Consider the following 55,116-nt stretch of genomic DNA (forward strand, 5'->3'; position numbering starts at 1 on the left):
CGGCGAGTCGTCAGTCGTTTCGCAGACGTGGTTGATCGAGGTCCCGCCGGCGCTGGCGCCGGCGAGGACCTCGTACAACGTCTCCGTCGTGACCTCAACGTCTTCGCCGAGATCTAACGCAAGCTCCTCGTCGAGGCTGTTGACGACAAAATTAAGCAGGTGCTCTTCCTCTATCTCGCTGTCTGCTTGGGTAGGCTTCACACCGCATCCAAGCAGACACTTCCTCTAACCCGATGTGATCGACTGAGACTGGGAAGATCTCAACCGATGAAGGCGAGTACGCATATTATGTAGACAAATCAGACGGGACGGTGTCTGTCGCGCCGCTCGACGCTGGCGTATCTACTGCCAACCGGGGAGAAGTTAGGGCTCAGGGAATCACTGGCGACTTGATCATTACAGATTCGAACGAGTTCAATAAAAAGATCGGATCCTGCTCGCACGATAGCAGTTGTATTCACATGTTCTCGGGCGGATCTTCGAAAGTAAACAAGTACCTTGCAGGTGCGTCAAAAGCAGTGATTATTGGCGCCGCAATCGCGAAGATCGCCTCACGGATTCCGATCGCTGCCATCCGAAACGGAATAAGCGTCCGGAGCGTAACTAACGCACTCAGTGGCGTGGTGGCTGCTGACTTTGGTGGCAACTGGGTTACGTTAGCAGGACACGACCACGATCAAGGTGGGACTAAAAAGAAGGCCACTGGAATCGCCCTCACTAGAACGAAAAATGTGAGTCCCTCCCAGATGCGCTCTATTGATTTCGTTTCAGGCGATCACTGGGGTTGCGAATATCAGCACTCACTATAGTAGCACTAATTAACAAATCTTTTTTTTTTCGTCACTCAATCGACAGCAAGACACTCTCTCGTGGGCGACACCTTTCAGACACGGAACCCCTGACCGACGGCTCAATATGAGGAACTGGATGGATTCCGAAGCAGCGGTATGGTGGCGAATGACACCAATCGGAAGCACTCGCCGTTTCGATAGTAATGACAACTGCTAAATGTTTCGGGCGATTCCGCAGAGTATGAGCGATAGTGACGGGAAAGCGATGTGGTTGTTCACGCTTGCGCTCGGCGGCGCGCTCAGCGTGGCGGTTACCGATCAATTCGTATTGGGTCGGTTCGGCGAGATGGCAGTCGCCGCAGCGACGATGTTAGTGGTCTATTACGTCGTGCTGTTCGTGTATCGGCTGGTGGCAGAGCCTAACAGCGATGAGACAGCGTGATGTCCATCTAGGCGACCGCGTCTTTCAACAGCAGTCGATCTAAGTCACAACTCAGCTTTGAACGTTGAAGTTGGAGCGTGACATAGGCGGTAGCGAAGACGGATGATGCCGATTACGGACTTCTTGTCGTGTATGCGTGTGTTCGACGAGTTCGAGTCGCTCTCACCGGCGCAACGCTATCACGCCAAAACCTACGCCACAGGTCTTGTTGCGGCCAGCAACAAGACCGTGGCAGGTATCGCACGCGAAGTCCTTCCAGCTGGAGACAAACGCGCTCTCAACAAGTTCCTCACCGAGTACGACTGGGACGAACAGCAATTCAACCACGAACGCCTCGAAGAACTCCAAAAACACGGTGAAAGCGCTGGCGAAGTTGATGTTTATGTCTCGTGCTGGATCGAACAGGAACACCGATGACAGCATGTCCATCTCACGTGACCGCTTTTTCAACAGCAGGCTCTAATGTCGCAACCTCACCTCTTTAGGATTCTTCGGTTGACGTGCATAGCCGGTCGGTATACGCGTTGCAGTTTACACTGCTTGTACGAAAGACATGGATGTGAGACGGCCAAGGTCCACGACACAGTGCACTCGCCAGCGGATAACATTAGACGCGCCAAGTAACGAAACCGAGGTAGGTGTCGCACGGCAGATACACCTTCGACCTGGTTCGAAACGCGGCTTGAACATAATCTTCACCGAAGATTACGACTAGGACTGAATGCAATTCCGGAGAATCATAAGTCCACGAAGGAGTAGTGATCCGGGTTGGCCACCTATGAGTGAGACGATCGACACGGTTGAGCGCTGAACGTTAGCGTCGACTGTTCACATCAAGCGAAGAGGCGATCGAATCTCCTCCATGAGACATCGACGGCCACGGTCCTCGCTGAGAAGAAACCACAAAGGAGGACGAAGAAAACGGTCAAGTACCTCGCTACGAACAAGATCGACGCACCGACCGAGCACATTATTCGCTCCTACGGGATGCGGTGGCGCATCGAGACGTTCTTCGAGGACTCGAAGCAGGATCTCGGCTTGGGAGACTGCGAGATGCAGACCGACGAAGGTGCCAGTCGGCACTGGCACCTTCTGATGGCTGCCTACAGTCTCGTTCGTCTTGATCCCGAATCGAGCGCCTTGGGGACGGTTCGCTCGAAAGCGTCATCGCTTCGAGCGAACCTTGAGCACTCCCTGAAAGAAGCCGTTTACAACCTCCTCTCGTGGGTTCGAGACAACAATGATCGTGGCGTCGATGACCTCATGGAGGAGATCGATCACCTCTTCGTTCACTCAACAGCCGACGCTAACGTTCAAAGCTGAGTTATTATAAATAGTATCACTCATAGGTGGCCAACTGATCACTACATTATTTTGACTTATGATTCCCTAATTGCATTCTGCGTAATTGTAATCTTCTTTCGTCGACATATCTTCAAGCCCACATTTTGATACAGCTCCAGGTCTATCTGGAGTGAAGTAACTACAAGGATTAGTTACTTTGGCGTCTAACGTTTCCTCTAGCCAGTGCTGGTCAACGGAAATATACCCTTCCCACATCTCATCACATCCAATACAATCAGTTATACTGGCAACGCCTATACTAAGACCGGCAATGCACAACAACCCAAGAGATCCTAAACAGGAAAGGACTGCAACAACAGAGCCTGCCGCTGCCAAAGCTATACATGAGTTGGAGATGCAATCATCCGAGGTTCCTGTAGCATCCAGCACGGAGACATAAATATCACAATAGTGTGCACTCTCAGTGTCAATTTCTGAATTTGAACTGTTGTCGTATGATGGCCGTCCCAAAGCAATTGTCTCTGACTGTATCTGGTTGTTAGCAACATAGTAAACAGTTGCCTGGCGGGCAAATGAATTACTCTTGCTTTCTTTGCTCATGGTATCTGGAATATTATCAGAAAAATACACCAGTTCGGGCCGATCAGTATTCCCTGCACGCTCTTACGCAGACTGGCGAAAAATATCGGCAGCGAAGCAGTCAACGAGTCCGTGGATTGGTGCGCCAGCGAGATTCAATGACCGCAGGAAGCCGTAGGTACGAGCGGCCTGTTCCAAGCCCTGCTTGGACAGGCCGCGGAATTTCTCGATCCACGGTTGCAACAACGACCAGAGACACTCAGCTTGGTTGGTGTGAACACCCGCATCTGAGACGTATGCTTCGTCGTGAACCACCGTTCTGTGGTCGTGCTCCATCTGTTGATACGGCGGGTACTCATCCGTCCAGACCTCTCCCAGTCGCTGGGAGAGGTCTTCAGCTTCTTCGATCACTGGCTTGAGTTCGTCCTTGAACTTCGTTCCTTCCTCAGCAGAAACCACGCGAAGCACGTCGCGGCAGGCCGCGACGAGCGTCAGTTCATCACCCTGCTCACCGCTCCAGCGTGTGCGACCGCCCTCTGGCGACCCGCCGCGGGACAGACCGTCCCGCGGTGGGTCGCGTCCCTTGTACCCAGAGCAGACCTGCTGGGTTTCATCGACCTGCGTTGGCCCGTCGAGAGTGTGATCGATGCGATCCCAGACGACGGGGAAGCCGCGCTGGAACGCGGCTTCCACGTCACGAATCGCCGAGTGAATCGTGTTGTACGCCCGATCAAGTAGGGAAGCAATTTGATTGATGCTGAGCAACGAATCAGCGTAGAGGACGAAGGCGACGAGGAACTCGCCGGGGGCGAGTTCCGCGTCGTAGAACGGTGTACCGAGCGTGTAGGTACTCATGAAGCCGCAGCCACGGCACCAGATACGGTCGAGATCGTCGTAGGTTCGGATGGTTGTCGCGCCACAATCAGGACAGGGTGCCTGTTCCCAGATGGTCTTGAGACGCCGCTCGACGATGGCGTCGAGCGGCTCGGGCCGAAACTCCAAAGCGCCAAGCGATACAAGTTGCTGAAGCATCCCGCCGAATGCTGGTTGTTTGGTCACAGCTGATAGCAGGAGACGGGATGCTTTCCATACAACGGAGTCTTTTCGCTAGCTTGAGCAAGAGCGTCCCTGCAAGGAAGGATTTTACTTCAGCATCCACATGCACATCAAAATGCAGTAGCATTTCACTATTACCATCTGAATATATATGATTTTGATTTTTAAATGGAATAACCGCTGTATTAATTGTTCCAGATCCTTCCTCAGTCTCAACAGTTTTACTCACTACTCTCATCTCGTTCCACAGTGACTGGGCCTTGTTTAGACGCAGTACAAATCGGCTCTTGCGGCGTATGCTCCGCGAACAGATCGACACAATGAGGCACTCAGGACAGATTTTAGACAACCGCTACGGTCCGTGACTCGCCGATCGAGGAGCGTCTAAACACGGCCCAGTGACTGCCAACCCATTGCAGATGCTTTCTGGATTACGCTCATCCCGATACATTGTAACACAGCAGTTTCTTGAACCAGTCGTCCGGTGAGTTGAGTTTCAGTGCGAGAAATCCGAGGTATTTTTGGAGATGATGCTTCGAGATGCCTCTGAACTTCGCCAGCCACTGGCGAAGGAAGCTGTGGCGGTTCTCGCAGGTATTTGTGTGGGCGTCACCGATGACGTAGGTGTCGGAGTGGGTGACGGCCAGATGGCCGTCCACCCCCTCCGTCTCCTCGATATCCTCATAGATCGTGTAGCCGTCGGTACAGAGGATGACGCTTCCGTCGCCGTACTCAGAGATGTCCTCGTCGGCCTCTTGCAGATCCTTACAGACGAGAAATCGCACTCGTCCGTCGCTCCGACGGACGAGTGTCAACACTGGCGGTTTGTCTGATTCGAAGGTTCCGCGCCCCTTTTTGAGAGTCCGCGCTCGCGCGGACTCCCATCCTCATCTTCGAGTCCCTTCTCACCAGCCGTGACGTAGACCTCGTCAGCTTCGCACACGTCGTAGAGGTCGAATTCGTCGATATTATCACTCACTTCCTGCACTTTGTGAACGTAGTTGAGAACAGCCTCGTAGTCTCGATCAAGGTCACGAGCGATCTGAGCGGTCGGCTCAGATCGCATCTCCTTGACGATATAGAACATCTCTTCGAGATCGAAGCGATGCTGGCCGAAGATCGTCTTTGTGAGGTCGTTGAAGTAGGTTTCGCAGGATTTGCACCAGTACTGCTGAGCGTCCTTACCGGTCGTTCCTCGGTCGACAACCGCGTCACTCTCGCAGTGAACACACGTCACCGTCTCGCCGAACCGGGCGAGACGGAGACGCTCGAAGCATCGCTCACGCGGTGGAAGGAACACTTGAGCTGACTGCTCGTCCATCGTTGGCTGCTACTGAGTCGCCAGCAGAATTGATGTTACGATCTATCGAGATGAGCGCTGGATTAATATCTTGACCTCTTTATTGAACATAACATCTTGCCGTGCTCTTACCAATTTTTCGCCCTCCAATTCATTCATTTCAACAACCTCACCACTTCCTGAAAGGCCACTGGATGACTGCGCAGATCCAACTCCAGCTATTGTCAGGCTAATTCCACTCATTCCGATAGTCTGAAGGATATCTCGTCTATCCATACTGTATTATATTAACTCCAAATATATAAAATTATAGTATTATATTAGAGTATATACCTCGCGCCTTCTGCCCAACTATTGTACAGCTAAATTCGCGCTTAAGTCCGTGCTTTCGACATCCGACGATTCTATACAACCTCAGATATATGAATAATATTTGGTGGGAATTATTGTATGACAGGCACCTACTATCTAAATTTCACTATATCACAAAGCCGATTAGATAGAACGTCTGCTTGCTGATGGTGGATTCAAGACCAAGCAAGCAGGTGAAATCCACGAAGACCAACTCCATATCCTTCTCATCAACACGCTCAGCGATAAATTGACTTGACATCGGCGCTAGGCTGAAATCGAAGCTAAGGAGATCTACGAGGTTCTCATCGAGATATACACCGACGGACCTCGGTCTCTACGCTGTGTGGTTCCAGTGAGAACTCACCGCCTACGAATACGGTTCTCTACCATCTCCGGACGAAGTTCGAGCCGGACCAACTTGTACGAGTCGCTAACACACTCCTTCGGCGAGATGTCGTCGAATTTTCCCGAGTCAGTGGTGGTCTGTGTGCCATTCACAGATTTCACCCGAGAAGAATCGAGCACCCCCGCCCTTTCAGCGTCTCCAGTTCAATGACCTTTGTTTGAACACTACCACCCATTTCGACCATAGAGTTTTCAAACAGGCGTTAGTACCGGCCCAGTGTACATCATGAAAAATGGTGATGTTGGCAGCGACAGGACAGTCGACTCGTCGGCCGACGAGTCAACGACCGATTCGGAACCGCGGCCGGACGGCGGCGTCGCGACCGGCGACGAGGTGGCGTACCTCGACGCAGAAGTCAACATCTTCAGTCCGTCGACGCCGTTCATGCGCGACCACCTGCGGATCATCTGGTCGGGCTTCGTCGCGTGGCTGCTCATCGTGTTCGGCCCGGTGTCGCTGACGCCGATCATCCCCGGCGTGATGACGGCACCCATCCCGGTCATCGGGTTCCCGCTGCACTACTTCCTGGTCGGGATCGGCGCGCCCGTCGGCGCGTTGCTCCTGTCGATCTGGTACGCCCGCAAGCGTGACGCCCTCGACGAGGAGTACGGGATCAGCCACGAGACCGAGCCCGAGCCGGAGACGGAGGTCGCGGCCGCGGCCGACGGAGGGACGGCCGAATGAGCGGGCTCCTCCTCCAGTCGGGCCTGCTCCCGGAGGGGCTGGAGATTTCCTTCAAGCTCATCCCCGGGATCATGGTCACGGCCATGCTCTTGCTCTTTCTGGCGGTCGGCTACGTGTTCAAGGTGGCAGACACCGAGGGCATGTGGGTCGCCGGCCGCTCGATCGGCAACGTCGAGAACGGGATGGCGATCGGCGCGAACTGGATGTCTGCGGCTTCCTACCTCGGGATGGCCGCGACGATCGCGCTGTTTGGCTTCTACGGGCTGGCCTTCGTCGTCGGCTGGTCGACGGGCTACTTCATCCTCCTGATCTTCATGGCCGCCCAGATGCGCCGGTTCGGGAAGTACACCGCGCCGGACTTCGTCGGCGACCGGTTCAACTCCGACGGCGCACGCGCGATGGCGGCCGTGACGACGTTCCTCATCGGGTTCGTCTACGCGATCGGTCAGGCCCGCGGAATGGGGCTAGTCGGACTGTACATCTTCGGCGACATCGGCATCCCCGGGCTCTCGGGGTACCAGTCGATGGTCGTGTTGATGATGGCGATCACCGTCGGCTACCTCACGCTGTCGGGGATGCTGGGCGCGACCAAGAACATGACCGTCCAGTTCGTCATCCTCATCGTCGCGTTCCTGGCCGGCCTCTACGCGGTCGGGTACACCCAGGGGTACTCGACGGTGTTGCCCCAGCTCGAGTACGGTCGACTGATCGGCGCGCTCAGCGCCGAGTTCAGCGAGCCGTTCACCACCGAGAGCTACTACACGTGGATCGCGACGGCCTTCACGCTCGTCGTCGGGACCTGTGGCTTGCCCCACGTACTGGTGCGGTTCTACACGGTCGAGAGCGAGCGGACGGCCCGCTGGTCGACCGTCTGGGGCCTCTTTTTCATCTGCCTGCTGTACCTGAGCGCGCCGGCCTTCGCCGCCTTCGGGACCGACCTCTACGCCAACGAGATCGGTGCCGTCTACGGCGATCCCGGGATGTCCAGTGCCGCGGGCGACGTGATCGTCGTGCTGGCGACCCAGCTCGCGGGACTGCCCGAGTGGTTCGTCGGCCTCGTCGCTGCCGGCGGGATCGCCGCCGCGATCGCGACGACCGCCGGCCTCTTTATCGCCGGCTCCTCGGCGATCTCTCACGACATCTACAAGGGCCTGATCAACCCCGACGCGACCCAGCGCCAGCAGGTGCTGGTCGGTCGCCTGAGCATCGTCGCGCTGGGTGTCATCACGACGCTGGCCGCACTCGACCCGGCCGCGCCGATCGCCGCGCTGGTGACCTACGCGTTCTCGCTCGCGGGCTCCGTGCTCTTCCCGATGTTCTTCCTCGGGCTCTGGTGGGAGAACACGAACCGACAGGGCGCACTGGCCGGGATGTCCACCGGCCTCGTCATCTGGCTCATCCCCATGGTCAACGAGGTGGTCCCGAGCTACGGGCTCCTCGCGGGTGCAGCCGGCTCTGACGGCGTGCTCTCGGCGACCCTCGCACAGTGGCTCCCGGCGATCGGCTCGGCGCTCGTCGCCGCACCGGTGGTGTTCGTCGTCACGATCGCCGTCTCGATGGCCACGGAGGAACCGCCACTGGAGACCAAGCGGATGGTTCGCCAGTGTCACAGTCCGGAACCGATGGGACAACAGCAGACGGCCGAAGAGGTCGTCGGCGGTGCGGAAACGCCGGGTGATGACTGATGTACGACAACATCCTCGTGCCGACGGACGGTAGCGACACGGCCGAAAGCGCAGTCGAGCACGCGATCGACATCGCGGCGAAGTACGACGCGACGCTGCACGCGCTCTACGTCGTCGACATCGACGCGACCAACTACTCGCTGGGCACCGAACAGATCGACCGCATCCGTCGGGGCGATCTCGACGAGATGACGGAAGTCACCGACGAGGCCGAGAAGGCCACCGGCTACGTCGTCGACCGGGCGGCCGAGCACGGTCTGACCGTCGAGGAACACGTCACGGCCGGCCAGCCGGCCCGAGCGATCCGGAAGTTCGTCGAGGACACCGAGATCGACCTCGTCGTGATGGGGTCACACGGCCGGTCAGGGCTCTCGCGGGTCGTCCTGGGCAGCGTCGCCGAGAAGGTGCTGCGCCGGACTCGCCTGCCCGTCCTCGTGGTCGACGCCGAAGGGGAGGCCGACGAGCCCTGATGGGCGTCCTCGAAGCGATCGGCGAACACGTTCGGGAACACCGCTCGGGAATGCTGGTCGACCTGGCCTTCGCCGTGATCTGGGTCACGGTCGTGACCCTGCTGTTCGATCTGCTGGCCGGGCCACAGTGGGCCTACTACCTCACGATGGGAGCCGGCGTCCTCGCCTACTACGGCTTCTTCTGGTCGCTCGCGGCGGCCAGGGACGACGACGAGGCTGCGGACTGACCGGCGGAAAGCGGAATCGGTTTTTCGACGGCCCCCAACTAAATCGCACGACGCGGCCGCTGTTCGTCCAGTCGCCGTATCTCCACGTCCTCCTCACGGCGTGTCTGCTGGCGCTGCGGGAGAGAGGCGTCAGTCGCCGAACGGACCGCCACCGCCGCCCATTCCGCCCATGCCGCCGCCGGGGCCGCCGCCCTGCTGTTGCATCTGTTGCATCATGCGTTCCATGTCGCCCTCGCCCATCCCCTGGAACTGGTTGAGCATCTGGTCCATCTGCTTGTGCTGCTGGAGCAACTCGCGGATCCGCTCCTCGGGCTTGCCCGACCCGCGGGCGATGCGCTCGGTGCGAGACTGGCCGACCACGCGGGGATTCTCCAGTTCCGCTTCGGTCATCGAGTCCATGATGACCTCGAAGTCCCGCATCCGCTCCTGGGTCACGTCCATCGCGTCGTCGGGCAGCTGGTCCATGAGCCCGCCGCCCAGCCCGGGGATCATGTCCATCACCTGATCCAGCGGCCCCATGTTGTTCATCGCCTCCATCTGCTTGCGCATGTCCTTGAGAGTAAAGGAGCCCTCCATCATGTCCTCGGGCTCCCAGTCGCCCTCCTCCTCGCCGGTCTCCTCCATCGCGCGCTCGACGCGCTCGGTGAGCTGCTTGAGGTCGCCCATGCCGAGCAGCCGCGAGATGAACCCCGACGGTTCGAAGCGCTCGATGTCCTTGACCGTCTCGCCGGTCCCGAGGAAGGCGATGGTGGAGTCGGTCTGGTCGACGGCCGCCAGCGCGCCCCCACCTTTCGCCGTGCCGTCGAGTTTCGTGATCGCGACGCCGTCGATGCCGATGGCGTCCTCGAACTCCTGGGCCTGGTCCTTTGCGGACTGGCCCATCGCGGCGTCGATCACCAGCAGGTTCCGGTCGGGCTGGACTTCCGCACCGATGCGCTCGATCTGGTCGATCAGCTCCTCGTTGAGGCCGTCACGACCGGCCGTGTCGACGATGCGAACGTCGGCGTCTTCCGTCGCCGCCAGTCCCTCGCGAGCGATCTCGACGGGATCGTTCGAGTCCGGGTCCCCGTAGAACTCGACCTCGGCGTTGTCGGCCATCTGCTTCGACTGGTCGTACGCGCCGGGTCGGTCCGTGTCGGTCTGGATGATCGCCGGCCGCAGCCCCTTCTTCGAGAACCACCACGCCATCTTTGCCGCGGTCGTGGTCTTCCCCGACCCGTAGAGGCCGGCGAGCATGATCGTCTGGTTCTCCAGCGGGATCTCGGTGGATTCGCCGACCAGATCCACCAGTTCCTCGTAGACGATGCGCAAGACCCAGTCTCGCGGGGTCGTGCCGGCGGGCGGTTCCTCGTCTAACGCTCGGGATTTGATACCGTCAGAGAGGTCCTGAACTAGCCCCACGTCCACGTCCGCTTGCAGCAGCGACCGCTGGATCTCCTTGACGATGTCCTCGATGTCCTCCTCGGAGATGCGGGACTTGCCACGGAGATCGTCGAGCGTCCCCCGCAGGGAACTGCCCAGATCGTCGAGTACCATTTGCCGGAGATACGCGACCCCGTCGTTAAAGCCTTTGTCTGCTGGGTCGCCCTCTCGACACCTACATACCCGTGCCAGCCGTGTCGCCGGGCGTGGCCTACCACCAGATCGACCCCGACGAGATCGACGCGACGCCGGACTACCCCTGTGACCGACGAGCGGTCTCCGACCGAGTGGACACGTCGCTGCTCCACCTCGCGCGCTACACCATGGCCCCCGGCGAGCAGCTCCCTCGCGTCTACCACGCACACCGCCAGCGCGAGGAGGCGTTCGTCGTGCTCTCGGGGACGCTCCACGTCGAGACGCCCGACGAGGCGTTCGTCGTCCCCGAGGGTGAGGTCTTCGTCGCCGAGCCCGAGAGTCCCCATCGGGCGTACAACCCCGCAGACGCCGACGGCGACGTGACCGTGATGGGGACCGGCGCGCCGAAGACCGACCCGGCGATCCCCTACGACGACGCCGAGTGATACAGAAAGTTGTAGGTCTTTACCAGATCGACCGCACGCCGTCGTGCGGTCGACTGGGTAAACGCCTACAACCGTCCGTATGAAGCGTCCGGGACTCTCGGATTCGGCGGGCAAAGAGATATGCAGTACTTAATTCAATACATTTATTACTAATTGCATTAATAAACTATACTATGAGAAAAAACAGAAGTGAATTTGATAAGAAGAATAAACCACAACTGAACCGGCGAGGAATTCTGAGGATGATGGGGCCGTCGGTACAACTAGTATCACTGGAATAAGTGGTAGATCACTAGCACAAAGATCGGGAAACGGCAATGAACATGATGAAATCCGATCCAAATATGATAATAGAGAAAAAATAAAAGATGCAGTTGAAAAGTACGCACAGTCACTTTTAGTAAGACTTGAAAAAGAGGGTTATATTGAGAATAGCAATCCAATAGATCTTGATGTATTCGAGAAAAACGGAGGCATAAATGAAAGTATAGTTAAAATAATGAGTACGTTTGACTATCAAACACAGACTAAAACTGCGGTCATTCGAATTATTCAAAGGAACAGGGGTAATGAGACAGCAATATTTACACTCCCAGAATCTGAAAGGAGCTATGCTATGGTGGACTTTGAGGGAGGTGGGTCAAAATATATATCAACTACAAATAACGAGATGGAAACAGCCTCTACAAGCAATAGCGAACAGAAAGTTGTTGGAACGGTTGATCCAGCTAAACTTGACGATCAGAAGTTGAAAGATCCAAAACAAAAGGACAATACTGATACAGGATCAGTTTCGACCAATGATGTCGAGGATTGTGAATACATGCACACGAGTTCTTATTGTACTAGTCGGGAATGCCAATCAATAAATGAGAACTGCTGGTCAACTTTACCGTGTATAACTTCACTTCATGAAAGAGAAGACATGAGAATCTACGATTGTGAAGATACTAATAGGGGAGAGATGTACAATACAGTTTGCACAAACGAATGCTGTGAGGATAAGGGGCCCGGCTGCTCCTGTTCTTCCTTCGGTTGCTCCGCCCAGTGAGTGGATCTGATCTGATATCAATATATAGTAACAATTGAAACGGTTTACACACCGATCACCCTGCTGTCGTGCGATCAAGTGTGCATTGACTTTCAATAGCTACTATATCATTCGCTTCATTAACTATTTCACTATCTAACTGTTCTGATTAGCCAAAATACAACTCCAATAAATATACCTAAAATAATCGGAGAATCTGGAGATGGAAGAAGTAGAAATAAAAAAACCAGTGAAAAAATTATTGGCACATATATTTTTAACCAATTTATTAAATCAGCACGCGAGGGAGATTTTTGTTTCATATTCATAATTAGTTATCAAGCTAAATAAAACTTCCACATAAAATAGGAGCAGTACTTAGTTAAGCACGGAAAGATGTAGACTGTCCCATTAGTGGAACTCTAGAAACTAACTACTCTAGTCTTAACACTTATCTAATATGTACTTCTACAGCGTGTCATAAAATAGTCCGTATGGTTGTTTGTGTATTCGGAGTCAGCGACTCCGAGACCGTCATCTCCATTCTCACAGCAGTCGTGCGCTCCACACCGAATCACCGTTGATGCTGTCTAAATATCAATATTCACAACGGAACGTTTTTTTTCTGACTGGTTCTATAGTCCGTGCACCGAGTGCACGAGCTTCTGAATCTGTTACGGCTTAAAAACAGTAATCAGACCGACCAAAGTGTGGGGCGTATTCTATGACAGGCTCACTTCTATTTAATATAGTTTCTCTCGATAGGAGGAAATTGAATCGACTATAGATATTTATGAAATTATTTTAAGTTTAAATATATGGGTTTTGGTGCCATTACAATTCTATTTGACGAAAAACGCGGATGTGATGGACTTTAGTCGCCGCCCCCCACATTCTCGCCCATGACGAACAAACAGGCCGTCATGGACAGCATCGTCGACAGCGGCGTCACCGCGGTCATGCGAGGGATTCCCGAGGACGACATCGTCGACGTGGCCGAAGCCATCCACGCGGGCGGCGTCACCGCGCTCGAACTGACTGCCGACGCCAAGCGTTGCAGCGAGATGATCGCGAAGGTCGACCGCGCGCTGGCGGGCACGGACGCCGTCATCGGCGCGGGCACTGTCATGGACGCCGCCGCCGCGCGCAACGTCATCGAGGCCGGCGCGGAGTTCGTCCTGGCACCCAATCTCAACGAGGAGGTCATGGAAGTGTGCAACCGCGAGAGCGTCGTCGCTATCCCCGGCGTCATGACGCCGACGGAGGCCGACGCGGCGATGGCCGCCGGTGCGGACATCCTGAAGATGTTCCCCGCCTCGACCGTCGGGCCGGACCACATCGGCGCGCTCCAGGGCCCGCTCGGTGACGTGCCGATCATGCCGACCGGCGGCGTCTCCGCGGACAACGTCGACGACTACTTCGACGCCGGTGCGGTCGCGGTCGGTGCCGGCTCCGCGCTGGTGAACTACGAGGCCATCGAGGCCGGCGACATGGACGGCGTCCGCGAGCAGGCCGCGGAGTTCGTCCAGGCCGTCGAAGACGCCCGGAACTGATCGCCGACGGCTCGTCGTCGACGCGGAGACCGCATAAAAGGCAGAGCCGGCAGCGTCAGGCGTCGAGCAGCCGGTCGACGACTTCTTCCGGATCGAACCGTTCGAGATCGTCGTACCCCTGGCCGGTGCCCAGGAAGAGGATCGGTTTCCCGGTGACGTGTGCGATCGAGATTGCCGCCCCGCCCTGTGGATCGGCGTCGGCTTTCGTCAACACCGCGCCGTCGATCTCGGCGGCCTCGTCGAACTCGCGGGCCCGGTTGACGGCGTCCTGTCCCGCAACGGCCTCGTCAACGAAGATGGTCATGTCCGGATCGATCACGCGGTCGATCTTCTCCAGTTGGGCCATCAGATCGTCCGAGGTGTGGAGCCGGCCGGCCGTGTCGCCCAGCACCACGTCGGTGTCGTTGGCGTCGGCGTACTCGACGGCGTCGTACACTACCGCGGCCGGGTCCGATCCCTGCTCGTGAGAGATCAGCGTCTGACCGAGGTTGTCGGCGTGCTTCTGGAGCTGTTCGTTCGCGCCCGCGCGGTAGGTGTCGCCGTTTGCGAGCACCGTCGAGAGCCCCTGCTCTTCGAGCCGTTCTGAGAGCTTGGCGATGGTGGTCGTCTTCCCGACGCCGTTGACGCCGGTGAAGATGATGACGACCGGCTTGTCGGCCGCTCGAATCCGCTGCTCGAAGTCGAACTGGCCGACGCTGATCACGTCGTACAGCGACTCGCGGAGCGCGTCGCGAACGAGGTTGCCCGTACTGGAGAGCCGACGGCGCGTCTCGCCGACGAGGTTCTCCTCGACGCCCGAGAGGATCTCTCCGGCGACGCCCATCTCCACGTCGCTGGAAAGCAGCGCGAGCTCCAGATCGTCGAGGTGGTCCTGGAGGTCCTCCTCGTCGATGATCGACTTGCCCGACGCGAGGATCTTGGCTTTCTCTGTCAGGCCACGGTCGTCGTCAGCGTCGTCCGCTTCGTCGGCAGCGTCGGGCGAATCACCGGCCCCGTCGAGGTCGGCGTCGTCGGTCGACGCGGCGGATTCTTCGGGCTCGCTCTCGACGGCAGCGTCGTCACTCTCTGTCTCCGCCTCTGCCTCGGCAGCTTCCTGTGCCTCGTCGTCGACGTCTTCCTCGACGTCGGAGGTGAAGCTACCGAGCTTGTCTTTCAGTCCGTCGAACATCGGCCCCTTACTCGTCGTCGCCTTCTTCCTGCTGTTGCATCATCTGCTGCATCTGCTGTTGTTGCATCTGCTGGGCCTGCTGTTGCATCTTCTCGGCCTCGGTCTCGAGCTCGTCGATGTCGGATTCGAGGCCCTCGATGCGGTCGTCGATGGTGTCTTGCTTCGTTTCGAGGCTGTCGATGGCACCGGCTTCCGCGCGCTCTGCGGCGTAGCCGCCACCGAGCGAGACGATGATCTCGTCGATGTCCTGAATCTCGGCGCGGAGGTAGGCGTCGCCACCCAGCGGGACCTGCACCGTGTCGCCGCTGTCGAGCGTCTCGATGGCCTCGATGGCCTCGTCGATCTCGGTCTGCTCGTTGCGCAGGGACTCGATCTCCTCTTCGATGGCTTCCTGCTCCTGTTCGATCTGCTCGATCTCCTGCTGGATCTGCTGCATCTGGCCGCCGCCGCCACCGCCGCCACCGCCCATCATTGTGCCACCTCGCTGATCTCGACCTGCGTGCGCTTGAGGCCGTGCTCCGAGCCGAAGGCGGCGAACGTTCGGTCTCGCGCGACGTTCTCGTTCGGTGCTTCGACCGTCTTCTCGAATGGCTGGTTGCCGTCACGGGATTCGAACGTCCCGGTGACCGTAAATTCACTCATGCCTCTGGATGCGGCGGGGATAGGGAAGTATCTTCTCCTTGCGCGACAGCGAACGGGCGTCGCCGATCGATTCGCGCCCAGCGCACGGCGTTCGTCGAAACTGACGGTACGTGCGAAACGGTGTGGCCGGAGCGCCACCAAGAGAACGGCAGAGCAGATCGCCGACGGAAAGCTAGTCGATGTAGCCCAGTGCGTCTTCGATCCGACCCAGCTCCGGACCGGACGTGTCGTCGCCGACGACGTAGCCGTTGGTGTTTGCCAGCAGGCCAGAGCCCACCAGCGGTCCGCCGTAGTTGACCGTTCCAATGTCGGCGGGCACGCCAAAGAGCGCTTCGAGGGCGTCGAGCTCCGGGTCCGTCGACGTGGGGTGACAGAGGACGCCGCGGTTCGTCGCGACGGCGGCGGTCCCGACCGTCTCGACGTCTGCGAGCGTCCCTCGCTCGACCGGCACGTCGAGTGCGTCCTCGACGACCGAGACGGCTTCGTCCGAGAGGTTCGCGTGGACGTACGCACCGGTGTCGTTACAGAGCACCACGTTCCCGGCGGCGTTGATCCGGCCGGGGAGTTCGTAGACCGGGAGGTCGACGGCGTCGGTAATCCGGTCGATCTCGCGGTCGCGGACGCGACTGGAGACGAGGAGCCCGTTCTCGTTGCCGGTCGCGAGTGCGCCGACGGTGCCGGAACCGCCGACGTTGGTCGGGACGACCGGCACGTCGAGTTCGGCACCGAGTGCGTCCTGTAGCGACTGCTCGATGTCGGGGCGAACCAGCAGACAGTCGTCCGTCGCCCGTGCGAAGACACCGACGTACGACGAACCCGAGAAGGCCGCGCGGAGCAAGATTTACTCTGCAGTCTCGGCTTCCACGACGTTCTCGCCCTCTTCGTCGAATCGGGCGGCGCGTACGCGGAGCTTGCTCGGCGGGTTCGACCGACCGCGTTCCCAGATCGCTTCGTTGATCGATGGGTCGAGGCGGACGGCGTCCTCGTCGACGGCGAAGTGCTTCGCGAGGTGTTCGCGGACGATGGACATCGCCTTGTCTGCCTTCTTGTGGTTCGCTTCTGCGTCTGCGTCGCGGAGCGGAACGGTGACGACCCGTTCCTCGAAGTCGTTAGCGCTCATTATTCGTCAGTGTTGCCTCGTCGCCAGTTGCGACGCTTGTGGTTGCGCTGGACATCGCGGTCGGTCTTGAGCATGACCCACGCGGGGATGCGGCTGTTCTGGCGGTCGAGCTTTGCCAGGCGCTTCTTCTGGGCTTTCGATTTGTTGCTCATGATGTGCGTCTCTTCCGCGCCGTAGCTTAAATGTGTGTTCTTTTCGGTCAGCGTCGGTCCCACCATCGACGACCACGGCGCTGTGCAGGGAGTTATCAGAGATGGAAACTGGCCAGACAGTATTATGCTGTTGTGATCGTGATAGTATCAGCAATGAAAAGGCGGAGCTTTCTGCGTTCTACCGGCGTCGCAGTGTCGCTCGGAGCCACCGGTTGTCTGGGACTGGGTGGGGAAGCGATCGTGAGCGTTCAGGAGAGCGTCCGCGTCGAGCCCGGTAGCGGCTGGGTCGAGAAGATCCCGGACGTATCCGACACCGGCGGTGCCGTCTCGTACACGGTCCGGTCGGACGACCGACGCTTCGACGTGTATCTGTTCGTTGGCGACGACCAGTACGAGCACTACGACGCGTACGTTAAAGACGAGGAGCCCACCGAGACGCCGGCCGGCCACGAGGAGTTCAGCAAGGCCGCGGTCCCGAAGCCGGACGACCAGTCGACCTACGAGGCGTCGACCCAGAACGGCGCACGGGAGTCACTCGACGTGGCCGGCCCGTACTACTTCGTCGTCGACCACTCGAACTATCGGATGGAGAACCGCGTCGACGAGTACGGTGACCCCCTCAGCGCGTTCGTCGACCTCGAAGTCGTCAAGAATCGCATCTAGGCGACGGAGGTCGCCGAAATCGCGGCCCTCGCCGTCGTGTGGCCGACCGGCCAAATGCCGACGACCGTCCGTCTCAGACGAACGCCAGTGGCACCATCAGGAGGACGCCGGCAACCGCTCCGGTGACGAGTTCTCTCCGACCGCCATCGGGGAGGTCGCGCCCGTATTCGAGGGCTTCCGGAACGAACTCCGTGACGACGAGATACACCATCGCCCCGGCCGCGAAGCCGAAGCCGAAGGGCAGAAACTCCCGTGCCAGTCGGACGAAGGCGAAGGCGACGACCGCACCGATGGGCTGGGGCAGCGACGAGAAGACCGCCCACCACACCATCTTCCACTCGCTGATCCCGAGCGTCCGCAGCGGGATCGAGATGGCGACGCCCTCGGGGACGTTGTGGATCGAGATAGCGACGGTCATGAACACCGCGAGCACCGGGAGGCCGAGCCCGAGGACCGTGACGGTCTCAGCGCCGGCCAGCCCCAGTTCGGCGAAGCTCACGCCGACGGCGACGCCCTCCGGGAAGCTGTGGATCGTCAACACCCCGAGGATGAGGACGAGCTTCTTGAAGTCCGCTTCCTCGAACGTTTCGGGATGATGGTCGTAGGAGTCGACGACGCGGTGACCGACGACCACGAGCACGACCCCCGCCAGCAGTCCGGGTACCAGCAGGATCGACGACCCGTAGGCGAGCCCCTCCCGGACGAGTCCGAACAGCGACGCCGAGATCATGATCCCGGAAGCGACGCCCCACAGCGCGACGTTCCAGCGATCGCTGAAGTCGTCGACGACGAAAAACGGGATCGCACCGAGCCCGGTGGCCAGCGCCGTAATCAGTCCAGCGACGAAGACCAACACGAGATTCTCGACGAGAGCCATATCGGATCTTGCGGATACGACGCCATAAGACCTATCATTATCTCGATGTTTTTGGGAACCCTAAATCGGGCGGCGGTCCTAGTACACCTTCAACCGTTACGTCGTCCTTGTACTGGTGGGTCCCAGTATAATACATCGAACTGTACTAACCCCCTATTAGAGAACGTTTATACAAGATTTCGCGGAATTCAGAAACATGTCCACGGTGAAGCCATCGAATAGTGAAGGTACGTTCGTTATCGAGAGCGCAGTCAGAGACGACGGCTCGGTGACGGTCCGGGAGGCCGGCACGACCGCGACCCACCACGTCGTCGACTACGCCGACTCGCTCGTCCGCGAGAAGTTGGCGGCGCGGCCGGTCGGCACCACGGTCAGACTCGCGCTCGCGCCGGCCGACTCGGCGGGCAAAGAGTGGATCGCGACCCGGATCAAGCCGGGCGCACCACTCGGGCTGGGTCCCTGACCGGGCGGTCACGAAAGCGGCACCGACGCGATCGTCGAGTACAGCGGCCCCGCGTCGGTGTGGACGCTCTCGGTCAGTCGGATCTCCTCGACGCGGCGCGTGCCCGCAGTCGGATCGCGCTCGCGAACGAGCTCCTGGACCAGTTGCTTGTCACCGGCGTGGTTCATCCGGGCGAGCGTGACGTGTGGGGTGAACTCGTGATCGGACGGTTCGAACCCCATCGCGGTGGTCCGGTCCTCGATCGCGTCGTGGAGGCGGGTCAGCTGCTCGCTTCCGTCGTCGACGCCCAGCCACACGACAGTGATGTAGTCCAGACTCGGGAAGACGCCGAGCCCCTCGAAGCTGACGGTGAACGGACCGACGCCGCTGTCGGCGACGGCGGCGTGGAGCTCCTCGACGAGCTCGTCGACGCGGTGGGGCTCGGTCTCTCCGAGGAACTGCAGGGTGACGTGGGCCTGCTCCGGGTCGACGTGGTTCAGGCCGCTGGCGTCGACGAAGGGTTCCTGGACCGTGGCGACCGCCTCGGCCAGCCCGTCCAGTCCGACGCTGACGAACAGTCGCTTGCTCATACGGAGCGATCGGGCGTCGCTGACTTGAGTCTTCCACAACCACTATCTCGCCCGCCGCACACGAGCCGATATGGAACACGTTGCCGCCCTGCAACGGACCGTCCGCCGCTGTACGGCAGTCGTCGTGGTCGCCGTGGGACTCCTGGTCGGGGCCGTCAGTTCGGAAACCCTCCCCGTCGCCGCGCTCCTCGTCGTCGGTAGTCTCCTGTACCTCGCTGTGAGTGCCGTCTACGTTTCGCCAGACGCCGCCGAGCCCGACGCGACCGCCGCGGACGGCGAGTGACGTAGCCCTTAACCATCCTGACCGCCAACCCCGGAGTATGACTGATCCAGAGCGCGACGACCACGAGTTCTCTTCGGGGCAGGGGTTCGACGAGCCCTACGAGGGGTTCGACATCGATCCGCCCGAGCTGGCCGTCGACACGGACAAGGTCGATCCCGTCGACTCCCGAGTCGTCACCGACATCCTCGACGAGCAAAACGTCCCGACCGACGCGGTCGACGCCGAGGAACTGCTCGACGTGGGCGTCTCGTACGTCCACATCAACCGCCACGAACAGGCCGCCGAGACCTTCGAACGGGCCGCCCAGTTCGCCGACGACGAGCGGATCGAACAGGAGGCCTGGACCAACAAGGGCGCGGCCCACGCCGAGATGGAGGAGTGGGACGCCGCCATCGGTGCCTACCGGGAAGCCCTCAACGTCGAGGAAGAGAGCGACGCTGGCGGTGCCCTCGGGGACGACGCGCCGAGCGCGAGCAACGAGCACGCGGCCACGGCCGAGACGAACCTCGCGTACGCGCTGTGGGAGTCCGGGCGGACCGAACAGGCGCTCGAACACGCCGAGCGAGCGGTCGAGATCGATCCGCGGTTCGCCGAAGCCTGGTACAACCGCGGCTTCTTCCTGCTGGAGCGCGGGCTGGCCGAGGACGCCGTCGACGCCTTCGACAACGCCACCCGCCTGGGCTTTCGCAACCCCGACATCCTCGAAGAGAAGGCCCGCGCATTAGAGGAGATGGAAGAGTACGAGCGCGCCGAGAAACTGGTCGAGGAAGCCGAAGAGATGCGGGAAGAGGCCGAACAAGAACTGCTCGAATGATCCTCAACGAACGCGAGACCGACGAGGGGACGCTGGTCTCCGTGTGCGATCCCGACATCATCGGCGAGACCTTCGACGACGGCGAGATCTCGCTGACCGTCGACGAGGGGTTCTACGACGGCGAGGAAGTCGACGAGCAGACCGTCCTCGACAGCCTCTCGCAGTGTACCGTCGCCAATCTCGTGGGCACCGAGACCGTCACGCTGGCAGTCGAACACGGGTTCATCGACGAGGAGAACGTGCTGGACATCGACGGGACGCGGCACGCACAGCTGCTCTGGATGTGACGGGACAGGGATCGTCGAGTGGGTGGCCGGCGGCGGCTCGTACTGCCGGCCGTCCGTCTGGGCGGCATCTCGCGTCCGGAGTCGCGGACGCCTCGAAACAGTGCGAACCGGCAGCACAACGTGGCAACGAACCGACGAACCGAAGGAAAGTTCCCCGTCGGGGCCTACGCTGTAAGTAATGAGTCACAGTGAGACAGAGGCCCTCGACGTCGAGTCCATCCGGGACGAGTTCCCGATCCTCGACCGGGAGTTCGACGGAACGCCGCTCGTGTACCTCGACAACGCGGCGACGAGCCAGACGCCGGATCAGGTCATCGACTCGATCAGTCACTACTACCGACACTACAACGCCAACGTCCACCGCGGCCTCCACCAGCTGAGTCAGGAGGCCTCGATCGCCTACGAGGAGGCCCACGACCGGGTCGCGGAGTTCATCGGGGCGAGCGGCGGGCGCAAAGAGGTCGTGTTCACGAAGAACACGACGGAGTCGATGAACACGGTCGCCTACGCGTGGGGGCTCGCCGAGCTGGGCCCCGGCGACGAGGTCGTCCTCACGGAGATGGAACACCACGCCGCGCTCGTGACCTGGCAACAGATCGCCAAGAAGACCGGCGCGACGGTGAAGTTCGTGGAGGTCGACGAGGACGGACGCCTCGACATGGACCACGCTCGCGAGCTGATCACCGACGACACCGAGATGGTCAGCGTCGTCCACGTCTCGAACACGCTGGGGACCGTCAACCCCGTCTCCGAGCTGGCCGACATCGCCCACGACCACGACTCGCTGATCTTCGTCGACGGGGCGCAGTCGGTGCCACACATGCCCGTCGACGTGGAGGCCATCGACGCGGACTTCTTCGCCTTTTCGGGCCACAAGATGTGCGGGCCGACCGGCGTCGGCGTCCTCTACGGCAAAGAGCACCTGCTCGACGCGATGCAGCCGTACCTCTACGGGGGAATGATGATCGAGAAGGTGACCTTCGAGGACTCGACGTGGCACGAACTCCCCTGGAAGTTCGAGGCCGGCACGCCGGTCATCAGCGAGGGGATCGCGCTCGCCGAGGCCTGTGACTACCTCGATTCGATCGGGATGGAGCGCGTCCACCGCCACGGCACGGAACTGGCGGCGTACGCCTACGATCGCCTCCAGGAGTTCGACGACATCGAGATTCTGGGGCCGGGCGGAGACGAACGGGCCGCGCTGGTCTCGTTCGACATGGACGACGTCCACGCCCACGACGTTTCGGAAATTCTCAACGCCAACGGCGTCGCCGTCCGCGCGGGCGATCACTGCACGCAGCCGCTACACGACAAGCTCGGCGTCTCCGCGTCGACGCGGGCTTCGTTCTACATCTACAACACTCGCGAGGAAGTGGACGCGCTGGTCGACGCACTCGATCAGGCCCGCGAGCTGTTCGCGTAGCGGACGAGCATCCGCGCCATAGGCGCGGTTCACCGGTCCGACTGCAGGAGATCCGGCGTTTTTCGCCCACGTTTTTGCGCAAGCGGTTCGCGAGTACAGCGAGCGAACCCGCAGAGCAAAAAGGTGGTCTCGCAACACTCGCGAGGAAGTGGACGCGCTGGTCGACGCACTCGATCAGGCCCGCGAGCTGTTCGCGTAGCGAGGGCCACTCCCACGAGTCGTGGTCCTGCGGGCGAGATGACGCGATCCGTGGGCGAAGGCGGCGGCCGCCGACCCGAGGGCGGCGTCAGCCGTCGTCACCGGGCTGGTGGCGCTCTCGGGCGACGTACTGCCACTCGTCCCGGCCAAGGTCGTCGGTGCCGTTCGAGTAGGCGAGCTGGTCGTACAGCCCGTTGTAGTTCATGACGCTGTCGTACTCCTCGGTGGAGTACGTCTTGCTGTCGACGCCTTCGGCTCGGCCGTCGAGGCCGAAGGCGTGTCCCAGTTCGTGCATGAACAGCGACGCGGTGAGTTTCGGCGCGTCGAAGGTCTGCATCGCGACGATGCCGGGGCGGCCGGCACCGACGTAGCGGGGCTGTCCGTCGTAGGCCACGTCGTCGGCCAGGACGACGTAGTAGTACGCCGAGCCGCTGGCGTCGAAGTGGTCCTCGCGGAAGTCGTACATGTCGTCGCGCGGTCCGGGCCTGTCGGTAGAGTAGACGGTGGCGTTGCTTTCGAGCCCCCGGTCGTCGACGAGGACGTGTATATCGATCCCCGACTCACCGCTCGGGTTCTCGACTGGGGCGTCCGCGAACGTCCGCTCGATCAGGTCGACGGCGGCCTCGCTCAACCGATTCTCGCCGGTCGCGTCGACCTCGACGTAGATGTCGTGTTCGAGCGGGTCGGCGTCGGGGTACAGCGGGTCGTCGACCTCGGCACCGTCCGGGATACCGTCACCGTCCGTGTCGGGATCTGTCGGGTCCGCTCCCAAGCTGCGTTCCCGCTCGTCGATCAGCCCGTCGGCGTCGGTGTCCGTCGCGTTCACCGACGCGGTCGAACCGTCGGGCTCGGTGGTACCGCCGACGCGCTGTCGTCGAATCGCGGCTCCGTCGGTTTCGGCGTCGTCGGCGTCGACCAGCCGCTCGGCCACTGTCGCGCCGCCGGCAGGGCGGACCTGCGTCTCGTCGTCGCTGACCGACACCGCCAGTGTGCCGCTGGCGACCGCTGCGACGACCAGCAGGGCGGTGACGACGTGGATCGGACCCACGCTCACGGCGTCGACGGGCGCGGCGAGTCGACCGCGACCGCCTCGTGGCCGGCTAGCCATCGCTCTCCCCCAGGTGGCTATCAGAACCGATACTGGTGCCCGAGACGGCGTGGTTCGACCACCGACGGCGAACGGGTCCTGTCGCCGCCCAAGCGAGTGAGCGGGCCGACAGAGCGATATGCATACGAATAGGAGGAGGAGACTACCGGGACATAAGACACGCCATCGAATTATCGGAGCTGATACTGCATCGCTCCGAGCGTCCCGAGCGGGTGGGCACGGCGCGGCGAGTGGCGCTACTTTTTTCCCGGGTGTCGTAAATCACACAGTATGAGCCTGAGTGAGCGGTTGCGGCGCAGTTTCGTCGCCGGCCTGATCCTCCTCGCGCCGCTGGTCGTGACCGTCTACGTAATACGGACACTCGCCAACTGGACGCTCCAGCTCGTGGAACCGATCGTCGCCAGTACGCGACTGGCGAGCTACACCGGCGACGACCAGCTGCTGGCCCAGTTCGTCGCGATCGGTGCCGTCCTCGTCGCGGTGGTCGTGCTCGGCTCGCTCGCACAGCGCAACGTCGGTCGACAGCTGTTCGGCAACGTGGGGCGGATCGTCAACGTCGTGCCGCTCGTGAACACGATCTACACCAGCGTCCGGCAGGTCGCCAACTCGCTCGTCGACCGCGACGAGGCCTACGAGAGCGTCGTCCTCGTGGAGTACCCCCGCGAGGGGATCTACTCGATCGGTCTCGTCACCGGCGACAGCCCGGTCGACGTAGACGCCTTCGGCGGGAAATCGGTGTACAACGTCTACTTCCCGAACAGCCCGAATCCCACCGGCGGGCGTCTCGCGCTCGTCCCCGAGAGCGATCTCCACGAGACGGACATGAGCGTCAAGGCCGGGCTGGGCCTGCCCGTGACGACCGGCGTCACCGAAGACGGCGAGCCGAAGTCGGTTCCGGCGACGCCGAACGACGACCCCGTCGTCGGCCAGCGTGACACGAACACCAGATGAGAACTGCAACCACGGACACGTGAGCCGGGAGAGGCTCGATCTCGTGACCGATCGCTGGCTGGTGCAGTGTGGCCGTTTCGGCACGCGTTTCGATGCCGACTAGTAGCGTCGGCGGCTTGCTCCGGGTATGACCGCGTTCGATCCCGAAAAGTTCGAGGACAAGTACGAACACTACTTCACAGAGCTACAGAAGGCCTACAAGCAGGCCTTCGAGGTGATGAACGACCGCTACGACTCGGAGCTGATCCACGCCATCGACCAGCAGATCCTCAACGAGTCCGAACCGGTCTACGAAGGTGACGGCGAGTTCGGGATCGACCTCCCGGAGGACCCGACCGAACGCCTGACCGCGATCGTCGTCGACGACGAGAAGCTGGAGACCGTCCTGGAGCGCTACGTCGAGGAACTGGAGTCCCAGCATCGGACGATCTTCGGATTCGAGGAGTAGCGAGACGCCGACCGAAGTGCGGTCTCGAAAACGCGAGCGGAGGGCGACCCGCGGGAGAGCGGGCGGTGACACTCCCGCTCGCCGCTTCCGAGGGCCGTGACTCACTCCGTTCGTCACGCCCCTCGCGCGCATCCGGAAAATCCATACCCGTCGCTGGCCAACGACGATTCGATGGACGCACCGCTGTGGACCGAGAAACACGCCCCATCGCTCGCAGACATCCCCCAGCCACAGGCTCGCGAGCACCTCCAGGGCGCGATCGAGGAGCCGATGAACCTCCTCGTTCACGGACCGATCGGGGCGGGCAAGACCGCGGCCGTGCGGGCGCTGGCCGAGGAGACCCACGAGAACCCCGACGCCGACCTCGTCGAGATCAACGTCGCCGACGTGTTCGATCTGAGCAAGAAGGAAGTCGCCAACGACCCCCGGTTCTCGTCGTTTATCGACTCGAAGCGCCGACGTGACTCCTCGAAGGCGGACCTGATCAACCACGTCCTCAAGGAGTCGGCGAGCTACACGCCGATGTCGGGCTCGTACAAGACGATCCTGCTGGACAACGCCGAAGGGATGCGAAAGGACTTCCAGCAGGCGCTGCGTCGCGTGATGGAGCAGTACTACGAGGCGACGCAGTTCGTGATCGCGACGCGCCAGCCCTCCCAGCTCATTCCGCCGATCCGCTCGCGGTGTTTCCCGATCGTGATGCGTGCGCCGACCCACGAGGAGACCGTCGGCGCGCTCGAACGAGTCGTCGAGAGGGAGGGCGTCGACTACGACGCGGACGGCCTGGAGTACGTCGCGGGCTACGCCGACGGCGACCTCCGCCAGGCGGTGCTGGCCGCCCAGACAACCGACGAACAGGCGGGCGAGATCACCATGAACACCGCCTACGAGGCCCTCAACGCCGTCGAGGCCGACGACCAGGTCGAGTCGATGATCGCGGCCGCCGAGGCCGGCGAATTCACCGACGCGCGTGCGACCCTCGACGATCTGCTCGTCGACGAGGGCCACAGCGGCGGGGACGTGCTCGAAGACGTACTCGCGGTCGTTCGGGCTCGCTACTCGGGCGATCGCGTCGCCGAGATCCATCGGATCGCCGGCCGGATCGACGCCGACCTCGTCGAGGGGACGAGCGACCGGATCCACGTCTCGCATCTGCTGGCCGAGATCGGCGAACTGACACAGACAGAGGGGTGAGCGGCGGTGGCCCGCCGGGAGACCGAACCCATCGGCGTGTATCGTGCACCCAAAAGCAACCGAAGTTTTACACTATCAGCAACACTTTTCATCTGAGTATTAGTAGTATCCGGTGATATGAGCCAGATGTCAGCCGGTGCCAGCACCGTCCAGCTCTGCATGCGACGGTTCGCGCCGGACGCGGCCCAGCAACGCCAACGGGAGGTGGTCGCACGGCTGGAAGCGCTGTCCGACCGAGGGCTCGTCGAGGAGGTGACCCGCGAGTGGTGGAGCACGCGCGTCTGTACGCCGGGGACAGACGACAGCGAGAGATCTTCCTGTCCGATAATCGTCGAGGAACTGCTCGACGCCGCCGATGGAACGTCGATCTCGTTGCAGCCCGCCTTCCATCGCGCGACGGGCCACGAGACCGCGGACTCGGACGTGCTCTACCTCCCGGTGATCTGTCTGGTCGTGCGCGAGGACGGCGAAGTCGCGGGGATCTATCCGGCCTGTGACGGCCAGACCCACCACCGCGTCGAGGACGCACTCGACCGGATCGAGTCCGGCGAGGGCGTCTCGAACCTCTAAATAGCGGGCCACGGCGGCGGCCGGTATCGGCCACCCGTGGCTCGACATGGGAAGCTTCCTTAGGATCGAAGCAGTAGCTACGGTCATGAAACGAGAGCCGCCACAGACCGAAGAGGGCTGGTACGTGTTGCACGACCTGCGCCACGTCGACTGGGACGCCTGGCGGGCGGCCCCCGAACGGGACCGCGACCGAGCGCTGACCGACGGGATCGACTATCTGGAGTACTTCGAGGCCGTCGAGGACAGTTCAGAGGGGCAGTCGGCGGTCTACACCGTGCTGGGCGACAAGGCCGATCTCATGATCCTGCACCTGCGGCCGACGATGGCCGACCTGGACGCCGCCGAGCGGCAGTTCGAGCAGACCGAGTTCGCCCGCTACACCGAGCAGGCCACCTCCTACGTCTCCGTGACGGAGGCCTCGGGCTACACCGAGAAGGCCCGCGAGTACTTCGATGGCGAGGTCGACGACGACTCCGGGCTGGCACAGTACATCCAGGCCCGTCTGCACCCCGACGTCCCCGACGAGGAGTTCGTCTGCTTCTACCCGATGAGCAAGCGTCGCGAGCCGGACCAGAACTGGTACGACCTGCCCTTCGCCGAGCGGGCCGAACACATCAAACGGCACGGCGACATCGGCCGTCAGTACGGCGGCAAGGTCGAGCAGATGATCGCCGGCTCGATCGGCTTCGACGACCACGAGTGGGGGATCACGCTCTGGAGCGACGACATGACCCACGTCAAGGACCTGCTGACTCAGATGCGCTTCGATCCCTCGACCTCGAAGTTCGCCGACTTCGGGCGCTTCTACGTCGGTCGCCGCTTCGCGCCGTCGGACCTGCCGGCGGTGATGAACGGCCAGCGCGTCCCGACCGAAGACACGAACGCATCGGGAGCGACGACCGACGGACGCACCCAGCCCACCGACGGAGCCCATCCCGGTACCCGCGAGACCGCGACGGCCGGCCAGTCCGGCGACGCGGGCAGTCACGGCGGCGTCCATCCGGGCAGTTCCGCCGAGGGCGACCACCCCCACGACGGCGGCGACATGGCCAGCCGAGACGGGGAAGCCGACGAGGCCAGCGAGAGCGGCGACGGCCACCCCGCTGGCGGCGGCCGTCCAGACCCCGGTGACGCGTCCTACGAGGAGACCGACGACCTCGCGCAGCGCCTCGCCACGATGGGGCTGTCCGAGGGCGAGGACTACGACGCTGGCGACTACGGACTGCTGTTCTACTCGGAGAGCGACGCCGAGGCACTGGCCGACGAAGTCGCAGATCTCCGGGAGAGCTTCGACCACTACGACCGCCACGTCGCGACGACCGTGCGCGCCCAGAGCGGCCGGGCGGCCGTCGTGAGCATCTGGACCGCACGGGAAGCCGCCGAGACCGCCGCCGGGTTCCTGGGCGACGTGTCCGGGGTCAGCGACACCTACGGGGGCCACCTCGGCGAGGGAGCCGCCGACGAGCCCGAGCCGACGACGGCGAACTCCAGCGAGGAGATCCAGCAGCAACTTGCCGACGCGAACGTCTACGCCGGACAGCCGAACGGAGAGGACGTGTTCGCGCTGGTGCTGTACTCCGAGGCCGACCCCGAGACGCTGTCTACCGAAGTGGCCGAGCTCACGGAGAGCTTCGATCACTACGACACACACGAGGGTACTGCGGTCTACGAGGCCGGCGAGCCCCTCGACGCCGCGACGGCGGACGCCGACCAGCCCCGAGCGGCCGTCGTCAGCCTCTGGGAGACCCAGAGCGCCGCCGACACGGCGAGTGGCTTCCTCACCGACCTCCCGGAGATCGTCGGCCGTCCCGACGAGGGCGACGGCTTCGGCACGATGGGGATGTTCTACACCGTCGAGCCGGACCACCGCGAGGAGTTCGTCGAGACCTTCGACGAGGTCGGCGAGCTACTCGACGAGATGGACGGCCACCGAGAGACGACGCTGCTGGCGAACCGCGACGACGAGAACGACATGTTCATCGCGAGCCAGTGGGACGGCAAGGAAGACGCGATGGCGTTCTTCCGGTCGGACGAGTTCGCCGAGACCGTCCAGTGGGGCCGAACGGTGCTCGCAGACCGTCCTCGGCACGTCTTTCTCGCCTGAGAACGGCCACGAGTGACACGAGTGGCCGCTTTTTCGCCCACGTTTTTCGAGGAGTGGTCACGTAAGTGACCCGACGACAAAAAAGGTGGAGTCGGGGCCGAACGGTGCTCGCAGACCGTCCTCGGCACGTCTTTCTCGCCTGAGAACGGCCACGAGTGACACGAGTGGTCGCTCTTGGAGTCTCGTCGCTCTAACGGCGTTTTGAGCGACGGGCGAGAACACACCCGCCACGTCCCGGTGTTCGTCGAAGAGAGCGAAGTGAGCTACCGGTAGCGAGGCGAGCGAAAAGTCGGGTGCTACTGGGCGTCGTCGGGCACGTCGGCGTCGTCCTCTTCGGTTCTGGTCGTTTCCACGTCGAGTTCGCCGAAGTAGATGTCCGCGCCGTCCTGTGCGACCTTCTCGGCCAGCACGGCGCATTTGACCCGCATCGGGGAGATATCGACGCCGAGCATGTCGACGACGTCGTCGCGGTCCATCTCGTCGAGTTCCTCGATGGACATACCGTGGAGCTGTTCGGAGAGCATCGAGGCCGAAGCCTGGGAGATGGCACAGCCGTCGCCTCGGAAGGCAACTCGCTCGATCGTCTCCTCGGCGTCGTCGAGGACGACGTCCATCTCGATGGTGTCGCCACACATCGGGTTCTCGCCGACGTGGGTGAACGTTGGCTCCTCGATCTCCCCGTAGTTGCGAGGACTCTTGTAGTGATCGAGGATCTGCTGTCGGTACATATCGGAGCCGCCAAGACCCATTGTTGGAGGCGAGTAGGGGAGTCCCGGGCAAAAGGGTTCCGGGGCCGCCACAGTCCCGACCCTCCCAGATCGTCCGGCGAAGCCGTCGGATCTGTCGACACGGCGACAGACGTTCACGGACGATCACCGAAGAGTATAATTGCAACAGCGTTGTTAATAGTTCTCAAGGGACTTCGATGTTCGATCGAATCAGTGAACTGTCGAATAAGTCGCTGTCGAACGGTGAGACTCCGTCGGCCGACGAACTCGATGGTGGGCCGCTGGCGTCGCTGCTGGGAGAGGGGGAGACACTGCAACACGTCGTCGCCGGGAACGGTGGGCTCGATCACACGACCAACGGACGCTCGACGTCGATCGAGCCGAGCGGCGGCCACACGGCGTACATGGTGGTCACGGACCGTCGCGTCTACTTCGTGCTCGGCGACGATCCGGAGACGGCCGAGGTAACCTTCCCCCACGCGGAGATCACGAGTGCGGAGTTCAACAGCGGACTGCTCAACGCGACGATACTGGTCAAGATCGCCGACGGCTCCGTCCGGTTCACGCCCACAGACGCCGATCAGGGGGCGACGGTCACCGACTACATCGAACGGATGGCCACCGCCTGGGGGGAGTTCGACGCCGCTCTGACGGACGCACGGAACACGATCGAGGAGATCGAACAGCGACTCGCCAGCGGCGAGGAGACCTCGCGGCTCGTCCAGGGTGCCAGATCCTACATCTCGAACGCCCACCACGCCGCCACCCACGACGACGACGCGCCCACGGAGCGCATGACCGAGCTGATCGAACCCGTCGAGAACCGACTCGACCAGCTCTGTGTGGCCATCGACACCGAGCAAATCGAGTCGCTGCTGGCCGAGGCCCGCCAGGCCAAGGTCGAGGGCGACCACGAGACGGCTTTCGGAACGCTCGCTCGCGCTCACTCGACGATCGCCGACGGGCGCAAGGCCGTCACCGACGGCGGGGTCCTCGACGCGATCAACGAACTGGGATCGACCTACGACGAGCTCGTACAGATGACCTTCGAGGACGCGACGGCGGCCTGCCACCGCGGGCAGTCGACGGACGATCCCGCGGACGCGGTCGACGCCTGGCGGGAGGCACGCCAGCGCTACCGGGCCGCGCTCTCTGCGGACTGGGACGGCGAGGCGAGCGTCAGCGCCGAGGCCCTCGAATTCCAGCTTGCGTGGGTGACCCAGCGCCTGATCGACGCCCACATCGACTACGGCGACGCGCTCGAAGTCGAGGGCGACGAGATCGACGACAGCGACGAGGCGACCGACCGCTACGAACGAGCCAAACGACAGCTCACCCGCGCACGAGAGCTCGCGAGCCAGCACACGTACGCGACCGCGCCGGTCTCGACGGAGCGACTCGACGGCATCGAAGAGAAGATCGAGCTCGGAGCGTGGCAGTGGGGCGGGACCGAGTAGCCCATCGTTGTCGGTACAATATCCTGAATTTTACCTACCGCATCGATAGTTATAATCGGACAGCAACGGGATTGCACTTCGGGGGCCACTCAATGCTCGACCGAATCAGCGAACTTTCGAGGGAGACCGTCCGGGGGGAACCGACGATCGCGGAGCTCGGTACCGGGCCGCTCGAATCGCTCCTCGGGGACGAGGAAACCACACAGTACGTCCTGGCAAGCACCAGCGCGATCGAACACACGGTCGACGGGCAAACGACGAGCATCGAGCCCGACGACGGCCACGGTGCGTACGTGGTCGTGACGGACCACCGGCTGTACGCGCTGCTGGGCGACGAGCCGACGACGGCGATGGTGACCCTCGCCCTGGGTGGGGTCACACAGTCGACGTTCGACGACGGGCTGCTACGGACGACACTGACCGCCCGGACTCCGGCGGAGTCCGTCGTCTTTCACCCGATCGACGCCGAGCAGGCCGCGGCCGCCGAGGCGTACGTCGACCGCGTCGGCTCGTGCTGGTCCGAGCTGTCGACGGCACTCGACGACGCGCGGGCCGGGCTCGACGCGCTGCGCGAGGCGATCGAGGCGTCGGAAACCGTCGACCGGCACCGACAGCACGCGCGCGCCCGGCTCTCGAAGGCCTACCACTGTGCGACCCAGGAGGACGACGCGCCGACGGCGGCGATGCGGGCACAGATCGAGCCCGTCGAAGACGAGCTGGACCGGCTCTGTGCGGTGGCGACGGCCGACGAGGTCGAGACGCGACTCGAAGCGGCTCGCAGCGCCCACGAGGACGGCGACTACGAGACCGCCTTCGAGACACTGGTCGCGGCCGGCGAGTCACTCGACGGGGCCAGCGAGATCGACGACGCCGTCGAGGACCGCTTCGAAGCGCTCCGTGAGACGCACGACGAACTCGCTGCGACGTTTCTGGAGCGCGCAGCGCAGCGCTGTCAGGACGCGCTCGATGCGGCGACGGCCCCGGAGCGGGTCGACGCCTGGGAGGACGCGCTCGACCGGTACAGGGCCATCGCCGCCGCCGGGTGGACGGCCGCCGCGGGCGTGACCGAGGAGATGGTTCGGTTCCAGCTGGTCTGGGTGGTCGATCGCTGCGTCGGCGCGCTCTCGACGGCGGCCGCCGAACTGGCGGCCCAGGGCGACGAACGGGGCGAGGGACACGCGGACGCCGTCGACTACTACGAGCGAGCGCTCGAACGCCTCCGCCGGGCCGAACAGCTCTCGGACGTACACCCAGAGGCCGGCGACAGCTTCGCGGACAGGATCGATGCGCTCGAAACGAAGGCCGAACGCGCTCAGTGGCAGTGGGGCGGCGAGGACTGACCGGACAGTATCAGTAACTCACGACCGGATCGCGCTCCCAGAACTCGCTGCTCTTCTCCAGTTTCGGCACCCAGGTCTCCTGTTCGCGGGCCAGCAACGTGACGTGGGACTCCTCGACTTCCTTCATCGTGTCGTGCTCGGGGAGGAACTGGCCGACCTCCTCGGTGAACGCCCGCACTTCGTCGTGGCTGGGCATCGACTCTCGGTCGAGTCGCCCGCGGGAGTGGCCGACGTGCATGTAGGCCTTCATCTCGACGTAGTCCGCGTCGGCGCGCTGGCACATCGCGGCGTACCAGGCGGGGTGGTGCATGTTGTGGCCCTTGACGAGCGTCGTCCGGATCACGGTGCGGGTGTCGTCTTTGTCGGCCAGCACGTCGAGCGTGTCGATCAGCGAGTCCCAGGCGCTGTCCTCGACGGCCTTGACGGTGTCGTCGAAGGTCTTGCGGTCCGGCGCGTCGACGGAGACGTACAGCTGTGTGGGGTCACAGCGGTCAAGCACGTCGGGGTTGGTCCCGTTCGAGACCAGGAAGGTGGTGATGTCCCGGTCGTGGAACTCCTCGATGAGTTCGGGCAGGTAGGGGTACAGCGACGGCTCGCCGTCCAGCGAGATGGCGACGTGACGGGGCTCCATCGCCTCCTCGAAGCGCTCGCGCGGGACCTTGTCGTTGCCGCCGAAGCCCGAGAGGAGCTTCTTCTGGAGTTCCAGCGAGGCGTCGGCGACCGCCGACGGATCGTCCCACTCCACGTCGCCCAGTTCGTAGGCGTGGCCCGCGTGGTCGCGCCAGCAGAAGACACACCGCTCGTTGCACTTGACGACGGGGGTCATCTGGATGCAGCGGTGGGACTCGATGCCGTAGAAGATGTACTTGTAACACTTGCCCTCGCCACGCAGGGCGTTGGCGGTCCAGCCACACGTCTGGGCGGCCGTGTGGTTCTCGCTGTGGTAGTCCGGGTCGTCGACCTGTTTTGGCCCGTCCGATTCGCTCATTGTAGAGCCGATAGGCCGGGAGCCTGAAACATCCTTCCGTCCACAGCCGTTCGAGGCGGCGTCACCGACGCGTTTTCCACTCTCCCGGCCGAAGGGGAGCTATGACAACCCAGCCCTGTGACGGCTGTGGCGTCGAAGTGACCATCGCCGGTGGCATCGCCAACATCTGGACCCAGGAGCACACCCCGACCGGCGGCATCACGCTGGAACTCGTCGACGACACCGAGCACTTCCTCTGTTTCGACTGTATCGACCGGCTCCCCGACGAGGACGTGACCGCTGACGACGTGGCGGCGCTCTGAGCAGTCAGGCCTCGGGACCGCTCGACGAGCCAAGCGTCACGCCGCGGCCGGACTCGGGCGAGTACAGGACGAACAGACGGTACGACGGCGAGACACCGACGACGACGCTGTCACCGGCGACGACCGTCTCGTCGTCACCGCTGGTCTCGCCGTCCCACAGTCCGGACTCGCTCTGGTCGGCGCTGTCGCGCTCGGCGAAGCCGTCGCCCCGGAGTTCGAGCCGCGTGGCCGGGACGCTGTCGCCGCCGTTGTGAGTGACGGTGACCGTCCCCGCGTCGGCGTCGTAGTCGAAGTCCAGCGCGACCTGCGGTGCCGCGTCGGGCGACGACGAGAGTTCGAACGGCCCCAACTCGCCGGTCGGAACGTCGGCCGTCGCCGAGACGACCCGGCCGTCACTCGCGGTCGCTGGCGCGGTCTCACCGAAGGGGCCCGACGCGGCGGCCCAGGACGCCACGGCGTCTTCGTCCGTCGCGTCCGCGCTCTCGAAGACCGTCGCGGCGGTGACGGCCGTCGTCTCGCTGTCCACTCGCCAGCGAGCGCCCTGAGCGACGCCGCCGTCGCCGTCGAGTGCCGTCGACCCGACCCGGCCGGTGCGGACGTGACCCGTCCCGAGCGCGTCGAGCAGCGTCGCACAGTCGTCGCTGGCGTCCTGGTAGCGGTCGCCCTCACCGGTCACCGCGTCCAGGGCCGCTCCGGCGACGCTGTCGGCGGTCACGGAGAGGTCGCCACCGCGGAGGTCGACGAGCAACACGTCGCTCTCGCCGACGGCGACCAGCCGCTCGTCGTCGGGCGTGTATCGGTCGAAGCCGTGAGTGGAGCCGATCTCCTCGAAGCCCGCTTCGGTCAGTTCCGCGACGAGGGGATCGCGGTCGAACGGACCGTCGTAGACGGCGACCCCCTGCCCGAACTGGTAGAGGCCGTCGAGCGAGCCGATCGTGTCGAAGCCGCTCAGCCCGATATCGGACTGGAGGTTGCTGACGCGTGCCTCGGGCAGCGCGTCGGCGTATTCGAGCATCGCCGACGGGTGCAGCGAGACGAACGGGTAGTTGTCCCGTTCCAGCGCCGACGGCGGGAACAGCCACTCCGTGGCCGACGAGTCGCCGTCGAGGACCGGCTCGGGGGTCGGGGTGTCGGTCGCCGTGTCCGTCGCCGGTTCGCCGTCGCCAGAGAGGGCCGAACAGCCGGCGAGCCCGGCCGTCACACTCAGCGGGACCGCGCGGAGGAGGGCGCGGCGTGTCTGATCCATACAGTGGCCCACCCTCTGGGACGGCAAATACTTGTTCGTCTCGACGGCGCTGCGCTGACCGGCAGTTTTACGAGCGACGCACGGTTGCCATCCCTCGTGGATCCCGCCCGTATCTTCGACGAGTTTCCGGCCCCGGAATACCGGGGGAACCAGCGCCAGGCGCTCGCGGACGTCCGCGACGCCTTCGCGGCCGGCAACGACGTGGTGCTGGTGCGTGCGCCGACCGGGAGCGGCAAGTCCCTGCTCGCGCGTGCCATCGCCGGCTGTGCCCGGACGGCGGGAGAGGCCGGGGCCGAGGAGGTCATCGACGCCTACTACACGACCCCGCAGGTCTCACAGCTCGACGACGTGGCCGAGGACCCGCTGCTCTCGGATCTCGAAGTGATCCGCGGGAAGAACAACTACGACTGCATCCTGCCGGGCGAGACCGACACGCCGGTCGATCAGGCACCCTGTGCCCGCGAGCGGAAGTTCGACTGTCAGGTGAAACACCGCTGTCCGTACTTCTCCGACCGGGCGATCGCCTCGAACCGGCCGGTCGCGGCGATGACGCTTGCCTACTTCATGCAGACGGCCGGTTCGGACGTGTTCGGCCCGCGCGACGTGGTCGTGATCGACGAGGCCCACGGGCTGGGCGACTGGGCGGAGATGTACGCGACGATCGAGCTCGGTCCCGAGACGGTGCCGGTCTGGGAGGACACCAGGCCCCAGGCGGTCGACGATCTGGAAGACGCCGCGGGCTACGCGCAGCGACTTGCCGACGTGGGCGAGCGCCGGGTGCAGGAACTGCGCCAGCAAGAGGAGCTGACGCCCGAGGCGGTCGCAGAGCGCGATCGACTGAACAAACTCCGGCAGGACCTCTCGTGGTTCGTCGAGGACTACCGCGATCCCGAGAGCGTGACGACGTGGGTCGTCGACCAGCCCGAGGGCGAGGGCGGGAGCGTGACGATCAAACCGCTGGACCCGGAGAAGTACCTCAACCACACGGTCTGGGATCGGGGCCACCGCCACGCCCTGCTGTCGGCGACGATCCTCAACAAGGAGGCGTTCTGTGCCAACGTCGGGCTCGACCCGGACAACGTCGCGCTCGTGGACGTGGACCACACCTTCCCCGTCGAACACCGGCCGCTGTACGACGTGACCCGGGGGAAGATGACCTACGAACACCGCGAGGAGACGCTGCCCGAGATCGCCCGTATCGTCGTGCGGGCGATGCAACACCACCCCGACGAGAAGGGTCTGATCCACTGTCACTCCTACGCGATCGCCGAGCAACTGGACGAACTACTGGTCGACTTCGGCGTCGGATCGCGCCTGCGGAGCCACGACAGCGAGGACCGCGACGGGCAACTCACCGCCTGGAAGCGCAGCGACGACCCGGACGTGTTCCTCTCGGTGAAGATGGAGGAGGCGCTGGACCTGGAGGGCGATCTCTGCCGCTGGCAGGTGATCTGCAAGGCACCGTATCCCAACACCCGCGACTCGCGGGTCGCCCAGCGCCTGGAGGACGGCCAGTGGGCCTGGTACTACCGCACGGCGCTGCGGACGGTCATTCAGGCCTGTGGCCGCGTCGTCCGTGCCCCGGACGACCACGGCGCGACCTATCTCGCGGACTCGTCGCTGCTGGACCTGTTCGAACGGGCCCGCGTCGACATGCCCGACTGGTTCGCCGATCAGGTCGATCAGATGGGCCCGCCGGAGCTGCCCGCGTTCGACCCCGCGAGCGCGCTCGGTGGCGGCAGCTCCGGTGGTTCGACCGACGACGGAGCCGATAGCGGGCGGTCCCGTTCGCGGTCCCGGCGGCGCTCCTCCGGAACGAGTCCGATGGCCGACGTGTGGGACACGGAGTGAGACGGACGGTCGTCGATCCTACTGAGAGTCCACCTCCGGTGGGTACTGCAGGTCAGTCCAGTAGACGGTGCCCTCGTAGCGAGCCAGCCACGTCCCGCCGTGTTCAGTGGTGTCGATACCCGCCCGATCGCGGAAGCGATCGGCCAGTGACCGAAACGCGTCGGGCACCTCGCCGCCGTCAGGGAAGTAGCTCCCGTCGATCGCCTCGGCGACGATCTCGCGCTCGGCCTCGGAGAGCCCCGAGAGGGCAAACAGGTACTGCTCGCGCAGTTGCGCGCCCAGGTCGGCGGCGCTCTCGGCGACCTGCTCGGCGCTGTACTCGTAGGTCTCAATCGTCACCTCGCCGTTGTCGGCCACCCTGACGCGGTACGTCGACCCGTCGTGAGAGATCCCCTCGTAGGCGGGAGCGGAGGCCAGGACGCTCTCGGAAACGTCGTCATACCGGTGTGTGCGACCGACATCGAACCCGTCGTTATCGGGATAGTCCTCCATCGGCGGGATCAACTCGCCCAGCGCCGTCTCGTCGGCGTCGGGGAGGTCCTCGTAGGCGATCACCGACGACGGCGTCGTGTCCGGATCGTAGTCGATATCGACCGTGTATCGGGTCTCCGTACGGCTGTCGACGACCTCGTGCGTGATCCGGTAGTACGCGCCCTCGTGTTCGATGGGGCGATCTCGCTCGTAGGGCGGATATCGCCCCTCTCGTGTCGGTTTCTCACCGACGATGGCGGCGTCGATCAGTGCCGTCCGTTCGGGCGGTAGCCCCTCCGTCTCACCGGCGTATCGCTCGGCGATAGCGCTGTCGCTCGTCAGTTCGCGCATCGAGAGCGAACCGTCGTAGGGGTGGCCACAGCCTGCGAGGGGGAGGGCAACGGCGGTCGCTGCGGTCGCGAGGAATGTTCGGCGGCGCATACGTCGGAGAACTGTAGGGTGTAGTGAATAGTTTGTGATACGCCAGCGACAGTCGACGCGGCGACTGAACGGCCGGCCCGATCAGAACATCGAGAGTGCGTAGGCGGCCGACGAGCCCACCATGAGCAAGACGAGGACGATCGCGAGGAGTTGCTGTCGATCCATACCCACGCGTTGCCAGTGAGGACGGATAGGCGTTTCGAGGTGCTACGGCGTCGTCTCCCCCGGTGTCGACAGTTCCGCCCAGTACACCCGACCGTCGTACCGGACCAGCCAGTGGCCGGTGCCGGCCGTCGAACGGACCGGCTCGTGTGCGCCGAGCCGTTCGGTCAGCGATCGGAACGCCCGGCTCGGGCTGTCGGGGTAGTAGCCCTCTGCGGCGGCTTCCAGGACGATCTCTCGTTCGGCCTCTGGGAGTCCGCTGAGCGTGAACAGGTACCGCTCGCGCAGCTGACGGCCCAACGCCGCCGGGCTGTCGGCGATCCGCTCGGCGCTGTACTGGTATCGGTCGACTTCGATCTCCCGGCTCCCGCCGACGCCGACCCGGTAGGCCGTGCCGTCGTAGGAGACCGCCTCGTACTCCGGCTCCGGGACGAGGACGCTCGCGGTGTCGTCGAGGTACGTGTCGGCAACGTCTACGTCGAAACCCCTGCCGGTCGGGGGATCTTCGGGCGGCGGCAAGAGCCGAGAGAGGGCGCGCCTGTCGACGGCCGGGAGATCGGCGTACGCGACGACCGACGACGGCTCCGCGACGGGATCGTAGTCGATCCGGAGATCGTACTGGGTGCCAGCGCGGCGCTCGACGACTTCGTACCCGATGTCGTAGTACGCGCCGTCGTCTTCGAACGGCCGGTCGGCGTCGAACGGGGGACCGGTGTCTGCTCTGGCTGGCGTCTCGCCGTCGATAGCGTCTCTGACGAGGGCACGCGAGTCCGGCGGGAGAGCGTCGAGGTCTTCGGCGTGGCGTCGAGCGATCGCCGCGTCGGACGCTATCGACGTCATCGTCAGTGAACCGTAGTCCGGGCGCATACAACCGGCCAGCGGGAGGGCGAGGGTCGTCGTGGTCGCGAGGAACGAGCGACGGCGCATACGTGTCCGATCCGAGACCAGCGACGAATAGGTTCCGGAGACGGGCGGGCGGCAGTCACCGCTGGGACCCGGTCGCGACCGCCAGCGGACGCAGACACAATCACTCGATCCGAGCGTCGACGACGACGTGTGCGACGCCCTCGCTGTAGCTTTTGACCCGGCGAGTGTCGAGGATCTCGACGCCCCGGCCCGCGTCGGCGGCCGCGGCCTCGATCCGCTCGATCGGTCGCTCGAAGACCAGTCCGTCGGGCGTCGCCTCGTGCATGTGGACGACCCCGCCGGGAGCCAGCGCCGGCAGTGCGGCGTCGAGATACTCGTGGGCCTCGTAGTAGCCCATCACGATCCGGTCGACCGGGTCGGCGGCGAGGTCCGGAGTCACGTCCCGGCAGTCGGCCCGGTAGGGCTGGACCCGGTCGGCGACCTCGTTGAGCTGGACGTTCTCGATCAGGTACCGGAAGGAAGCGGGGTTGCGCTCGACGGCAGTGACCGTCGCCCCGGCGCGGGCCATCGGGAGCGTGAAGTAGCCGATGCCGGCGAACATGTCGAGCACCCGCTCGCGTTCGCCGGTCGCGTGTCGCGCTGCTCCCGCTCCCGTTTCCGAGGGCTCGCTGCGCTCGCCCTCGCGGGCCTCGCGGACGACCGCGCCCATGTGGCTCCGCTCGGCCTTGTTGCCCGGCGAGAACATCACCTCGGCGAGGTCCAGCGCGTAGGCGGTCCCGTGCTCGCGGTGGACCGTCTCGGTGTCGCCGGTGCCGGCGATGACCTCGACCGCGGGCTCGCGGTGTTCGCCGGTGATCGGTCCCCGCGAGAGGACGGTGTCGGCCTCGCCGTGGAGCCGTAAGAGCGCCGCGCCGACCTCCTCGGGTCGTGGCGCGTCGCCGACGTCCACGAGGACGACGCTGCCGACGACGGCCCAGGAAGCGGGTGCCAGGTCGATCTCCGCGTCGGTCCACCCCCGTTCACGGAGGTAGTCGTCCAGATCGCGGAGCCTCGGCTCGCCGACCTGACGGACCACGTCTCGAACGGCGAGGTCGGCGGGGACACTGGTCACCGGGACGGCGACGCTGTCGTCGTCCCACGGCTGGACGGACCGGCTGTCGTCGTACGCGTCCAGTCCCTGCAACCGGTCGATGACGGTCTGGGTGCGGTCCTGGGCGACGACGACGGCCAGACGATCGTCTGCGCTCATCGGTGGGTGTCAGGCGGCCGGAACTGAAACCCGTTTCGTGTCGACCGTTCGGCCGCCGCTCTTTCCGAGACATGTTCGACATGAACGTGTCGAGCTACCGCCGCCAGCGTGCCTCGTCGGCGCGAGCGGAGTGGAGAGCTGGCCCACGCAGCCGGTGGTGCCACCGAGAAGCGTCAGGCCGGTCACGGCGAGGAACTGGCGGCGTTGCACCCGTGCGAACGGGGCCAGCGTCTGCCGATAAGTGTCTCCCGTCTGGACGACAACAGCAGGCGGGGGACGCGACTCTCTCGTCAGCTCCCGTCGGGCACGACGTGCAGCCCCTCGCGGTGTTTGAGGACCGCCACCTCGTCGGCGTCGGTGTCGAGGTAGTCGGGCCGGGGGATCGTCTTCGCCTCGTAGGTCTCGGGGTCGAGTACCTGAACCGCACGCTCGTCCTCGACGGCGACGAGGGTGGTCCGTTCGGCGTCGGCGTCGGTCCCCAGGCGACGGGCGTCGGGGGCGTTTTCGTCCTCGAAGGACGCTTCGAAGGGGTCGCCCGTCGCGAGGCGCGTCCCTTTGAGGTTGCCCTGCACCGAGCGGACCAACACCGGACCGTCGCCGTCCGCCGGATCGATCACCTCGCCGGGGCGATAGCGCGGCAGCCGGATCGCGTACGTGACCCGATACACCTCGTTACCGTCCGAATCCTCGGTGACCAGCGTCTCGTTGTCGGTGAACGTCCCGCCCAGCTCAGTCGTGATCTGGCGGGCGACTTTCATCCCGATCTTGTTGGTCGAGACCTTGATGTTGACGCCCTCTTCGGGCTCGGAAATTTCGGTGACGAAGGCGTCCCGGTCGCCCGTGGCCTCCATCTCGTCGACGACCTCGTGGGCGATCTCCTTGGCGCGGTCGGCCTCCTCGCCGGTCGGCGTGCGCTCGTCGGCCCGCACCTGTACCGTCGAGGCGTACGAACCGCCCGCGATCTTGCCACAGCGCGTGCAGGTCTGGCGGCTGATCTTGACCGGGACGACCACGTCCTCGGTGACCGGCGTCTCCCGGATGACCCCGGAGAACTCCGCGTGCATCCGGATCGTGTTCTTGTCGACCTGTTCGGGCGCGACCTGCCAGGCGACCGACTGGGCGTCGACGTGGACGCCCAGGGCCTCGCTGACCTCGTCGACGGCGATGTCGGTGTAGTCCTCGGCACCCACGTCGACCCAGCGGTTGCCCCGGTGGACGGCACCACACTGGGCACAGACCCGGACCTCGATGCGGTCCGGCGCGTCGACGAGATCGAACTCCTCGAAGTAGCAGGCGTCACAGAGCACGCTGTCGGGGTCGTGCTGGCCCGCGACGCTCGGGCGCTCGCGCTCGTGGTCCGAGATCTCGTCGCCACAGCGCGGGCAGAAGGCTCCGGATCGACTCATTGCGACGCCGTTGGTGGCTGTCGCGGTTAAGTCGTGCGTTCCGGGGTCGGGACCGAATCCTCAGGCGTTCAGGACCCAGAACCGGTAGTTCAACAGCGCAGCGAACAGGACCCAGACGAGATAGGGGACTAGCAGCGCCGCCGCCCGGCGGTCGACGCGATCGAAGGCCCAGATCGTCGAGACGATCAGGACCGCCAGCGCGACGATCACCCCGAGCGCGGCCAGCGGTCGCTGGAGCGCGAAAAAGACCGGCGTCCAGGCGACGTTGAACGCGAACTGGAGGGCAAACAGCCCCAGCGCGACCCGGACGCGACGCTCGTCCAGTCCCTCGCTGGCGACCAGGTAGACCGCGACGCCCAGCAGGGTAAAGAGCAGCGTCCAGACGACGCCGAAGGCCCAGCCCGGCGGATAGATCGCGGGCTCGACGAGTCCATCGAACCACGCCGACCCCGGACCACCGAGCACGGCCGGGACGCCGCCGACGACGTTGACGAGGACGACGGCCGCCAGTGCCCAGAGGAGATCGCGACGATCGAACCGATCGGGAGCAGCGTCGGTGAGCGACATACAGATAACACAGCCAACAGGAACAAACCAGTTGTGGTCGAATCGGCTCTGCCGGTGCCGTTGCGTGCCAGAAACCGGGAGACGGCGCTGAGAACAACTCGCACTCCGTCGAACAACCCTTTTAGTCGTCAGCCTCGTAGCACGGGTATGGAGTGGCAAACAGACTGGGGTCTCCGCGCTCGCATGATCCTGACGATGTTCTTACTGTTCGCGCTGTACATCGTCTTCGTCGCGGTGATGACCCAGACTCGCTTCTTCGGTATCGCGATCCTGGGGATGGGCGTGTTCCTGGTGGGACAGTTCTTCTTCAGCGACAAACTGGCGCTGTACTCGATGGGTGCCCGCGAGGTCGAACCCGACGAGTACCCGGAGCTCCATCGCTCGATCGAGCGCCTCTCCCAGCAGGCCGACCTCCCGAAGCCGACAGTCGCCGTCGCGGACTCTCGGGTCCCCAACGCCTTCGCGACCGGCCGCTCGAAGAAGAGTTCGGCTGTCTGCGTGACGACAGGTATCATGGAGACGCTGGATCAGGAGGAACTGGAGGGGGTCCTGGCCCACGAGCTGGCCCACATCAAGAACCGCGACGTGATGGTAATGACCATCGCCTCGTTCCTCTCGACGATCGCCTTCCTCGTCGTGCGGTGGGGCTGGCTGTTTTCGGGCGGTCGGGACCGCGGGGGCAACGGCGGCGCGCCGGTACTGGTCGCGATCCTCGTCTCGCTCGTGGTGTGGATCGTCTCGTTCCTCCTCATCCGAGCGCTGAGCCGCTACCGGGAGTACGCCGCCGATCGCGGCGGCGCGTCGATCACCGGTAACCCCTCGGCGCTCGCGACGGCGCTGATGAAGATCGACGGCCGAATGGACAAGGTCCCCAAAGAGGACATGCGCGATCAGGCCGAGATGAACGCCTTCTTCATCATCCCGATCAAGTCCGGCTTCGTCGGGAAGCTGTTCAGCACGCACCCCTCGACGGAACAGCGGATCAATCGTCTACAGGACCTGGAGCGGGAGCTGGAACAGCGGTAACTATCACTTCCACATAACTGTCGAGTTCTCGTAATTAGAGATCGGACAGAGTACACACCGAAATCTGAGAGCGCCGAGCAAGTTCGTCTGTGGGACCGCTTCGACGTTCTCGGTCCGCGAGAAGAGAACGGCGTGCTCTCGAAGCGTGACGACAGACTCCGAACGAAATCCTCCCTAAAATACTGTATCTGATCCTCTTGCGTTTCGATATGCCACAGTCTGAGCGAGCGAGGATCTACTGACGCGCTACTGTTCGGAGACAGTCAGAAACACAGAACCATACGCGAACTGTTTCGTCTCTGTGCCGATCGTCGTGGTGTGACGTGGCGTGGGCGTCCGTGTCGACGGTACGGACCGTTCTCCCGTGACGAACGGGGGCGAGACGGAACCGGCGACGGTCCCCATCGCCACCATTATTGGCGTCGGCGTCGTTCGATGACCGATGAGTGATTCGCTTAGCCACGGTGTCCTGACACACGACATCGAGTCAGTGTCGGCCGACGAGGTCTCGGCGGACGTACTCCGGTCGGGACTCGAACACGAGACGAACCTCGTTCGCACCCACGCCGTGCGGGTCGCCGCCGCCGTCGCGGACGACGACCCCGCGACAGCGGTCGAACACGCCCCGCAGTTGATCGCCAACCTCGAACACGAGCGGACGAACGTGAAGCTCCACAGCGCGCTGGCGCTGGCCTCGCTCGTCGGCGAAGCGCCCGAGGCCGTCGAGGACGCGGTCGGACCGATCGTCGACCTGCTCGATCAGGACCCGCCGATTCTGCAGCTGGCGGCCGTCCAGTTCGTGCGCGAGTCGATCACGACGATGCCACACGCCTACCGCCCACACCTCCAGCAACTGGTCGATCGAACGGTCGAGGATCCGGAAGTAGACTTCACCGACGGACGAGCCGGTGAAACGCCGGATCCCCAGCGCGAGGAGTTCTACCAGATGGTCTCGGAAGACGAGACCAAACGCCAGTGGGCGACGCGAGTCGTCACGGCCAACATGGTCGCCGAGCTGGCATCGATCGAGCCGGAAGCGGTCGCCGACCACGTCCCGACGCTGGTCGCCGTCCTCGACAGCGAGAGCGACGCCGTGGGGGTGTTGACGACGGTCGCGAACATCGTCGCGTCGGTCGCCGAACACGATCCGACGCTCGTCGACGGTGCCGTCGATCCCCTCGTCGAACTACTGGCTCACCAGGACACGCCCACGGTCAGTACGGCAGTCGCCGCACTGGGCTTTCTCGCACCGCCGACCGCGATCGAGCCGCTTCGCGACGTTGCTGACGACGAGCAGCGTGACGAGGATCTGCGCGAACTGGCCAGCGAGACGGCGACCTTCATCGAGGCACAGGCCGACGCCTAGTACTCTTCTCCCTCGCGGCGAGTACACGTGTAGAACACGAGGAAGGCAGTCCCACCCGACACCGTCAGCAGGCCGACGTTGACGATCGAGAGGGTGTACGACGCCGTTCCCGGCTGCCCGACCACCAGTCCGAAGATCGCGAGCAAGAGCAAGAAGATGTGGACCATGACGGCGAGCCAGATGTACGACCGGTACGCGCACATGGTCCGCCAGAAGGCCTCGAAACGCGCCATAAAAGCGTACTACCGGCGAGTAGACAAGAGTCTTGCTCTGTCCACTGGCGTCGGCTCACGGTGTCGAAAAAACGGACGGGCAGACCGCTGCTACTGTCAGCCGTCACCGTCTCACGACCGTGGCGGCGACGTTCCCGACGGACCGTGGGCAGGGCTAGTCCGTCAGCTCCGGGCTCTCCCAGTACTCGTGGTCCTCGTCCTCGCGGAAGCACCTGACGCGCTGGTTCTCCGCGTGGTAGCTCTGTGGGTCCGCCTGTCGGCAGGCCTCTCGGGCCTCCGGACACCGCGTCTGGAAGTTACAGCCCTTCGGCGGATCGACCGGGTCCGGGATGTCGATCTTGCGCATCGGGACCTCGCCCGCGTCCTGCAGGGAGAGGTCCGGCGTCGCCCACCGGAGGACGTTGGTGTAAGGGTGGTGGGGATCCTGGATCATCGCCTCGGCCGGACCGATCTCGGCGATCTGTCCCAGGTACATCACGCCGATTCGCCCGCCGCTGTGGGCGGTGAAGTAACGAGCGTTCGAGAGGTCGTGACTGATGAACACGTAGGACGTGTCGAACTCCTCTTGGAGGTCGAGCATCAGGTCCATCATCTCGACGCGCAGCGACACGTCCAGCGCGCTGATTGCCTCGTCGGCCAGGATTACGTCCGGGTTCATCAACAGCGCCCGGCAGAGGGCCACGCGCTGTTGTTCGCCGCCCGAGAGCTGGTGTGGGTAGCGCTCGGCGAAGTCGGCGGCCGGCGTCATACCCACGCGCTCTAACAGCGCGTAGATGCGTTCGCGCTTCTCCTGTTTCGAGAGGTTCGGGTTGACCTGTCGGAGCGGCTCCGAGAGGATCGAGACGAGCCGGCGGTTCGGGTTCAGCGACGCGCCGGGGTCCTGGTGGATAATCTGGAGGGACTGGCGGATGTCGGCCCACTCGGTGTCGGTGTCGACCTTTCCGTCACGGATGTCCCAGATGTCTTCGCCGCGGTACTTCACCGAGCCGCCGGTGGGTCGCTGGAGACCGATCGAGGTCTTGCCCAGCGTCGTCTTCCCACAGCCCGACTCGCCGACGAGTGCGATCACGTCGCGCTCGTAGATGTCGAGTGAGACGCCGTCGACGGCTCTGACGGTCTCGGACTCACCGCCGAAATCGAGGAGCGACGACTTGTTCTCGAAGTGAACCTCGATGTCTTCGAGGCTCAACACGACTTCGTCACCCGGCATCACTCGTCACCTCCGGAGCGGGCGGCGTCGCCAAGGTTCTCCGAGTAGTTGAGCGCGATTTCGTCCCGTGCGTCGTCCCAGTGGTAGCACGCGGAGGTGTGACGGTCACTCACCGACACGTAATCCGGCTTCGAAGAGCGACACTGCTCGTCGGCCAGCGGACACCGCGGATGGTACGCACAGCCGTCCGGCACGTTGATCGGTGCCGGCTGCGATCCGGGAATCGGGACCATCTCCTCGATGGGCGCGTCGAGGTTCGGCGTCGAGTTCAGCAGCGCCCGCGTGTACGGATGGGCCGCGTTCTGAACGATCTCTTCTGTCCGCCCGATCTCGACGGGATGGAAAGCGTACATGATCGCGAGTCTGTCTGCGAGTGCCGCGATGAGCGGGAGGTCGTGGGTAATAAAGACCATCGTCAGGTCGTACTTTTCCTTGAGCTCCCGGAGCAGTCGCAGAATCGAGCGCTGCATCAGCAGGTCAAGCGCCGCCGTCGGCTCGTCCATCACGAGAAGCTCGGGCTCCAGCACCAGCGACAAGGCGATCAGGGCCCGCTGTTGCATCCCGCCGGACAGCTCGTGGGGATAGGAGTTCAACACGCGATCGGGTTCGAGATAGAGGTCCTGGAGCAGTTCGCGGGCGAACGCCAGCCCCTCGTCGATGTCCGCGTCGTGTGCCGACAGCGTCTCCTCGAAGTGCTTCCCGACCCGCATCGTCGGGTTGAACGACGACATCGCGCCCTGGAACACCATCGAGATCTCTTCCCAGCGGAGCTGTCGCAGCTCTTCGGTGGTCAGGTCGAGCACGTCGATCGGCTCGCCCTCACTCGGGTTATACCTGACCTGTCCACGCAACACGCCGGGGTCTGGAATCGAGTCCAGCATCGACTCGGCGAGCATCGACTTGCCCGAACCGCTCTCGCCGATGACACCGATCACTTCGTGACGGTGAACGTCCATCGAGACGTGATCGAGGACGTAGGAGTTGCCGTCGTCGTAAGTCACCGATGCGTTCCGGAGCTCTACGACGGGATCCTCCGAGTCTGGCTCGCGAGTTTCGACGGTCGTACTGGCCATTTAGACGCCCCCCGTGTGGACGACATCGTCGTCGTCTTCTTCGATCGATTCCGACTCGCCGGCCAGCCGAGTGCGAACGCGCGGATTGAAGATCCGGTCGAGTCCCTGGGCGAGCAACACCAGCGAGAGCGACAGCAGGGCGATGGGGATCATCGGAACGATCACCAGATACTCCGAGCCGCTGCCGACGAGCGCGCTGTAGTCGTTGTACGCACTGTCGAGTTGGAGTCCCCAGTTTGCCAGGTCCGCCGGCAACACGCCGAGGTAGTACAGCCCGACGCCAGCGAAGATGCAGTACCGCGCGGCGAACGCGAAGTTGACCAGGATGTACGGCATCAGGTTCGGGATGACGTCTTTCGTCAGGATCCGTCGAGTGCTCACACCCATCGTCCGCGAGGCCTCGACGTACGACTCCTCGCGCAGCGTCAGCACCTGCGACCGGATGGATCGGCCGAGCCCCGACCAGTAGTTGATCGTGAGGAGGATCCCCACGACGGCCGGATTCTCGGGCTTGATCGTCACGGCCAGCACCATCACCAGCGGAAGCCCCGGGATCGACATCGCGATGTCCGAGATCGTCGTGATGACGCGGTCAGTCCTCCCGCCCTTGTATCCCGCGACGGTCCCGGTAAAGACCGCGATGAACGTCGAGAAGACCGCACCCGCGGTCACCAGGACCAGCATCGACGGCGTCGCGTGGATGACCTGCGCGAGGAGGTCGGTCCCCGACGGGTTCGATCCGAGCGGTGCGTTCATCGTCTCGAACGGCTTGAGGCTCCGCTCGACCTGGTTGGTGACCGGTGCCGGATACACCCGCGTTCCGATCAGTGCGATGAGGATGAACACGAAGAGGATCACGCCGCCGATGAGGGTCCGCGAGTCGTCGAGGGCGACGAGACCCGGCTTGTAGATGAACTCCTCGTAGAAGTCTCGCAGTCGTTCGCTGCGAGACGTTTCGACAGTCGAGGTCTGTGTTTCGAAGACGAACTCTTCACCGTCCGTGTCTGAGTCAGTATGCTTCACTTGCATCACCCGATTTGACCCGCGGATCGACCCATGAGTAGGTCAGGTCTGCGATCAGCACTGCGACGACGAGAACGATGGTAAACACCAGGAACACGCCCATCAACACCGAGTAGTCCTGGACTTCGAGCGCGTCGAACATGACGTAGCCGATCCCCCGGTAAGTGAACACCTGTTCGAGGATCACGGAGTTTCCGATGTTGAAGCCGATCAGCGTCAGGAAGCCGGTGTACATCGGCAAGATCGCGTTTCTCGCCACGTACCGCGTCGAGATCCGGCGGTCAGAGAGCCCGCGAAGTCTGGCAACGCGGACGTAGTCCTCCCCCAGCACCTGGATGCTGTTCCCACGCATCGACAGCATCTGGAGTCCGGCCTGGACGACGACGACCGACGCGATCGGCAGCGCCGCGTGGTGTAGTACGTCGATGATGAAACCGACCGTCAGTTCGACATCGGTCAACGGCGTCATCCGCCCGCTGGCCGGGAAGAACTTGTTCTGGTAGGCCAGGAACAGCAACAGGATGAACGCGAACACGTAGAACGGGATCGATCCCAGGAGCACACCGGCTACCGAGGAGACCTTGTCGAACGTCGATCCTTCCTTGTAGGCCGTCAACGCCCCCCAGACGATCGCGATCGCGAAGATCAGGATCGTCGCCACCGTCATCACGAACACCGTCCACGGGAGCGCCTCGCCGATGAGCTGGAGCACTGGCTCCCCCTCTTTGAGCGATTGGCCGAAGTCCCCCTGAAGTAAGTTCGAGAGGTACGCGATGTACTGCTCGTGGATCGGCGCATCGACGAGGTTGAGTCGTTCTCTGTACACTGCGATCTGGTTTTCTATCTCTTCTGGTGACATATTCCGTCGAGATAGCTGCCCCCGGAGCTGTACCAGTGGTCCCCCTGGCATCAGTCGAAGGATTCCGAAGGTCAGTGTTACGGCGGCCCACACCGTTAACACGGAGCGAGCTACCCGTTCTGCGTAGTAGCGCATGGTGGAGTCCTTACGCTTCACACAAATATGGATTACGGTTCCCGGCGGTTCGCCGAACCGGGTGTCCCCGACGAAAACGTCAGTTCGTCAACTGTGTCGATCGCAGGCTCGCTGTCACTCCGTCGACGCGGCGGATCGGCCCTCGCGACGACAGCGACGTGGCCCCGACATCCCACCCAGGAATCCGGGCCAGTAGCTGCCCGTTAGTTGCCGTTGTAGGTCATCTCGCCCTGGCGCGGGAGCCAGGTGTTGGCGTACTGCACCTGTGCGACTTCGGCGTCTTCGGCCGGGATATCGAACCGGTTCGAGGAGATGAACGTCTGGTTCAGTCCCTCCTGGATCGGGATCATGGGCAGATCCTGGTTCGAGACCCACAGGAGGTCGAGCGCGAGCTCGGCCTCAGTGTCGCTGTCACTGGTGGAACCGAGCGTACCGACGTCCTCGACGGGGTTGACCGTCAGCTCGCCGGAGCCGTCGAGTGCCGGGACGGTGATGTCGGCTTCGGAACCGCCGCGGTCCTCAATAGCACCAGGATAGGAGTAGTTGTTTTCGCGCAGCGTCGCCTTGGGGTTGACCATCTGGTGGCGCAGGTTGTGGTACGGGTGAGCGGCACGCGCGAACGCCGCAGTCCAGTACTCGGCGGTCGCGTCGAAGTTCCCCTGTGCCCAGCGACCGTCGGATCCGCCGAGGTCACCGAACGGCACCGTCGAGAACTCCACGTCCATGCCGAAGGCGTTGAGCTGATCGGCCACGGACTCCATCGCGGTGACCCAGTCGGACCAGCCACCGGGCGCGATGAGTTCGAAGGAGAGCGTGTTGCCGTCCTCGTCCTCCCACACGTCGTCACCGTTGCGGCTGTAGCCGGCCTCTTCGAGCACGCTCGCGGCCTGCTCGGTCTCTCTGGACTCGCGACCGTACGTCTCGAAGTCGCCCATGGAGTCGCCGAGCCAGTTCTCGAGCTGGGCGTTGGGCAGTGCCGTCGGGACGCGCGGCGCGACCTTGGTGCGCGGGTCGGAGTTGGCTGCGACCTGCGTCCGATCCATGGCGTACGCGATCGCCTGGCGGACCTCGCGTCGACCGAGGTGGTCGTGGGTGTGGTTCGGGATGATCCCGACGCCGCCGTTCCGTGGCGTGCGGTACTCGTTCATCGAGTCGGGCAGGTCGGTGACGACGTTGCCCGGCGTGTAGATGGCGAACATGCTCTCGATGTTGCCCGAGAGCAGCGCCTGGTGGATCGCCGTGTTGCCGTCGAAGTACTGGAAGGCGTACTCTTTGAAATTGACGTTGTCGGCGTTGGGGTGATCGGCGTGGCGCTCGGTGAGAATTACCTGCTCGTCTGCCTCGCCGTACTGGAAGATCCCGTTGCCGATCGGCTCGTCGTCGACGAACTCCGTCAGCGGCGTGTTGTCGTCGGCGTTCTGCGTCTCCGAGAGAACGTCGCCGTAGCGGGAGTGCTTGGTGGTGAGCCGGTTCTCCATCACGGAGAACTCGATCAGCGACGGGTTGATGTCGCCCTCGATAGTGATGGCGACGGTCCGGTCGTCGATCTCTTCGACGTCGCTGCCCCAGTCCCAGATCGAACTGCCCGACTCGCGGTCGAGCCGGAGATAGGTCGCCAGGTCCTGGGCCGTGACGGGGTCGCCGTCGTGCCAGGTCGCACCCTCCTGAAGAACCATTTCGAAGGTATCGCCCGTGTACTCCCACTCCTCGATGATCGCGGAAACGTACTCGCCAGTAGCGTAGTTGAACTCCGCGAACGGATCGAAGATGAGCTCGTTCGAGATCTGTGCGGTGTTCTGGCCCCACGGGTTGAACTGGATGTCTGCGGGCGAGAGGCTCGTCCCGCTGCGGTGTCGCACGTCGGCGACTTCCATCGAGTCGTCTTCGGTCGACATATCGTCGTCTTCGGTCGACGTGTCGTCGTCCCCACCCTCGTCGGCCGGTGTACTGTCATCCGTACCTTCCGAGCCGTCACAGCCGGCGAGTGCAGCAGCACCTGCCGCGCCTGTCAGCGCGACGAACCGGCGGCGGCTAAGAACGTCTTTGTAGTCGTTGGACTTGTCTGCCATATCCACGTTATCCCGCGGCGTTGTCTGATAATAAAGGTTTTGGATAATTCTACACAGGGAGTTCAGATAAGGATTTGAAGAAGCTAGCTAACGTTTTTTCGGCCTATGTCGGAAAACCCGAGCCTCAGCGCGAATGTCGAATAGATGGTATTGAGCCACACACCGAACCGCAGGTAGCCCGCAGACGGCAACGTCTGCCGAGTTGTGACGGGGGTTGTTATTCGACTGTTACACAATACTGTTGTGGCCCAAAGCGAGCAATCGGTGAGTAGACACCACAGCCAGAGACATGCCAGCGCCGACGAGATGCCGATAAAAGTGCTTCTCTCCGAGGGCTCCGACCTGGTACACGATCGAGTACGTCGAGAGCAAATGCCGGTAGCATCTGAGATCGGAGCGTCGGCGTACCGGTGTGAGCGAGTCTATTGTGGCAAGCAGCCAAGACTATCACTATCGATGGTGACTGGACAACTATCGACAGCAGTTCGTTGGGGGTTCGACCGACAGGCCATCGTTCGAGCGTCGTCTGCCTAGAGCAGGGTCAGAGCGTCTCTCAATGTGCATTCCGCGATCAGTACGGGAGAGTGACCAGGAGCACAGAGAGCACTGGGAGTGCGCTGGTAGTCACGGCGGGAGATAGTTCAGCTGTTAGCCGCTTAAATCCGCCGTATAGTCTCCGATGAGAAGGTTTGCGTATTCATCCCACAGTCGTCGAAAGTCTGTTGTCGTACTGCCCGAACAGTATCTGTGAGCCAGTATTATCACGTTTCTACACTATGTCACATCTTGAGTGTTTGGAGGACAGCCAGAGTCAAACGCGTGGGCGTCCGATGCTGATACTGTCAGATGTACATCTGTAAACGACTTCGCCACTACAGAGCGGAGAATACCCTCGGAAGCTACGGCTAACAGTACGGGACCGCGTACGCCCGACGACCGGACCGAAACACATCTCGACCGGCTGAACTGGTAGACCAGTGATGCCGTCGGTCGTCCATCCCCGAACGTGATCAGCAGTTCAAAGCGGCGAGGCTGACAGTGCGGACAGCGAGGGAGGGATTCGGCGATACGCGAGAGACGCGGGCTCCCGAACCTGTTTCGGTTGAGTATCTCTCTGAGAGTGTTTCCCCTAAGCTTCCTGAGCGTTTCTATATAGCGGCGATGGTCTCGACACGACTGTCCGGCGGCATTTTCGATCATGGGGTTCATCTCCGAGTTCGACCGCAGTGACCCACTCAACGGCTTCCCTGTACATTGTTGAGAGTTCACATGACCCGTGTCCCCAGTTGACTTTCATCATAGAAAACAGATGTCGGATAGATCCTGAACGACCGGCATACATATACCATCAAGAAACGGCGGGCGAAAACGTAATAGTGGTACAATCGTTATTGTTACCAGAGACTGCCGTATCGCCAGTCGGACTCTGAAGATAACTCTCCTCGAGAACGAGTGCCGACAGCCCTGAGAAGCGAGTCAGCTACCCGGAACACCGTATGGTCCACTCACCCAACAGTGAAAAAATCCGTTACACCGGATATGTCGAGGACCCTAGTAATCAGTGGCTGTGGGTTCCTCCAGTAGGGGACAACCTAGACAGTGGGAAACACGCGTCGGCCGGAGTGGTCCGACCCAGCCGTGTACAGTGTGAAAGATCCTGTCGTTATTTCCCAATAGTGAACACCGGAGAGGGCGTAACACTGGTACTATCGACACGGCGTCGAAGCGGCGCGTCGTGACTACCCGTCACCGAACCGAGGCCGTCGATTCCCGTATCCGTCTCGCGAAGCAGCGTATGAGAATATCAAGCTATCGAGCGCCATTCCTGCCCATATATCTCCCTAAAGTACAGTTATTGGGCTTATTTGTTTTTGTATCTCTCCATATAGTGCGGTAAACGGGATATATAAGATCGTTAATCAGATATACATCAGTGAAAGTCGCACATTTGCCTTCTATATTGTATAATTCTGACCGGTATGGCCAGATAGTTCCGTTCTACAACACATAAGGGCATACGCCTCCACGGGACGTGTATGGGACTGTTGGACGGACTCAAGAGCATCCTCGGGACGAAGGCCGAAGCCGACGCGACTCGGGACGCCGACCCAGAAGACCTCTTCGGGATGTCGACGGCCTACGTCACGATGGAGGCCGATCTGGGCTACGCCCCGACCGGCGACGCCGCGCTGTGTTTCGCCGACGTCGACAACACCGACTTTCAGGACGCGATGGCGGAGGTCGAGGCGATCCTCGAAGCCGGCGAAGTGGATACGGGAACGACCGCCGACTTCACGACCGACGAGCACGGCTACGACTGGATCGTCCTCCACGACGACGGCTTCGAGGATCTGGTCACGTCGATCCACTTCGCCGCCGACACGCTGATCGAGGCACGGTACGGGTCTCGACTCCTGGCCGCGGTCTTCGCCTTCGAGCGCGAACGCGACGGGCAGCTCGTCTACTGGGTGTACTCCTTCCGGCGGGGCACGTACTACCCGTTCGCACCGAAGACCGACGAGAGCCACGAGCGGGATTCCTCCGCCGAGTTCAAGCTGGACTCGAACCTCGACGGCGAGCTGACCGTCGAATCGGACAAGGAGTACTGGTACCCGCTGTGGCCCGACCGGCCGGGGAACCACCCGTGGGAGTGACGCCCGACGGAGTCTCGGTCTCGGATCACGTCTTGCTGTCGGAACCAGCGGCGATCGAGCCCGACGCCGCGCCCGGCGTCTACCGCGTGGTCGGAACGGGCAGCGAGACGGTGACGCTACTCCGGGTCGCCGACGCGGACGCGCGCCGCGAGCACACCGGTGAGGTGTTCACCGTCGACCGCGGCGATCTCACTGCGTTCGAACCGGCCGACGACCCCGACGGCAACCGCCCGGTCGGTGAGCGACTCCGGGACGGTCTCGACACGTTCGGCTGGCAGCTCCGGACGGTCGTCGGTTCGCTGGCCGACAGTCCCCGCCGTTCGACCCTCGCGGGGGCCGTCCTGCTCGTCGGGCTCGTCGGCGAGCAGTTCGTGTCCGCGCCCGAGTGGGTCTTTTCGGTCGCGGTGTTCGCGGGGAGCCTCTCGCTCGCCGCGCTCGGCTCGAATCTACTGTAGTCCACCGCCGCCCAATCGATTAACGCTAGTAATCTATATACACACTGTAGACAATACTGGAAAGTTATTTGTACATGTATCTGCAACGCGGTATAGGATGACACGAAAGACGACTGTTCTGTTCATCGCACTCCTGCTCGTGTTCGGTGGCGGTACGGTCGCGTACCTGGTCCAGACCGACGGCGGAAGCGTCGAGACCAGAGACGTGCGCTTTGCCGCTCCGGACGGACAGATGATCCACGGGACCCTGTACGTCCCGCCCGGTGCCAGTGCCGACGATCCCAGCCCGGGGGTCGTCGCGACCCACGGCTACATCAACACCCGCGAGACACAGTCCCCGTTCGCCATCGAGTTCGCGCGTCGCGGGTTCGTCGTCCTGGCGATCGATCAGGCCGGTCACGGCCACTCCGATCCCCCAGCGTTCGGGAACGGTTTCGGCGGCCCACCGGCCCTGTCGTATATGCGGTCGCTGGCGTTCGTCGACGACGACAACGTCGGACTCGAAGGGCACTCGATGGGCGGTTGGGCCAGCGTCGCAGCGGCCCAGAGCGACCGGGACGGCTACGAGTCGGTCGCGCTGGTCGGCTCTTCGACGGGGAACTCGGGCGTCGCCGACGGCAACGCGACCTTCCCGCGCAACACGGCCGTCGTCTTCAGCGAGTACGACGAGTTCTCGATGCTGATGTGGGGTGTGCCCCACGCGTCGAACGTCGAGCGAAGCGAGAAGCTCCAGACGCTGTTCGGCACTGACGAACCCGTCGAGGAGGGACGGACCTACGGGAGCCTCGAAGACGGAACCGCTCGCCGTCTGTACACTCCGTCGACGACCCACCCCGGCGACCACCTCTCGACGACCGCCGTCGGCGACGCGGTCGAGTGGATGCAGGTGACGCTGGACGGCGAGGACGAACTACCGCCGGGCAACCAGATCTGGTGGCTCAAAGAGCTGGGAACGCTGGCCTCGCTGCTCGGCGGGGTCCTCTTCCTGTTCCCCTTCGGCGCGATGGTCCTCTCGGACC

The 55,116-nt window shown here is 63.1% G+C and carries 56 protein-coding genes and 4 pseudogenes (1 of these 60 cut by a window edge); 31 read left to right on the forward strand and 29 right to left on the reverse strand.

The window, feature by feature from the left end; genetic code table 11:
• Positions 1-201, reverse strand: a pseudogene (locus HALKA_RS20830) (ISH3 family transposase); the annotation flags it as partial.
• A gap of 831 nt (positions 202-1,032) precedes the next feature.
• Here HALKA_RS20830 and HALKA_RS0106815 point away from each other — a divergent pair.
• The 3 genes and pseudogenes from HALKA_RS0106815 to HALKA_RS19300 form a co-directional block, all read left to right on the forward strand.
• Positions 1,033-1,233: a hypothetical protein gene (locus HALKA_RS0106815; RefSeq protein ID WP_155119370.1), complete on the forward strand. Its 201-nt coding sequence runs from the start codon at positions 1,033-1,035 to the stop codon at positions 1,231-1,233.
• 102 nt (positions 1,234-1,335) lie between these two features.
• Positions 1,336-1,644, forward strand: a pseudogene (locus HALKA_RS20835) (IS701 family transposase); the annotation flags it as partial.
• 510 nt (positions 1,645-2,154) lie between these two features.
• Positions 2,155-2,556: pseudogene (locus tag HALKA_RS19300) on the forward strand (transposase); the annotation flags it as partial.
• 66 nt (positions 2,557-2,622) lie between these two features.
• Here HALKA_RS19300 and HALKA_RS20840 read toward each other — a convergent pair.
• The 4 genes from HALKA_RS20840 to HALKA_RS20845 all read right to left on the reverse strand — a co-directional run bounded on the left by HALKA_RS20840 (position 2,623) and on the right by HALKA_RS20845 (position 5,749).
• Positions 2,623-3,138, reverse strand: a complete 516-nt coding sequence (locus tag HALKA_RS20840; protein WP_155119371.1) for a hypothetical protein — start codon at positions 3,136-3,138, stop codon at positions 2,623-2,625.
• A gap of 63 nt (positions 3,139-3,201) precedes the next feature.
• Complete coding sequence (locus tag HALKA_RS0106835) at positions 3,202-4,149, reverse strand: IS1595 family transposase (RefSeq protein ID WP_018257282.1); 948 nt, start codon at positions 4,147-4,149, stop codon at positions 3,202-3,204.
• Positions 4,150-4,610: 461 nt separating this feature from the next.
• Positions 4,611-5,494 (reverse strand): IS1595 family transposase gene (locus tag HALKA_RS20285; RefSeq protein WP_155119372.1). Its coding sequence is split into 2 segments (ribosomal slippage): positions 4,611-5,032 and positions 5,032-5,494, totalling 885 coding nucleotides; the frame shifts between segments, so codons are not numbered across the junction.
• Positions 5,495-5,536: 42 nt separating this feature from the next.
• Positions 5,537-5,749: a hypothetical protein gene (locus HALKA_RS20845; protein ID WP_155119373.1), complete on the reverse strand. Its 213-nt coding sequence runs from the start codon at positions 5,747-5,749 to the stop codon at positions 5,537-5,539.
• Between the two features lie 232 nt (positions 5,750-5,981).
• Here HALKA_RS20845 and HALKA_RS21870 point away from each other — a divergent pair.
• The 5 genes and pseudogenes from HALKA_RS21870 to HALKA_RS0106870 all read left to right on the forward strand — a co-directional run.
• A pseudogene (locus HALKA_RS21870) lies at positions 5,982-6,314 on the forward strand (ISH3 family transposase); the annotation flags it as partial.
• Between the two features lie 144 nt (positions 6,315-6,458).
• Positions 6,459-6,917, forward strand: coding sequence for a DUF4212 domain-containing protein (locus HALKA_RS0106855; protein ID WP_044956648.1), 459 nt, complete (start codon positions 6,459-6,461; stop codon positions 6,915-6,917).
• Positions 6,914-8,602 carry a sodium:solute symporter family transporter gene (locus HALKA_RS0106860; RefSeq protein WP_018257286.1) on the forward strand — a complete coding sequence of 563 codons (1,689 nt, stop codon included), beginning with the start codon at positions 6,914-6,916 and terminating at the stop codon, positions 8,600-8,602. The genes HALKA_RS0106855 and HALKA_RS0106860 overlap by 4 nt, the downstream gene beginning before the upstream one ends.
• A complete protein-coding gene (locus tag HALKA_RS0106865) occupies positions 8,602-9,072 on the forward strand; it encodes a universal stress protein (protein WP_018257287.1) in 471 nt (156 codons plus the stop codon). Before HALKA_RS0106860 ends, HALKA_RS0106865 begins: the two co-directional genes overlap by 1 nt.
• Positions 9,072-9,299: a DUF8119 family protein gene (locus HALKA_RS0106870; RefSeq protein ID WP_018257288.1), complete on the forward strand. Its 228-nt coding sequence runs from the start codon at positions 9,072-9,074 to the stop codon at positions 9,297-9,299. The genes HALKA_RS0106865 and HALKA_RS0106870 overlap by 1 nt, the downstream gene beginning before the upstream one ends.
• 129 nt (positions 9,300-9,428) lie before the next feature.
• Here the strand turns inward: HALKA_RS0106870 and HALKA_RS0106875 are convergent, their stop codons facing one another.
• Entirely contained in the window at positions 9,429-10,835 is a 1,407-nt protein-coding gene (locus HALKA_RS0106875) for a signal recognition particle protein Srp54 (RefSeq protein WP_018257289.1), read from the reverse strand.
• Between the two features lie 92 nt (positions 10,836-10,927).
• Here HALKA_RS0106875 and HALKA_RS0106880 point away from each other — a divergent pair, with 92 nt between their 5' ends.
• From HALKA_RS0106880 to HALKA_RS0106885, 3 genes are all read left to right on the forward strand, one after another.
• Positions 10,928-11,302, forward strand: a complete 375-nt coding sequence (locus tag HALKA_RS0106880; protein ID WP_018257290.1) for a cupin domain-containing protein — start codon at positions 10,928-10,930, stop codon at positions 11,300-11,302.
• Positions 11,303-11,801: 499 nt separating this feature from the next.
• The gene (locus HALKA_RS20850; protein WP_155119374.1) at positions 11,802-12,353 is read left to right on the forward strand and encodes a hypothetical protein; all 552 of its coding nucleotides are present in this window, start codon (positions 11,802-11,804) and stop codon (positions 12,351-12,353) included.
• 881 nt (positions 12,354-13,234) lie between these two features.
• Positions 13,235-13,885 (forward strand): bifunctional 4-hydroxy-2-oxoglutarate aldolase/2-dehydro-3-deoxy-phosphogluconate aldolase, encoded by a 651-nt coding sequence (locus HALKA_RS0106885; RefSeq protein WP_018257291.1) that lies wholly within the window; start codon positions 13,235-13,237, stop codon positions 13,883-13,885.
• A gap of 55 nt (positions 13,886-13,940) precedes the next feature.
• On the opposite strand, the gene ftsY is transcribed toward HALKA_RS0106885, so the two are convergent.
• The 6 genes from ftsY to HALKA_RS0106915 form a co-directional block, all read right to left on the reverse strand.
• Complete coding sequence (gene ftsY, locus HALKA_RS0106890; RefSeq protein ID WP_018257292.1) at positions 13,941-15,053, reverse strand: signal recognition particle-docking protein FtsY; 1,113 nt, start codon at positions 15,051-15,053, stop codon at positions 13,941-13,943.
• Between the two features lie 7 nt (positions 15,054-15,060).
• A complete protein-coding gene (gene pfdA / locus HALKA_RS0106895; protein ID WP_026190194.1) occupies positions 15,061-15,525 on the reverse strand; it encodes a prefoldin subunit alpha in 465 nt (154 codons plus the stop codon).
• Positions 15,522-15,695, reverse strand: a complete 174-nt coding sequence (gene rpl18a / locus HALKA_RS0106900) for a 50S ribosomal protein L18Ae (RefSeq protein ID WP_018257294.1) — start codon at positions 15,693-15,695, stop codon at positions 15,522-15,524. Before rpl18a ends, pfdA begins: the two co-directional genes overlap by 4 nt.
• A gap of 172 nt (positions 15,696-15,867) precedes the next feature.
• Positions 15,868-16,533 (reverse strand): translation initiation factor IF-6, encoded by a 666-nt coding sequence (locus HALKA_RS0106905; protein WP_018257295.1) that lies wholly within the window; start codon positions 16,531-16,533, stop codon positions 15,868-15,870.
• A 3-nt stretch (positions 16,534-16,536) separates the two neighbouring features.
• Positions 16,537-16,815 carry a 50S ribosomal protein L31e gene (locus tag HALKA_RS0106910; RefSeq protein ID WP_015762201.1) on the reverse strand — a complete coding sequence of 93 codons (279 nt, stop codon included), beginning with the start codon at positions 16,813-16,815 and terminating at the stop codon, positions 16,537-16,539.
• A complete protein-coding gene (locus tag HALKA_RS0106915; RefSeq protein WP_015762202.1) occupies positions 16,815-16,967 on the reverse strand; it encodes a 50S ribosomal protein L39e in 153 nt (50 codons plus the stop codon). The genes HALKA_RS0106910 and HALKA_RS0106915 overlap by 1 nt, the downstream gene beginning before the upstream one ends.
• Before the next feature lie 153 nt (positions 16,968-17,120).
• On the opposite strand from HALKA_RS0106915, the gene HALKA_RS0106920 reads away from it, so the two are divergent.
• On the forward strand, positions 17,121-17,630 hold the full coding sequence (locus HALKA_RS0106920; RefSeq protein WP_080505803.1) for a hypothetical protein: 510 nt from the start codon (positions 17,121-17,123) through the stop codon (positions 17,628-17,630).
• Positions 17,631-17,703: 73 nt separating this feature from the next.
• On the opposite strand, the gene HALKA_RS0106925 is transcribed toward HALKA_RS0106920, so the two are convergent.
• Positions 17,704-18,507 carry a ZIP family metal transporter gene (locus HALKA_RS0106925; protein ID WP_018257298.1) on the reverse strand — a complete coding sequence of 268 codons (804 nt, stop codon included), beginning with the start codon at positions 18,505-18,507 and terminating at the stop codon, positions 17,704-17,706.
• Between the two features lie 196 nt (positions 18,508-18,703).
• Here HALKA_RS0106925 and HALKA_RS0106930 point away from each other — a divergent pair, with 196 nt between their 5' ends.
• Positions 18,704-18,970: a DUF7999 family protein gene (locus HALKA_RS0106930; protein WP_018257299.1), complete on the forward strand. Its 267-nt coding sequence runs from the start codon at positions 18,704-18,706 to the stop codon at positions 18,968-18,970.
• A gap of 8 nt (positions 18,971-18,978) precedes the next feature.
• Here the strand turns inward: HALKA_RS0106930 and thpR are convergent, their stop codons facing one another.
• The gene (thpR, locus tag HALKA_RS0106935) at positions 18,979-19,539 is read right to left on the reverse strand and encodes an RNA 2',3'-cyclic phosphodiesterase (protein WP_018257300.1); all 561 of its coding nucleotides are present in this window, start codon (positions 19,537-19,539) and stop codon (positions 18,979-18,981) included.
• A gap of 70 nt (positions 19,540-19,609) precedes the next feature.
• Between thpR and HALKA_RS0106940 the strand changes: the two genes are divergently transcribed.
• The 4 genes from HALKA_RS0106940 to HALKA_RS0106955 all read left to right on the forward strand — a co-directional run bounded on the left by HALKA_RS0106940 (position 19,610) and on the right by HALKA_RS0106955 (position 22,346).
• The gene (locus HALKA_RS0106940) at positions 19,610-19,822 is read left to right on the forward strand and encodes a hypothetical protein (RefSeq protein WP_018257301.1); all 213 of its coding nucleotides are present in this window, start codon (positions 19,610-19,612) and stop codon (positions 19,820-19,822) included.
• 37 nt (positions 19,823-19,859) lie between these two features.
• Positions 19,860-20,636 carry a tetratricopeptide repeat protein gene (locus tag HALKA_RS0106945; protein WP_018257302.1) on the forward strand — a complete coding sequence of 259 codons (777 nt, stop codon included), beginning with the start codon at positions 19,860-19,862 and terminating at the stop codon, positions 20,634-20,636.
• Positions 20,633-20,923 carry a DUF424 domain-containing protein gene (locus HALKA_RS0106950; RefSeq protein WP_015762209.1) on the forward strand — a complete coding sequence of 97 codons (291 nt, stop codon included), beginning with the start codon at positions 20,633-20,635 and terminating at the stop codon, positions 20,921-20,923. Before HALKA_RS0106945 ends, HALKA_RS0106950 begins: the two co-directional genes overlap by 4 nt.
• 178 nt (positions 20,924-21,101) lie before the next feature.
• The gene (locus HALKA_RS0106955; protein ID WP_018257303.1) at positions 21,102-22,346 is read left to right on the forward strand and encodes an aminotransferase class V-fold PLP-dependent enzyme; all 1,245 of its coding nucleotides are present in this window, start codon (positions 21,102-21,104) and stop codon (positions 22,344-22,346) included.
• A gap of 286 nt (positions 22,347-22,632) precedes the next feature.
• Here HALKA_RS0106955 and HALKA_RS19305 read toward each other — a convergent pair whose 3' ends face one another.
• Positions 22,633-23,652 (reverse strand): zinc metalloprotease, encoded by a 1,020-nt coding sequence (locus HALKA_RS19305; protein WP_018257304.1) that lies wholly within the window; start codon positions 23,650-23,652, stop codon positions 22,633-22,635.
• Positions 23,653-23,922: 270 nt separating this feature from the next.
• On the opposite strand from HALKA_RS19305, the gene HALKA_RS0106965 reads away from it, so the two are divergent.
• From HALKA_RS0106965 to HALKA_RS0106985, 5 genes are all read left to right on the forward strand, one after another.
• A complete protein-coding gene (locus tag HALKA_RS0106965) occupies positions 23,923-24,603 on the forward strand; it encodes a DUF502 domain-containing protein (RefSeq protein ID WP_018257305.1) in 681 nt (226 codons plus the stop codon).
• Between the two features lie 127 nt (positions 24,604-24,730).
• A complete protein-coding gene (locus tag HALKA_RS0106970) occupies positions 24,731-25,051 on the forward strand; it encodes a DUF5783 family protein (RefSeq protein ID WP_015762214.1) in 321 nt (106 codons plus the stop codon).
• Positions 25,052-25,222: 171 nt separating this feature from the next.
• Positions 25,223-26,245, forward strand: a complete 1,023-nt coding sequence (locus HALKA_RS0106975) for an AAA family ATPase (protein WP_018257306.1) — start codon at positions 25,223-25,225, stop codon at positions 26,243-26,245.
• A gap of 117 nt (positions 26,246-26,362) precedes the next feature.
• A complete protein-coding gene (locus HALKA_RS0106980) occupies positions 26,363-26,815 on the forward strand; it encodes an HTH domain-containing protein (protein ID WP_018257307.1) in 453 nt (150 codons plus the stop codon).
• Positions 26,816-26,900: 85 nt separating this feature from the next.
• A complete protein-coding gene (locus HALKA_RS0106985; protein ID WP_018257308.1) occupies positions 26,901-28,919 on the forward strand; it encodes a heme-binding protein in 2,019 nt (672 codons plus the stop codon).
• Between the two features lie 296 nt (positions 28,920-29,215).
• Here HALKA_RS0106985 and sufU read toward each other — a convergent pair whose 3' ends face one another.
• Positions 29,216-29,668: a Fe-S cluster assembly sulfur transfer protein SufU gene (gene sufU, locus HALKA_RS0106990; protein ID WP_018257309.1), complete on the reverse strand. Its 453-nt coding sequence runs from the start codon at positions 29,666-29,668 to the stop codon at positions 29,216-29,218.
• A gap of 176 nt (positions 29,669-29,844) precedes the next feature.
• Between sufU and HALKA_RS0106995 the strand changes: the two genes are divergently transcribed.
• Both HALKA_RS0106995 and HALKA_RS0107000 read left to right on the forward strand, forming a co-directional pair.
• Positions 29,845-31,104, forward strand: a complete 1,260-nt coding sequence (locus HALKA_RS0106995) for a PH domain-containing protein (protein ID WP_018257310.1) — start codon at positions 29,845-29,847, stop codon at positions 31,102-31,104.
• Positions 31,105-31,196: 92 nt separating this feature from the next.
• Positions 31,197-32,444: a hypothetical protein gene (locus tag HALKA_RS0107000; protein ID WP_018257311.1), complete on the forward strand. Its 1,248-nt coding sequence runs from the start codon at positions 31,197-31,199 to the stop codon at positions 32,442-32,444.
• Positions 32,445-32,454: 10 nt separating this feature from the next.
• Here HALKA_RS0107000 and twy1 read toward each other — a convergent pair whose 3' ends face one another.
• Positions 32,455-33,432 (reverse strand): 4-demethylwyosine synthase TYW1, encoded by a 978-nt coding sequence (gene twy1, locus HALKA_RS0107005; protein WP_018257312.1) that lies wholly within the window; start codon positions 33,430-33,432, stop codon positions 32,455-32,457.
• 101 nt (positions 33,433-33,533) lie between these two features.
• Here twy1 and HALKA_RS0107010 point away from each other — a divergent pair, with 101 nt between their 5' ends.
• Positions 33,534-33,734: a DUF7561 family protein gene (locus tag HALKA_RS0107010; RefSeq protein WP_015762177.1), complete on the forward strand. Its 201-nt coding sequence runs from the start codon at positions 33,534-33,536 to the stop codon at positions 33,732-33,734.
• A gap of 4 nt (positions 33,735-33,738) precedes the next feature.
• On the opposite strand, the gene HALKA_RS0107015 is transcribed toward HALKA_RS0107010, so the two are convergent.
• Positions 33,739-34,980 carry a type IV pilin N-terminal domain-containing protein gene (locus tag HALKA_RS0107015; protein WP_018257313.1) on the reverse strand — a complete coding sequence of 414 codons (1,242 nt, stop codon included), beginning with the start codon at positions 34,978-34,980 and terminating at the stop codon, positions 33,739-33,741.
• A 96-nt stretch (positions 34,981-35,076) separates the two neighbouring features.
• Between HALKA_RS0107015 and HALKA_RS0107020 the strand changes: the two genes are divergently transcribed.
• Positions 35,077-36,831, forward strand: coding sequence for a helicase C-terminal domain-containing protein (locus HALKA_RS0107020; RefSeq protein WP_018257314.1), 1,755 nt, complete (start codon positions 35,077-35,079; stop codon positions 36,829-36,831).
• Positions 36,832-36,849: 18 nt separating this feature from the next.
• On the opposite strand, the gene HALKA_RS0107025 is transcribed toward HALKA_RS0107020, so the two are convergent.
• From HALKA_RS0107025 to HALKA_RS0107050, 5 genes are all read right to left on the reverse strand, one after another.
• Positions 36,850-37,743, reverse strand: coding sequence for a hypothetical protein (locus HALKA_RS0107025; protein WP_018257315.1), 894 nt, complete (start codon positions 37,741-37,743; stop codon positions 36,850-36,852).
• A gap of 207 nt (positions 37,744-37,950) precedes the next feature.
• Positions 37,951-38,832, reverse strand: a complete 882-nt coding sequence (locus tag HALKA_RS0107035; protein ID WP_018257316.1) for a hypothetical protein — start codon at positions 38,830-38,832, stop codon at positions 37,951-37,953.
• 100 nt (positions 38,833-38,932) lie between these two features.
• Positions 38,933-40,021, reverse strand: a complete 1,089-nt coding sequence (locus tag HALKA_RS0107040) for a class I SAM-dependent methyltransferase (RefSeq protein ID WP_018257317.1) — start codon at positions 40,019-40,021, stop codon at positions 38,933-38,935.
• Positions 40,022-40,311: 290 nt separating this feature from the next.
• Complete coding sequence (locus tag HALKA_RS0107045; protein WP_018257318.1) at positions 40,312-41,427, reverse strand: 60S ribosomal export protein NMD3; 1,116 nt, start codon at positions 41,425-41,427, stop codon at positions 40,312-40,314.
• Between the two features lie 60 nt (positions 41,428-41,487).
• Positions 41,488-41,994, reverse strand: coding sequence for a TspO/MBR family protein (locus HALKA_RS0107050; protein ID WP_018257319.1), 507 nt, complete (start codon positions 41,992-41,994; stop codon positions 41,488-41,490).
• Positions 41,995-42,141: 147 nt separating this feature from the next.
• Between HALKA_RS0107050 and htpX the strand changes: the two genes are divergently transcribed.
• Positions 42,142-43,020 carry a zinc metalloprotease HtpX gene (gene htpX, locus HALKA_RS0107055; protein WP_018257320.1) on the forward strand — a complete coding sequence of 293 codons (879 nt, stop codon included), beginning with the start codon at positions 42,142-42,144 and terminating at the stop codon, positions 43,018-43,020.
• Between the two features lie 442 nt (positions 43,021-43,462).
• The gene (locus HALKA_RS0107065; RefSeq protein ID WP_018257322.1) at positions 43,463-44,386 is read left to right on the forward strand and encodes a HEAT repeat domain-containing protein; all 924 of its coding nucleotides are present in this window, start codon (positions 43,463-43,465) and stop codon (positions 44,384-44,386) included.
• On the opposite strand, the gene HALKA_RS0107070 is transcribed toward HALKA_RS0107065, so the two are convergent.
• The 6 genes from HALKA_RS0107070 to HALKA_RS0107095 form a co-directional block, all read right to left on the reverse strand.
• Entirely contained in the window at positions 44,383-44,619 is a 237-nt protein-coding gene (locus tag HALKA_RS0107070; RefSeq protein WP_044956496.1) for a hypothetical protein, read from the reverse strand. The genes HALKA_RS0107065 and HALKA_RS0107070 overlap by 4 nt on opposite strands.
• 154 nt (positions 44,620-44,773) lie before the next feature.
• Positions 44,774-45,829: an oligopeptide/dipeptide ABC transporter ATP-binding protein gene (locus tag HALKA_RS0107075; protein ID WP_018257324.1), complete on the reverse strand. Its 1,056-nt coding sequence runs from the start codon at positions 45,827-45,829 to the stop codon at positions 44,774-44,776.
• A complete protein-coding gene (locus tag HALKA_RS0107080; RefSeq protein ID WP_018257325.1) occupies positions 45,829-46,902 on the reverse strand; it encodes an ABC transporter ATP-binding protein in 1,074 nt (357 codons plus the stop codon). The genes HALKA_RS0107075 and HALKA_RS0107080 overlap by 1 nt, the downstream gene beginning before the upstream one ends.
• Positions 46,903-47,925: an ABC transporter permease gene (locus HALKA_RS0107085; protein ID WP_018257326.1), complete on the reverse strand. Its 1,023-nt coding sequence runs from the start codon at positions 47,923-47,925 to the stop codon at positions 46,903-46,905.
• On the reverse strand, positions 47,912-48,919 hold the full coding sequence (locus HALKA_RS0107090; RefSeq protein ID WP_026190196.1) for an ABC transporter permease: 1,008 nt from the start codon (positions 48,917-48,919) through the stop codon (positions 47,912-47,914). The genes HALKA_RS0107085 and HALKA_RS0107090 overlap by 14 nt, the downstream gene beginning before the upstream one ends.
• A 203-nt stretch (positions 48,920-49,122) precedes the next feature.
• Positions 49,123-50,988: an ABC transporter substrate-binding protein gene (locus tag HALKA_RS0107095; protein ID WP_018257328.1), complete on the reverse strand. Its 1,866-nt coding sequence runs from the start codon at positions 50,986-50,988 to the stop codon at positions 49,123-49,125.
• Positions 50,989-53,024: 2,036 nt separating this feature from the next.
• Between HALKA_RS0107095 and pspAB the strand changes: the two genes are divergently transcribed.
• The 3 genes from pspAB to HALKA_RS0107110 form a co-directional block, all read left to right on the forward strand.
• Positions 53,025-53,642: a PspA-associated protein PspAB gene (gene pspAB / locus HALKA_RS0107100; RefSeq protein WP_018257329.1), complete on the forward strand. Its 618-nt coding sequence runs from the start codon at positions 53,025-53,027 to the stop codon at positions 53,640-53,642.
• On the forward strand, positions 53,633-54,097 hold the full coding sequence (locus HALKA_RS0107105) for a hypothetical protein (protein ID WP_155119376.1): 465 nt from the start codon (positions 53,633-53,635) through the stop codon (positions 54,095-54,097). The genes pspAB and HALKA_RS0107105 overlap by 10 nt, the downstream gene beginning before the upstream one ends.
• A gap of 97 nt (positions 54,098-54,194) precedes the next feature.
• On the forward strand, positions 54,195-55,116 hold the 5' portion of the coding sequence (locus HALKA_RS0107110) for an alpha/beta hydrolase (protein ID WP_018257331.1). Its footprint extends 809 nt past the window's final position; the window shows 922 of its 1,731 coding nt (coding positions 1-922); the start codon lies at positions 54,195-54,197; the stop codon falls past the right edge of the window.

Source organism: Halomicrobium katesii DSM 19301, from assembly GCF_000379085.1.
Lineage (GTDB): Archaea > Halobacteriota > Halobacteria > Halobacteriales > Haloarculaceae > Halomicrobium > Halomicrobium katesii.

Excerpts from the sequence above, each read along its gene's own strand:
- HALKA_RS19305 (WP_018257304.1), bottom strand. The coding sequence starts at position 23,652 with ATGGCTAGCCGGCCACGAGGCGGTCGCGGTCGACTCGCCGCGCCCGTC.
- HALKA_RS0106970 (WP_015762214.1), top strand. The coding sequence starts at position 24,731 with ATGACCGCGTTCGATCCCGAAAAGTTCGAGGACAAGTACGAACACTAC.
- pfdA (WP_026190194.1), bottom strand. The coding sequence starts at position 15,525 with ATGATGGGCGGTGGCGGCGGTGGCGGCGGCGGCCAGATGCAGCAGATC.
- HALKA_RS0106950 (WP_015762209.1), top strand. The coding sequence starts at position 20,633 with ATGATCCTCAACGAACGCGAGACCGACGAGGGGACGCTGGTCTCCGTG.
- HALKA_RS0107095 (WP_018257328.1), bottom strand. The coding sequence starts at position 50,988 with ATGGCAGACAAGTCCAACGACTACAAAGACGTTCTTAGCCGCCGCCGG.
- HALKA_RS0106865 (WP_018257287.1), top strand. The coding sequence starts at position 8,602 with ATGTACGACAACATCCTCGTGCCGACGGACGGTAGCGACACGGCCGAA.
- htpX (WP_018257320.1), top strand. The coding sequence starts at position 42,142 with ATGGAGTGGCAAACAGACTGGGGTCTCCGCGCTCGCATGATCCTGACG.
- HALKA_RS0107015 (WP_018257313.1), bottom strand. The coding sequence starts at position 34,980 with ATGGATCAGACACGCCGCGCCCTCCTCCGCGCGGTCCCGCTGAGTGTG.
- HALKA_RS0107035 (WP_018257316.1), bottom strand. The coding sequence starts at position 38,832 with ATGCGCCGTCGCTCGTTCCTCGCGACCACGACGACCCTCGCCCTCCCG.
- HALKA_RS0107090 (WP_026190196.1), bottom strand. The coding sequence starts at position 48,919 with ATGCGCTACTACGCAGAACGGGTAGCTCGCTCCGTGTTAACGGTGTGG.
- HALKA_RS0107065 (WP_018257322.1), top strand. The coding sequence starts at position 43,463 with ATGAGTGATTCGCTTAGCCACGGTGTCCTGACACACGACATCGAGTCA.
- HALKA_RS0106815 (WP_155119370.1), top strand. The coding sequence starts at position 1,033 with ATGAGCGATAGTGACGGGAAAGCGATGTGGTTGTTCACGCTTGCGCTC.
- HALKA_RS20845 (WP_155119373.1), bottom strand. The coding sequence starts at position 5,749 with ATGGATAGACGAGATATCCTTCAGACTATCGGAATGAGTGGAATTAGC.
- HALKA_RS0106855 (WP_044956648.1), top strand. The coding sequence starts at position 6,459 with ATGAAAAATGGTGATGTTGGCAGCGACAGGACAGTCGACTCGTCGGCC.
- HALKA_RS0106925 (WP_018257298.1), bottom strand. The coding sequence starts at position 18,507 with ATGGCTCTCGTCGAGAATCTCGTGTTGGTCTTCGTCGCTGGACTGATT.
- HALKA_RS0106965 (WP_018257305.1), top strand. The coding sequence starts at position 23,923 with ATGAGCCTGAGTGAGCGGTTGCGGCGCAGTTTCGTCGCCGGCCTGATC.
- HALKA_RS0107000 (WP_018257311.1), top strand. The coding sequence starts at position 31,197 with ATGCTCGACCGAATCAGCGAACTTTCGAGGGAGACCGTCCGGGGGGAA.
- HALKA_RS0106915 (WP_015762202.1), bottom strand. The coding sequence starts at position 16,967 with ATGAGCAACAAATCGAAAGCCCAGAAGAAGCGCCTGGCAAAGCTCGAC.
- HALKA_RS0107045 (WP_018257318.1), bottom strand. The coding sequence starts at position 41,427 with ATGAGTCGATCCGGAGCCTTCTGCCCGCGCTGTGGCGACGAGATCTCG.
- HALKA_RS0106835 (WP_018257282.1), bottom strand. The coding sequence starts at position 4,149 with ATGCTTCAGCAACTTGTATCGCTTGGCGCTTTGGAGTTTCGGCCCGAG.
- HALKA_RS0107075 (WP_018257324.1), bottom strand. The coding sequence starts at position 45,829 with ATGCCGGGTGACGAAGTCGTGTTGAGCCTCGAAGACATCGAGGTTCAC.
- HALKA_RS0106875 (WP_018257289.1), bottom strand. The coding sequence starts at position 10,835 with ATGGTACTCGACGATCTGGGCAGTTCCCTGCGGGGGACGCTCGACGAT.
- HALKA_RS20850 (WP_155119374.1), top strand. The coding sequence starts at position 11,802 with ATGAGTACGTTTGACTATCAAACACAGACTAAAACTGCGGTCATTCGA.
- HALKA_RS0106980 (WP_018257307.1), top strand. The coding sequence starts at position 26,363 with ATGAGCCAGATGTCAGCCGGTGCCAGCACCGTCCAGCTCTGCATGCGA.
- HALKA_RS0106955 (WP_018257303.1), top strand. The coding sequence starts at position 21,102 with ATGAGTCACAGTGAGACAGAGGCCCTCGACGTCGAGTCCATCCGGGAC.
- HALKA_RS0106910 (WP_015762201.1), bottom strand. The coding sequence starts at position 16,815 with ATGAGCGCTAACGACTTCGAGGAACGGGTCGTCACCGTTCCGCTCCGC.
- HALKA_RS0106945 (WP_018257302.1), top strand. The coding sequence starts at position 19,860 with ATGACTGATCCAGAGCGCGACGACCACGAGTTCTCTTCGGGGCAGGGG.
- HALKA_RS0106920 (WP_080505803.1), top strand. The coding sequence starts at position 17,121 with ATGAAAAGGCGGAGCTTTCTGCGTTCTACCGGCGTCGCAGTGTCGCTC.
- HALKA_RS20840 (WP_155119371.1), bottom strand. The coding sequence starts at position 3,138 with ATGAGCAAAGAAAGCAAGAGTAATTCATTTGCCCGCCAGGCAACTGTT.
- HALKA_RS0107050 (WP_018257319.1), bottom strand. The coding sequence starts at position 41,994 with ATGTCGCTCACCGACGCTGCTCCCGATCGGTTCGATCGTCGCGATCTC.
- HALKA_RS0106885 (WP_018257291.1), top strand. The coding sequence starts at position 13,235 with ATGACGAACAAACAGGCCGTCATGGACAGCATCGTCGACAGCGGCGTC.
- HALKA_RS0106930 (WP_018257299.1), top strand. The coding sequence starts at position 18,704 with ATGTCCACGGTGAAGCCATCGAATAGTGAAGGTACGTTCGTTATCGAG.
- HALKA_RS0106870 (WP_018257288.1), top strand. The coding sequence starts at position 9,072 with ATGGGCGTCCTCGAAGCGATCGGCGAACACGTTCGGGAACACCGCTCG.
- HALKA_RS0107070 (WP_044956496.1), bottom strand. The coding sequence starts at position 44,619 with ATGGCGCGTTTCGAGGCCTTCTGGCGGACCATGTGCGCGTACCGGTCG.
- HALKA_RS0107010 (WP_015762177.1), top strand. The coding sequence starts at position 33,534 with ATGACAACCCAGCCCTGTGACGGCTGTGGCGTCGAAGTGACCATCGCC.
- thpR (WP_018257300.1), bottom strand. The coding sequence starts at position 19,539 with ATGAGCAAGCGACTGTTCGTCAGCGTCGGACTGGACGGGCTGGCCGAG.
- HALKA_RS0106975 (WP_018257306.1), top strand. The coding sequence starts at position 25,223 with ATGGACGCACCGCTGTGGACCGAGAAACACGCCCCATCGCTCGCAGAC.
- HALKA_RS0107040 (WP_018257317.1), bottom strand. The coding sequence starts at position 40,021 with ATGAGCGCAGACGATCGTCTGGCCGTCGTCGTCGCCCAGGACCGCACC.
- twy1 (WP_018257312.1), bottom strand. The coding sequence starts at position 33,432 with ATGAGCGAATCGGACGGGCCAAAACAGGTCGACGACCCGGACTACCAC.
- sufU (WP_018257309.1), bottom strand. The coding sequence starts at position 29,668 with ATGGGTCTTGGCGGCTCCGATATGTACCGACAGCAGATCCTCGATCAC.
- rpl18a (WP_018257294.1), bottom strand. The coding sequence starts at position 15,695 with ATGAGTGAATTTACGGTCACCGGGACGTTCGAATCCCGTGACGGCAAC.
- HALKA_RS0107025 (WP_018257315.1), bottom strand. The coding sequence starts at position 37,743 with ATGCGCCGCCGAACATTCCTCGCGACCGCAGCGACCGCCGTTGCCCTC.
- HALKA_RS0106995 (WP_018257310.1), top strand. The coding sequence starts at position 29,845 with ATGTTCGATCGAATCAGTGAACTGTCGAATAAGTCGCTGTCGAACGGT.
- HALKA_RS0107080 (WP_018257325.1), bottom strand. The coding sequence starts at position 46,902 with ATGGCCAGTACGACCGTCGAAACTCGCGAGCCAGACTCGGAGGATCCC.
- HALKA_RS0106860 (WP_018257286.1), top strand. The coding sequence starts at position 6,914 with ATGAGCGGGCTCCTCCTCCAGTCGGGCCTGCTCCCGGAGGGGCTGGAG.
- pspAB (WP_018257329.1), top strand. The coding sequence starts at position 53,025 with ATGGGACTGTTGGACGGACTCAAGAGCATCCTCGGGACGAAGGCCGAA.
- HALKA_RS0106985 (WP_018257308.1), top strand. The coding sequence starts at position 26,901 with ATGAAACGAGAGCCGCCACAGACCGAAGAGGGCTGGTACGTGTTGCAC.
- ftsY (WP_018257292.1), bottom strand. The coding sequence starts at position 15,053 with ATGTTCGACGGACTGAAAGACAAGCTCGGTAGCTTCACCTCCGACGTC.
- HALKA_RS0106940 (WP_018257301.1), top strand. The coding sequence starts at position 19,610 with ATGGAACACGTTGCCGCCCTGCAACGGACCGTCCGCCGCTGTACGGCA.